Origin of the sequence: Rhodovulum sp. P5 (assembly GCF_002079305.1) — a bacterium.
Lineage (GTDB): Bacteria > Pseudomonadota > Alphaproteobacteria > Rhodobacterales > Rhodobacteraceae > Rhodovulum.
Map to the genome: position 1 here is coordinate 505,108 of NZ_CP015039.1, position 55,229 is coordinate 560,336.

Here is a 55,229-nt window from a genome sequence, read left to right on the forward strand (position 1 = left end):
AGGAATATCTGAGCCGCGGCACCTATATCTGCCCGCCGAAGCCCAGCCTTCGCATGATCACCGATGTCGCCGCCTACACGCGAGAACATCTGCCGAAATGGAACCCGATGAACGTGTGTTCCTATCACCTGCAAGAGGCCGGCGCGACGCCGGAGCAGGAACTGTCCTACGCGCTGGCCACGGCCACGGCAGTGCTGGACGACCTGAAGGGTAAGGTCGCCCCGGAAGACTTCCCCGAGATGGTCGGCCGGATTTCATTCTTTGTGAATGCGGGCATCCGGTTCGTGACCGAGATGTGCAAGATGCGTGCCTTCGTCGATCTGTGGGATGAGATCTGCCAGGAACGGTACGGCGTCGAAGACCCGAAATTCCGCCGCTTCCGCTATGGCGTGCAGGTGAACTCTCTCGGCCTGACCGAGCAGCAGCCGGAAAATAACGTCTACCGCATCCTGATCGAAACGCTGGCCGTAACCCTGTCGAAGAAGGCCCGCGCCCGTGCCGTGCAGTTGCCCGCATGGAACGAGGCCCTTGGCCTGCCCCGGCCGTGGGACCAGCAGTGGTCTTTGCGGATGCAGCAAATCCTCGCCTATGAGACCGATCTTCTGGAATACGGGGATCTGTTCGACGGCAACCCCGCGGTGACCAAGAAGGTCGAGGAGTTGAAGGAAAACGCCCGGGCCGAACTGGCACAGATCGATGCCTTGGGCGGTGCCGTCGCGGCCATCGACTATATGAAGTCGCGGCTGGTGGAGAGCCATTCCGACCGCATCACCGGGATCGAGGGCGGCGAGACGACGGTTGTCGGCGTGAACCGCTGGACCGAGGCCGAACCCTCCCCCCTGACGGCCGGGGAAGAGGCGATCATGGTGGCCGACAAGGATGCCGAGGCCGACCAGATCGCGCGCCTGAACGCGTGGCGGGCCGAACGGGACGGCGAGCGGGTCAAGACGGCCCTCGCCGCGCTGCGCAAGGCGGCCGAAACCGGCGAGAACATCATGCCGCCCTCGATCGAGGCCGCCCGCGCCGGCGCCACGACCGGGGAATGGGCCGATGTCATGCGTGCGGTCTTTGGCCAGTATCGCGGGCCGACCGGCGTGTCGCCCAACCCATCGAACCGGACCGAGGGGCTGGACGAAATCCGGACGGCCGTCGCGGAGCTTGGCACGAAACTCGGCCGCAAGCCGAAGCTTCTGGTCGGCAAGCCGGGGCTCGACGGCCATTCCAACGGCGCGGAGCAGATCGCCGCCCGCGCCCGCGATTGCGGCATGGACATCACCTATGAAGGCATCCGCCTGACCCCGTCCGAAATCGTCGAGGCCGCCAAGGCGGAAGACGTTCATGTCGTGGGCCTGTCGATCCTGTCGGGCAGTCATATCCCGCTGGTCGAGGCGCTGATGCGGTTGATGAAAGAGCATGACCTGATGCACATCCCGGTCGTGGTCGGCGGCATCATCCCCGAAGACGACGCAGCCCGCCTGCGGGCCATGGGCGTGGCCAAGATCTATACGCCAAAGGATTTCGAACTGAACCGCATCATGTTCGACATCGTAGGCCTGATCGATCCCTCGCCGGTGGCGGCAGAGTAGAACCGCGCTATAACTGGGCCTCGGACCTGACTGTCGGAGGCCCTCCATGACCATCCATATCGGTGCGAAACCCGGCGAGATCGCCGAAACGGTTCTGATGCCGGGCGATCCCCTGCGTGCCAAATGGGCGGCCGAGACATTTCTTGACGCACCCGAATGTGTGAATCAAACCCGCGGCATGTACGGGTTCACCGGCACATGGCGCGGCCACCGCGTGACCATCCAGGGCAGCGGCATGGGCATGCCGTCGCTGTCGATCTACGCAAACGAGTTGATCCGGGACTACGGCGCAAAGACGCTGATCCGCATCGGCTCGGCCGGCGCCATGCAGCCCCAAGTTGCCTTGCGGGACATCGTTCTGGCGATGACAAGTTCGACCCTCTCCACCCCGTCACGCGGTATTTTCAAGGAATTGGCCTTCGCCCCCTGCGCAGATTTCGGGCTTTTGTCGGCCGCCCACGACGCCGCCCGTGCCAAAGGCGTGACAGCCCATGTCGGCGGCATCTATTCATCGGATGTCTTCTACGACGAACGGCCCGACCTGAACGAACAGATGACCAGGCACGGGGTTCTGGCGGTCGAGATGGAGGCGGCCGAACTCTATATCGTCGCCGCACGGCACAGGGTCCGGGCGCTGGCTGTCTTGACGATCTCGGACCACCTGATCACGGGCGAACACCTGCCCGCCGAAGACCGGGAGCAAAGCTTTGGCGACATGGTCGAGGTCGCGCTGGAAGCCGCCTTTGCCTGAGCGCTCTCGTCACGCCCCATGGCTGCGATCATAGGCACTGGGGCGCGGTGACTGCCACGCATCCAACGCCTCCGGCTCCGGCGCAAAGGTCTCCACCACTAGCGGATAGCAGACGGCCCCGGCGGTGTCGTTGCTGCTGCAATCGCCCCAGGGACAGGCACTCAGCGCGCACAGAAGATCGATCTCGGCGAAAAGTTCGATGAAATCGCCGCGCCGCGCAGGGCTCGCCTTGGTGAAATACTGATGGGTTTCCCGCGTGAAGCCCGTGCACATGAAGACGTTGAAGACATCGTGAACATGGCTCTCCGCTTCCGCCAGGGAAATGCCGAGGTCTTCGGCAAGCGCGCGGGTCAGGTTGGAATGGCAGCAGTTGTGGAACGCCTTTCCGTTCAACAGCATATGCGTATAGGGGTCGCACCGCGTCCCGATCACATCATGCACCCCGGCCCCGTCCGCATCGAACCCGTACCAGTCAAGACTGTCTTGGAGGATGGTCGCCATCGGGCGCAGATACGGGAAACCGGACCACAAGCGATGCCCCTCGCCCAGATGGGTGCCGTGCAGGGCGCGGGTCTTGCCAGAGTAGAAGCGTTCCGACAGATCGCCGGCGTTCCAAAGGTTGAGATCGCCAACCTGCGATCCCTCGCAGCAGGAAATCCGGAAGACATGCCTGGCAGACACGCGGAAGCACCGGGCCTCTCGCGGGGGAACCGTTAGTTCGTCGACCTTGCGCGCACTGCGCCGCAGCGCGGTACGCACAGACATATCCACCGGCGACATATGCTCCGGCGGATAGCAGATCGTTGGCTTGGCAGACCGGCGGGTGTCGGCATCGGCGGGCACCCGCGTCCCGGCGTCATGTCGTCTTTCAGGATCAGGCATATCGTCTGACTGACAGGACGCACCCGACACAGTCAAGGAAAACAGGCCCTCACAAGGAAGTTGGTCGGCATTTCATGCCGCATGACACCAACAACAGCGGAAGCGGTGTTTTGACAGAAAAGCACGACCGGACCCTGCCCGGCCGTGCCCACATGACTCATACGACGCTTACAACGTCAGCCCTTGCGGCGCCCTGCAACAGCAAAGCCGCCCAGTGCGGTCAGCAGCGCCCAACCGGCGGCCGGAAGCGGAACGACAGGGTCCGGGTCCGGGTCCGGCGCGACCGCGCCATCGGTGGTGATGACCGACTTGGCAATCGAAACGAGCCAAAAGGTATCGATCGTGGAGATGTCCAACGCGATCTGCAGACCATCGGAGATGTCGTCGATCAGCGCGCCACCGGCGGCGGCGTAGATGTCGAATTCCGTGTAGGAGAAGGTGTCGTCGTCGCCGGTCAGATTACCAAGCTCCACCCAGGTCGACGTGTCCGCATCCCATGCAGAGACGGTATCGACTTCGCACAGGTTCCGCTCACACGGTGCCTCGTCAACATCGAAGGCACTGATGCTGAGGGAGGCAGAGGTGAACCCCGCTGCGATCGCATTGTGGGTCCATCCCCAGTCTTCGTCGGAGTCCCGGTAGTACGGCCTGGTAAGTTCATTGCCCCCCGGCGGTACAAAATACCATCCGTTCGCGGCATTGTAGGTATAGTCGATCACGTCGACCACTTGCGCAGCTTGGGCACCGACGGCACTTGCCGCAATGGCTGCGGCGGCCAAAAATGTACGTTTCATGGATTCCCTCCACCCATTGGAAAACATTCAATGCGTGCAGGACAATGGTTTTTCAAATTCTTTGAACGCCCCGCTCACACACGGAAATGTTAACAGACCGGCCAAACGGCACAATCTACTCGACTGAGGTTTCGGAGTTTTTCTGGAGTCCGGCCAAAGATCCCGGCGCAAAATCTCCCCAAAGAAATGTGGCTGAAAGGGCATCTCAAGCAACGGTTGTGTGACTCGGCGCAAGTCACATGTCGTCAGATGCTTCTTGAGTCGCAAGCCCCGACCAATAATAGGTATTTCCGAATCATATTATTAAATGAAGTAACACAAAGAAAGTCGGCGCAGGTTCCCCCGCGCCGCACAATAAAGTCTTTGCCGATGGGCACGCGCATGAAGCAGTGCGTGCTCAAACCGCCCGTTCGACCATCATCTTCTTGATCGAGGCGATGGCCTTCGCCGGGTTCAGGCTTTTCGGACAGGTCTTGGTGCAGTTCATGATCGTGTGGCAGCGATAGAGCTTGAACGGGTCCTCAAGCTGGTCGAGCCGTTCCCCCGTCGCCTCATCGCGCGAGTCGATGATCCAGCGATAGGCATGCAGAAGCGCTGCCGGTCCAAGATACTTGTCGCCGTTCCACCAATAGGACGGACAGGAGGTCGAGCAACTGGCGCACATGATGCACTCATAAAGCCCGTCGAGTTTCTTGCGATCCTCGATCGACTGACGCCATTCCTTGGCCGGTTCGTTGGTCGACGTTTCCAGCCACGGCATGATGCTGGCGTGCTGGGCGTAGAACAGGGTCAGGTCCGGGATCAGGTCCTTGACCACGGGCATGTGCGGCAGCGGATAGATTTTCACGGTGCCCTTGATTTCGTCCATGCCCATCGTGCAGGCAAGCGTGTTGATCCCGTCGATGTTCATCGCGCAGGACCCGCAGATCCCCTCCCGGCACGAGCGACGGAAGGTCAGCGTCGGGTCGATCTCGTTCTTGATCTTGATCAGCGCGTCCAGAATCATCGGCCCGCAGGCATCGAGATCGACGAAGTAGGTATCGACACGGGGGTTTTCACCGGTATCCGGATCCCAGCGATAGATCTGGAACTTGCGGACATTCGTGGCCCCGGCGGGTTCGGGCCATGTCTTGCCGGTCTTGACGACCGAGTTCTTGGGGAGCGTCAGTTGTACCATCGTCGTCTCCTCAATACACCCGCGCCTTGGGCGCGATCTTCTTCAGCTCGATGCCGCCGGCCTCGTGCGTGGTCAGCGGGTCGAGATGCACCGGGCGGTAGTCCAGCTTGACCTTGGCCCCCTCGACCCAGGACAGCGTGTGCTTGCGCCAGTTGGCGTCGTCGCGATCGGGATAGTCCTCGTGCGCATGGGCGCCGCGGCTTTCCTTCCGCGCTTCGGCCGAGACCACAGTGCACAGCGCATTGGGCATCAGGTTGGTCAGTTCCAGCGTCTCCATCAGGTCGGAGTTCCAGATCATCGACCGGTCGGTGACCTTGATGTCGTCCATCTTGCCGGCAACGGCCTTCATCTTTTCCACGCCCTCGGACAAGGTCTTGTCCGTGCGGAAGACGGCCGCATCGGCCTGCATCGTTCTCTGCATCTCAAGACGCAACTCGGCGGTCGAAACCGTGCCTTTCGCATGGCGCAACCCGTCGAACCGACCCAGTGCCTTGTCGATGGCGGCCTTGGGCGGCGTCGGCACAGCGGTCGCCGGATCGACTACATCCTTTGCCCGGATCGCGGCTGCGCGCCCGAAGACCACAAGGTCGATCAGCGAGTTGGAGCCAAGCCGGTTGGCGCCGTGCACGCTGGCACAGCCCGCCTCGCCCACGGCCATCAGGCCCGGGGCCACGTTGTCGGGGTTCCCGATCGTCGGGTTCAGCACCTCGCCCCAATAGTTCGTGGGGATGCCACCCATGTTGTAGTGGACGGTCGGCAGCACCGGGATCGGTTCCTTGGTGACGTCGACGCCAGCGAAGATCCGCGCCGATTCCGAGATACCGGGCAGGCGTTCGGCCAGCGTTTCCGGCGGCAGATGGCTGAGGTTGAGGTGGATGTGGTCTTTGTGCGCCCCCACGCCGCGGCCTTCGCGGATTTCCATGGTCATGCAGCGGCTGACCACGTCGCGCGAGGCGAGGTCCTTGTAGGTCGGCGCATAGCGTTCCATGAACCGCTCGCCTTCGGAGTTCGTCAGGTACCCGCCCTCGCCGCGCGCGCCCTCGGTGATCAGGCAGCCCGCGCCATAGATACCGGTCGGGTGGAACTGCACGAACTCCATGTCTTGCAGCGGCAGGCCTGCACGGGCCACCATGCCGCCACCGTCGCCGGTGCAGGTATGGGCCGACGTGGCCGAGAAATAGGCGCGCCCATAGCCACCAGTCGCCAGCACGACCATCTTGGCGGCGAAGACGTGGATCGTACCGTCATCCAGTTTCCAGGCCACGACCCCCTGGCATTCGCCATCCTCGGTCATCAGCAGATCGATGGCGAAGTATTCGATGAAGAACTCTGCCTTCTGCTTCAGGCTTTGGCCATAAAGCGTGTGCAGGATCGCGTGGCCGGTCCGGTCCGCGGCGGCACAGGTGCGCTGCACGGGCGGGCCTTCGCCGAATTCGGTGGTGTGGCCACCGAAGGGGCGCTGATAGATCTTGCCCTCTTCGGTGCGCGAGAACGGAACGCCGTAATGTTCCAACTCATAGACCGCCTTCGGCGCCTCCCGGGCGAGGTATTCCATCGCGTCGGTATCGCCCAGCCAGTCGGAGCCCTTGACGGTGTCATACATGTGCCACTGCCAGCTGTCGGGGCCCATATTGCCCAAGCTCGCGGCAATGCCGCCCTGCGCTGCCACGGTGTGGGAGCGGGTCGGGAACACCTTCGTGATGCAGGCCGTTCGCAGGCCCTGCTCTGCCATGCCGAGGGTCGCGCGCAGACCGGCACCGCCAGCCCCTACAACAACCACGTCATAGTCGTGCGTCTCAAAATCGTAAGCGGCCATGAAACCTGCTCTCCGTCTGTCAGATCGCGATGCGGATGACCGCGTATACGCCTGCGGCAAGGGCCGCATAGCTGATGCATGTTGCCACGATGACCAGTACCTTGCGCGTCAGGCCCTGCGCATAGTCTTCGATCATCATCTGGGCGCCACGGCTGAAATGCTGCATGCCCACCACGATGGTCAGGATGGCGACAATGGCAGCGAACGGGCTGGAAAACGTCGCCACGACATCCGCGTGGGATGAGCCGAGGGCCGAGCCGAAGATGAACACGAAGGCCGGCACCAGAAAAACCAGCGCCACGGCGCTGACGATCATGTACCAGTGATGCGCGGTTCCCGTCTTGGCGGCGCCAAGCCCGAGGGCCCGTTTGCGGTCGGTCAGATAGCGCATGTCCATCCCTTTCAGACGATAAGTGCCGTCAGCACGGTCAGAATGCCGGACCCGACGATCACGACGAGCCCCAGACGTTCGGCCGTTTTCAACTCAAGACCATATCCGGCATCCCAGATGACGTGCCGGATGCCCGCCAGCATGTGATACCAAAGCGCCCAGAGCGAGGCGAACAGGATCACGTCCCCGACCCACGAAGTCAGCACCCAATCGGCCCGTGCAAAGGCCTCGGGCCCCGTGGCCGCCGCGATGAACCACCATACGATCAGCACCGTCGCGACGATCAACGCATTGCCCGTGATCCGGGTGAAGATGGACGTCGCCGAGGTGAGTTGCGGGCGGTAGACTTGCAGATGGGGGGAAAGCGGGCGGTTGCCCCGGTCGATATCGGCCATGATGTCCCTCATGTCTTCGGGCGCGAAATTTGCGGATGTGATAACAAGTTTTCGGGCCGTGTCACGGCTTCGGGCCCGATTCAGAGGCGATTTTCGTGCTGCACGCGCAAAAAAATGCGATTTGTGATCACGCGCCGGCGGCACGTGATCACAGCTTTGGCCGACTCAGACGGGCATCAGCGCCCAATAATCGAGGTCGAGCAGCACATGCGGCAGGTACTTGCCGTCGTCGCCCTTCAGCACTCCGACTTCTCCGCCGGCCTTTATCGCGACAAGGCGCAGACGGATCGCGCCAACGCCGGGGGCGCCTGTTTCGACCTTGTCCAGAACCTCTGACCAGGCCTTGACCGTGTCGCCGGAAAAACACGGGTTGGCATGGGCGCCGGCGTTCAGCCCCACGATCATCTGCGCGTTCGCCAGACCGTTGAAGCTGAGCGCACGGGCCATGCTGATGACGTGGCCACCATAGATCAGGCGTTTCCCGTCTTCACGGAAGGTCGCGTCGAAATGGACCTTGGCGGTGTTCTGCCAAAGCCGGGTGGCCTGCATATGCTCGGCCTCTTCGATGGTCACGCCATCGACATGATCGATCACCTCGCCGGTGTCGTAGTCGCCAAGGCGATGCGGCTCTCCCGCCAGCGTGAAATCGTAGCCGGTGAAGTTCAGCACGTCGGGCACCACCAGATCCCCGGCAGCGACCGATGCCGACAGTTCTGGGATCACCGTTTCGGGCGCGGGGGCATCAAGGTTGCGCTTGCGCACCATCACCCAGCGCACATAGTCGAGGACAACCTCGTCCCGCTGGTTCAGCCCCCGGGTCCGAACCCAGACCACCCCCGATTTTCCGTTGGAGTTCTGCTTCAGCCCGATGACCTCGGATTCTGACCGCAGTGTGTCACCGGGCCAGACCGGGCGATGCCAGCGCCCCTCTGCATAGCCGAGATTGGCAACCGCGTTCAGGGAGATATCGGGCACCGTCTTGCCGAATACCGTGTGGAACGCGATCAGGTCGTCGAGCGGCGCATTCGGCAGCCCGCATTGTTGGGCAAACGCGTCAGACGAGTAAAGCGCATGCCGCGCCGGATAAAGCGCGTGGTAGAGCGCCCGTTCTCCGCCCGACACCGTGCGCGGGACGGCATGTCGTATCACCTGCCCCACGGAATAGTCTTCGAAGAACCGGCCGGGATTGGTCTTGGCCATGCTCACAGATCTCCAAGTTTGAGGTCGGGGGAATACGCCCCCTCTACATCTTTGATCACGGCCTGGGCGCAGCGCATGGTCCCGGTCGCCGGATCATGGGCATAGGCGGGGGAGCCGTGAAGCTCCCACCCCTTTGCCAGGGCCTCGGTCACCTTGTGGCAAAAGGCGGCCGTGTCCTCTTCGGTCAACAGTCGATAGGCGCGCATCAGGTGCCCGTCACCGGCAGCGGCCAGACGCCTGCCCAGATATGCAGGCCGATGATCACCAGATAGACGACGATGGAAATCCCCAGAAGGCGCAGGTCGCCTTTGAGAGAGCCACCGCTATAGCGGGTGACCCCCGTCTCCTGCCGATTGATCAGCACGATTTCGGCAATGGCCCAGATCAGCAGGCCGCCGAACAGCAGGATAGAAGCCAGATCGCCATTCACCAGCAAATGCGCCACTGCCCACGAAATGAAACCGTAAAGCTGCGGATGGCGAAACCACTGCCGCGCATGGCTTTTGGAATTCCCGACCCCGAAAAACGTCACCGCCAGCAGCATCAGGGTGTTGTTGATATGCACCATCCAGTCCGGGCTTTGGTACAATATCGGCGCGGTGTTGCCGCGATAGCCCATCACCATCAGCACCACGGACGCGACCAGCGGCACGGCGAAGACGATCTTCGACCAGTTGCCAAGCGTGTCGTCCAGCATCTTCCGAAGATCGGGAAAGACCCGTTTGAACAGATGCGCAAAGCTCCACAGGAGCACGCCAAGAAGAAGATAGAACATCATTCACCCTCCAGTTCTGCAATCGCCGCCGCTTTGGCCAGCGTTTCCCTCGCGGTCACGATATGCAGATTCTCGACGATGCGGCCATCCACCACGGCGACGCCCTGCCCGGCCTTTTCGGCCTCTTCGAAGGCGGCGATCTGGCGGCGGGCAAGGTCGATCTCGGCCTCGGTCGGGGCAAAGGCCGCGTTGGCGATCGCCACCTGTGCCGGATGGATCAGCGTCTTGCCGTCAAAGCCAAGATCGCGGCCCTGCTCGCATTCGGCCTTCAGACCGTCCTCGTCCTTGAAGGCGTTGTAGACACCGTCGACTGCCACGATCCCTTCGGCCCGGGCGGCCAACAGGCACTGGCTCAGGCTGGTCATCAGCGGCAGGCGATCGGGCCGGAACCGGCAGCCCAATTCTTTCGCCAGGTCATTCGTGCCCATGACGAAGCCTTCCAGCCGCGGATGCGCGGCCAGCGCATAGGCATTCAGGATCCCGCGCGGCGTTTCCATCATCGCCCAAAGCGGCACACCGGGCGCAGCTTCGCCCAACGCATCCAGTTGCGCGGTGGTCTCGACCTTGGGCAGAAGGATCGCATCGGCACCGACACTCCGGAGCGCGGCGACGTCATCCCGGCCCCATTCGGTATCGAACCCGTTCACGCGCACGATCTTGAACCGGGCCCCATAGCCCCCGGCCTTCAGCGTCTCGGCCAGCAAATCACGCGCCGCGGGCTTTTCCTCCACCGCGACGGCGTCTTCCAGATCGAAGATGATCGCATCGACAGGCAGGGTCTTCGCCTTCTCCAACGCCCGCTCCTTGGAGCCGGGAATGTAGAGAACGGAACGGAACGGGCGGGCACGCGGATCCATTGATTCTTCCTTCGGGTCATTTTGTTGCGCAAACGATCACAGCGGGGACATATTGCGCAACCCCTTTTATGCCGCAACGCAGAAAGCAACGCACGCCCGCGAAAGACGGCGTTGGGAGATCTCCCGCAGGATTGAACGCGATCCAAACCCGAGGGACCCATCCGATGAACCGCATCCTAGCCCCGTTTGCGCCGTTCCTGCTTTTGCCGACCCTGACATTTGCCCAAACGACCAATCAGTGCGGTCCCCGCGACGATGTGGTCGAACAACTCGCCGACCGCTATGGCGAGGCGCGTCAGGCGCTGGGACTGGCCTCCAACAAGACGCTGGTCGAGGTATACGCCAACACCCGAACCGGGACGTGGACGATCACCGGCACCCTGCCCTCCGGCCTGACCTGCCTGATCGCCTCGGGCGACGCGTTCGAGGCGTTGGAGGAAACGCTCGGCTCCGGTAACCGGCTTTAGGTCAGCCCGTCCCACAACAGCTTGGCGCCCGAAAGGGCCAGCGCGGCATAGGCAAGAGAGAAGAACAGCCGTTCCGGCACGACGTGATGCGCCCGCACCCCCAGCCACGCACCAAACAGGGCTGCGGGCGCCAAGACTGCGCTGCCCAACATCGTGTCCGCAGTGAAGATGCCGAGAAAGGCGTAGGGCACGAATTTGAAGATATTGATGGCCCAGAACACCAGAACCGTGGTGGCCTGATAGGTGGTCTTTCCCAACCCTCCCGCCAGAAGATAGACGGCGACGGGTGGCCCGCCCGCATGGCTGACGAAACTGGTGAAGCCCGCAACCGCCCCCGCCAGAAGTCCGACCCGCGATCCGAAGGGGCGCGCCCGTGCCGGGATCGCCTGCCAGTGCACGGCAAGCCGGAACCCCACGAAGCCAAGTGCCACAACCCCGATCAGGATGCGAAACACATCTGCATCGGCAATCCGGTAAAGCGCCGCGCCAAGCGCCACACCGGGCAACGCCCCGACGATCAGATCGCGCGCGGCGGGCCAGTCCCAGCGGCGCCAGTAGGGGCGCAAGGTCACCGCATCCACCAGCATCAAGAGCGGCAGGGTCAGGCCAAGCGCCACGGCCGGGTCCAGCACAAGCGCCAGAATCGTCATCGCCGCGAAGGCCGGGCCCGACCCGAACCCCGCCTTGGACACCCCCGCGAAAATCATCGCGGGAACGGCCACTGCAAAGAATAACGGATCGAAGGAAATCGCCGTCATGTCCGCCCTGTAACAGCCTGTTCCGACAACAGGGTTACCGATTGCGGGCCGGTATGGAAAGCAAACCGATCGGCACGCTGCACTGCGGCGGCCTTGCGCGCCGCGCTGCAAAGGACTACCCATCCTTTCGGAAACAAACAGACCAAGGGACAGTTCAACATGGCCAGACCCAAGATCGCCCTCATCGGTGCGGGACAGATCGGCGGTACGCTCGCCCATCTCGCCGCGATCAAGGAACTGGGCGACGTCGTTCTTTTCGACATCGCCGATGGTGTGCCGCATGGCAAGGCACTGGATATCGCCGAATCCGGTCCCTCCGAAGGGTTTGACGCGAACCTGAAGGGCACGACCGACTATGCCGATATCGCCGATGCAGATGTCTGCATCGTCACCGCAGGCGTCCCGCGCAAGCCGGGGATGAGCCGGGACGATCTTCTGGGCATCAACCTCAAGGTCATGAAATCCGTGGGCGAAGGCATCCGGGACAATGCGCCGAACGCCTTCGTGATCTGCATCACCAACCCGCTCGATGCGATGGTCTGGGCGCTGCAGCAGTATTCGGGCCTGCCGCCCGAAAAGGTCGTGGGCATGGCCGGCGTGCTGGACAGCGCGCGCTTCCGCCACTTCCTGAGCCTTGAGTTCAACGTCTCGATGAAAGACGTCACCGCCTTCGTGCTGGGTGGCCACGGTGACACGATGGTGCCGCTGGCGCGCTACTCGACGGTTGCCGGCATCCCGCTGCCCGACCTGGTGACGATGGGTTGGACCACGCAGGAAAAACTGGACGCCATCGTTCAGCGCACCCGCGATGGCGGGGCCGAGATCGTCGGCCTGCTGAAGACCGGGTCCGCCTATTACGCCCCGGCCACCTCTGCCATCGAAATGGCCGAGGCCTATCTGAAAGACCAGCGCCGCCTGCTGCCTTGCGCGGCATGGGTCGATGGCGCCTTCGGGCTGAAGGGGCTTTACGTTGGCGTGCCCACCATCATCGGCGCCGGCGGGATCGAAAAGGTCGTGGACATCAAGCTCGACAAGGCCGAGCAGGAGATGTTCGACAAATCGGTCGGTGCGGTTAAGGGCCTTGTCGAAGCCTGCAAGGGCATCGACGAAAGCCTCGGCTGATCGCCGGTTCTTATGCGTCACTGGGCCGGTCCGGCAGGGCCGGCCCTTTGCGTTGAGCCTGACGGGGAATCAACCCACAGACCGGGCGAAGACCCGTTCCCGACGCGCTCCCACCCCATTGGATTGCACCGGCATGCCGCCGGGGCCCTTTGTGATCACAGCATTTAAACCCGTGATCACAAACGCCAGAAAGTGCCCCGGTTTCGGGAATTTTCTGTAGAATGGCGTTTCGTCGCAGGTCCTTTCCGTGCTTAGAGGTCGGTTAACGATCTCAACACGGGACAGTTTGATGAACATCCACGAGTATCAGGCCAAGGCCCTCTTGCGCAGCTATGGCGCGCCGGTGTCCGACGGCCATGTCGTCACCCGCGCCGAAGAAGCCAAGACCATCGCGGGCGAACTCGACGGGCCGCTTTGGGTCGTCAAGGCGCAAATCCACGCAGGCGGCCGCGGCAAGGGCCACTTCCTTGAACCCGAGGCGGGCGAAAAGGGCGGCGTTCGCCTGGCCAAATCGGTGGGTGAGGCCGCGGAAGAAGCCAAGAAGATGCTGGGCCGCACCCTTGTGACCCATCAGACCGGCCCCGCGGGCAAGCAGGTCGGCCGGGTCTATATCGAGGATGGCTCGGGGATCGAGCGTGAACTCTACCTCGCCCTGTTGGTTGACCGTCAAACCAGTCGCGTCGCCTTCGTCTGCTCGACCGAGGGCGGGATGGATATCGAAGAGGTCGCCGCCAACACGCCCGACCGCATCCTGTCCTTCTCCGTCGACCCGGTGACTGGCTATCAGGGCTATCATGGCCGCCGCATCGCCTTTGCCCTCGGGCTGGAAGGCCAGCAGGTCAAGCAATGCGTCAAGCTGATGGGCCAGCTTTACAAGCTGTTCATGGAAAAAGACTGCGAATTGCTGGAGATCAACCCGCTGATCGTGACCGATGGCGGCGATCTGAAATGCCTCGACGCCAAGATGGGCTTCGATTCCAACGCGCTTTACCGCCACGATGACATTCTGGCCCTGCGCGACGAGACGGAAGAAGACCCCAAGGAATTGCAGGCCTCCAAATACGACCTGAACTATATCGCGCTTGATGGCGAAATCGGCTGCATGGTCAACGGCGCGGGCCTTGCCATGGCGACTATGGACATCATCAAGCTCTATGGGTCCGAACCCGCCAACTTCCTGGACGTCGGCGGCGGCGCAACCAAGGAGAAGGTGACCGAGGCGTTCAAGATCATCACCTCCGACCCGAACGTGAAGGGTATCCTCGTCAACATCTTCGGCGGCATCATGCGCTGTGACGTCATCGCCGAGGGCGTGATCGCCGCGGTGAAAGAGGTCGGCCTGAAAGTGCCGCTGGTCGTTCGGCTTGAGGGCACGAATGTCGAACTCGGCAAGCAGATCATCAACGACAGCGGGCTGGACGTGATCGCGGCAGACAACCTGTCCGACGCGGCGGTCAAGATCGTGGCAGCGGTGAAGGGGTGATGAAGACACTCAAGGGCGCAGTCGTGCGGTTGTCCGGTGGGAATGTTCGGAACAACCACTTTTATCTTCGGGGAATGCCGTGGCTTCCGCCAGAAGTGATCGGCGGCCCTAACGCATCTAGCGCTGCAGCTGAAAAACTCACTGTTGTCTTCAGCAACGGGCAATGCATCCAGACCGATGTCGCCGGCGACAAGATGATTCTCCGGGATCGCGGCGCAGTCAGAAAATTCTTCTCAGACATCAAAGCTCAGGATGGGACGGAGATCTTGATAGAACTCGTTTCACCGAAAGAAATCCACGTCTCGCCAAAGAAATAGAGGTCCAATCAATGGCCGTACTCGTCGACGAAAATACCAAGGTGATCTGCCAGGGCTTCACCGGCTCTCAGGGCACCTTCCACTCCGAACAGGCCATCGCCTATGGCACGAAAATGGTCGGCGGCGTGACCCCCGGCAAAGGCGGGCAGACGCATCTGGACCTGCCAGTGTTCAATTCCTGCCACGAAGCGGTGGCCAAGACCGGGGCCAACGCCTCCGTCATCTACGTGCCCCCGCCCTTCGCTGCGGACTCGATCCTCGAAGCCATCGATGCGGAAATCCCGCTGATCGTGTGTATCACCGAGGGCATCCCGGTGATGGACATGATGACCGTCAAGCGCGCGCTGGCGGGGTCGGACTCGATCCTGATCGGCCCGAACTGCCCCGGCGTCATCACGCCTGACGCCTGCAAGATCGGCATCATGCCCGGCCACATACACAAGCGCGGCTCGGTCGGAGTCGTCTCCCGCTCCGGCACGCTGACCTATGAGGCGGTGAAACAGACCACCGATGTGGGTCTGGGCCAGTCGACCTGCGTGGGCATCGGCGGCGACCCGATCAAGGGGACCGAGCATATCGACGTGCTGGAATGGTTCCTTGCCGATGACGAAACCCAGTCCATCATCATGATCGGCGAAATCGGCGGCTCGGCCGAGGAAGAGGCCGCCCAGTTCATCAAGGACGAGGCCAAGAAGGGCCGCACAAAACCCATCGCGGGCTTCATCGCGGGCCGCACCGCCCCTCCGGGCCGGCGCATGGGCCATGCCGGTGCCATCGTGGCCGGCGGCAAGGGCGGCGCCGAGGACAAGATCGAGGCGATGAAATCCGCCGGGATCGTGGTGGCCGACAGTCCCGCCGAACTGGGCCAGGCCGTTCAGAAGGCGATAGGGTAAAAGCCCGTCGCAAAGGGAGGGTAAATGGGCTTTGCCGATGCTGTAAGGACCTGTTTCAGGCGATATTTCACCTTTTCGGGGCGGGCTTCGCGCCCCGAATACTGGTGGTTCGTCCTGTTCGTTCTTCTGGGCAGCTTCATTCTGGGCCTGGCCGACGCGGTGTTTTTCGGCACGACGACGGTGGAAACCGACACCAGCGTTACTGTCACATCCGACGGGCCCCTTGCCGCCCTGTTCTCGCTGGCAACGCTGATCCCGGGGTTTTCCGCCGGCTGGCGCCGGATGCACGACACCGGCAAATCGGGGCTCTATCTGGTCTACCCGCTGATCGTGATGGTGGGCATCGCCAGCTTCGTGGGCTTCATGGGCGCCTTCGATCAGGCCGCTTCCGGCAATATCGCAGAGCTTTTCGCCGGAGCCTTCGGGATCATCCTGATCGTCGCGATGATCGTCCTTCTGATCTCTCCGCTTCTTGTTCTCTGGTGGCTGACCCGACCGTCGCAGCCCGGCCCCAACCAGTACGGTCCCAACCCGCATGAGGTAACCCCATGACCGACCAAAGCGCGAACGCCTCTTTCCACAGTTCCTCATTCCTGCAGGGGCACAACGCGGAATATGTGGAACAGCTTTATGCCCGTTATGCCAACGATCCCAACGCGGTGGACGAGGCATGGCGCAGCTTCTTCGCAGAGCTTGGCGACGACGAGGTCTCGGTCAAGCGCGAGGCGCAGGGGCCAAGCTGGGCGCGCCGTGACTGGCCGCCGGCGCCGAACGACGAACTGACAGCCGCCCTTGACGGGCAGTGGCCCGGCGCCCCCGCCGCGGCAGAAGCCAAGGCCGTGGAAAAGAAGGTCCGCAAGAAGGCGGAAGAAAAAGGCGTGCCCGTCAGCGATGACGAGATCAAGCGCGCGGTTCTGGACTCGATCCGGGCGCTGATGCTGATCCGGGCCTATCGTATCCGGGGCCATCTGGTCGCCGATCTGGACCCGCTGGGCCTGCGCAACCCGACGCCCCACCCCGAACTCGACCCTGCCTCCTACGGGTTTACCGAAACCGACCTCGACCGGCCGATCTTCATCGACAACGTGCTGGGCCTGCAGATCGCGTCGATCCGCGAGATCCTCGCCATCGTGAAGCGCACCTATTGCGGCACGTTTGCGCTGCAGTACATGCACATCTCCGACCCCGAGCAATCGGCCTGGCTGAAGGAACGGATCGAGGGCTATGGCAAGGAGATCAAGTTCACCCGCGAAGGCCGCCGCGCGATCCTGAACAAGCTGGTCGAGGCGGAAGGCTTCGAAAAGTTCCTGCACGTCAAATACATGGGCACCAAACGCTTCGGTCTTGACGGGGGCGAGGCGCTGATCCCCGCGATGGAACAGATCATCAAGCGCGGCGGCGCGCTGGGGATCAAGGAAATCGCCGTCGGCATGCCCCACCGCGGACGCCTGAGCGTTCTGGCCAACGTGATGGGCAAGCCCTACCGCGCTATTTTTAACGAATTTCAGGGCGGCAGCTTCAAGCCCGAGGATGTCGACGGCTCCGGCGACGTGAAATACCACCTTGGCGCGTCGAGCGACCGGGAATTCGACGGCAACTCCGTCCACCTGTCGCTGACCGCGAACCCCTCTCACCTTGAGGCGGTGAACCCGGTCGTCCTCGGCAAGGCGCGCGCGAAACAGGAACAGGCGAACGACCGCGAACGCAAGACGGTCCTGTCGGTGCTGCTGCACGGCGACGCGGCCTTTGCGGGTCAGGGCGTCGTGGCGGAATGTTTCGGCATGTCGGGGCTGGTCGGCCACCGCACCGGCGGCACGTTGCATATCGTCGTGAACAACCAGATCGGCTTTACCACCGCGCCGCATTTCTCGCGCTCCTCGCCCTATCCCACCGATATCGCCCTGATGGTCGAAGCGCCGATCTTCCACGTGAACGGCGACGACCCAGAGGCCGTGGTGCATGCCGCCAAGGTCGCGACCGAGTTCCGCCAGATGTTCGGCAAGGACGCGGTGATCGACATGTTCTGCTATCGCCGCTTCGGCCACAACGAGGGGGACGAACCGATGTTCACCAACCCCCTGATGTACCAGAAGATCAAGAAGCATAAGACCACCCTGCAGCTTTACACAGAGCGGCTGGTCAATGACGGCCTGATCCCCGAGGGCGAGATCGAGGACATGAAGGCCGCCTTCCAGGCCCATCTGAATGCCGAGTTCGAGGCCGGAAAGGACTACAAGCCCAACAAGGCCGACTGGCTGGATGGGCGCTGGAGCCATATCGAGCGCGGCGGCGGCGATGACTATCAGCGCGGCGACACCGCGGTCAGCGAAGAGGTCATGCAGGAGGTCGGACAGGCGCTGACCACCGTTCCCGAGAGCTTCAGCCTGCACCGGACCGTCGGGCGTCTGCTTCAGACCAAGAAAGAGATGTTCGACACCGGCAAGGGCTTCGACTGGGCCACGGCAGAGGCGCTCGCCTTCGGCAGCCTCCTGACAGAGGGCTACCCGGTGCGCCTGGCCGGTCAGGACAGCGCCCGCGGCACGTTCAGCCAGCGCCATTCGGCGATCATCAACCAGGACAGCGAGGAGCGTTATTACCCGCTGAACCACATCCGCAAGGGGCAGGCCCGGTACGAGGTCATCGACTCGATGCTTTCGGAATACGCAGTGCTGGGCTTCGAATACGGCTATTCGCTGTCAGAGCCCAATGCGCTGGTGATGTGGGAGGCACAGTTCGGCGACTTCGCCAACGGTGCCCAGATCATGTTCGACCAGTTCATCTCCTCTGGCGAACGCAAGTGGCTCAGGATGTCGGGGCTTGTGGTGCTGCTGCCCCACGGGTTCGAAGGCCAGGGGCCGGAACACTCCTCCGCCCGGCTTGAACGGTTCCTGCAGCTTTCGGCGGAAGACAACTGGATCGTCGCCAACTGCTCCACCCCCGCCAACTACTTCCACATCCTGCGGCGGCAGCTTCACCGCACCTTCCGCAAGCCGCTGATCCTGATGACGCCGAAGTCGCTTTTGCGTCACCGCCTCGCGGTGTCAGAGGCCAAGGCGTTCCTGACCGGATCGTCCTTCCACCGGGTACTGTGGGACGACGCGGAAACCCATGGCGTGTCAGAGGCGACGCTGAAACCCGATGCCGAGATCAAGCGCGTCGTCCTGTGTTCGGGCAAGGTCTATTACGACCTGCTGGAGGAGCGCGACGCCCGCGGCATCGACGATATCTACCTGATGCGGCTTGAACAGTTCTACCCCTTCCCGGCGCTCAGCCTTGTGAAGGAACTGGAACGCTTCCGCGATGCGGAAATGGTCTGGTGTCAGGAAGAGCCCAAGAACCAGGGCGCCTGGACCTTTATCGAGCCGAACCTCGAATGGGTCCTGACCCGCATCAACGCCCGGCATGCACGGCCCCGCTATGCCGGCCGCCCCGCCGCCGCCTCGCCCGCCACGGGGCTGGCCAGCCAGCACAAGGCACAACAATCCGCGCTCGTGAATGACGCGCTGACAATCGAAGGGTAATTTCGCCATGTCCACCGAAGTCCGAGTCCCGACCCTGGGCGAAAGCGTCACCGAGGCCACCGTCGCCACGTGGTTCAAGCAGACCGGCGATGCCGTTGCCGCCGACGAGATGCTGTGCGAACTGGAAACCGACAAGGTCACCGTCGAGGTCCCGGCCCCCGCCGCGGGGACGCTGACCGAAATCGTCGCCGGAGAGGGAGAGACCGTCTCGGTCGATGCGCTGCTGGCCACGATTGCCGAGGGCGACGCCAAGCCCGCGGTCAACGGTCAGGACAGCGCCGCCCCGGCCGCGCAAGGCAGCGACGAACAGCCCGCCGAACAGGGCGGCGAACAGATCGACATCATGGTGCCGACGCTCGGCGAAAGCGTGACCGAGGCCACGGTCTCCACCTGGTTCAAACAATCGGGCGACCAGGTCGAGCGGGACGAGATGCTGTGCGAGCTGGAAACCGACAAGGTCTCGGTCGAGGTGCCGGCGCCGGCCTCTGGCACGCTGGGCGAAATCCTCGCCCCCGAAGGCAGCACGGTGGAGGCCGGCGGCAAGCTGGCGCTGATGTCGTCCGGACCGGACGGGGCCGCCCCGAAACCGGCCGAGGCCGCCCCTGCCCCGACCTCCGGCGGCGGCAAGGATGTCGAACACGCGCCGTCCGCCAAGAAGATGATGGCCGAAAAGGGCCTGTCGCCCGAGGACGTCCAAGGCAGCGGCCGCGACGGACGCATCATGAAGGAAGACGTGCAGCGCGCGGCAACCGCGCCGAAACCCACGCCCCCGGCCCCGCAGCCGCCGAAACCTGCCCCGGCCCCGATGCCGCCCGCGCGCCCGTCGCCGCCGAGGATGCGGAGCGTGAAGAACGGGTCAAGATGACAAGGCTAAGGCAGACCATCGCCCGCCGCCTGAAGGACGCGCAGAACACCGCCGCCATGCTGACGACCTATAACGAGGTCGACATGTCCGGCGTCATGGCGCTGCGGAAGGAGTACAAGGACCTCTTCGAGAAGAAGCACGGCGTGAAACTGGGCTTCATGTCCTTCTTCACCAAGGCCTGCTGCCACGCCCTGCGTGAAATCCCCGAGGTCAACGCCGAGATCGACGGCACCGACATCGTCTACAAGAACTTCGTCCATATGGGCATTGCGGTCGGCACGCCCACGGGCCTTGTCGTTCCGGTGCTGCGCAACGCCGACCGGATGGGTTTCGCCGAGATCGAGAAGCGCATCGCCGAGATGGGCGTGCGCGCCCGCGACGGCAAGCTGGGCCTGTCGGAAATGCAGGGCGGCACCTTCACCATCTCGAACGGCGGTGTCTACGGCTCGCTCATGTCCTCACCCATCCTGAACCCCCCGCAATCGGGCATCCTTGGCATGCACAAGATTCAGGAACGCCCGCTGGTCGAAGGCGGCCAGATCGTCATCCGCCCGATGATGTATCTCGCCCTCAGCTACGACCACCGCATCGTCGACGGCAAGGGCGCGGTGACGTTCCTTGTGCGGGTGAAAGAGGCGCTGGAGGATCCGCGGCGGTTGCTGATGGATTTGTGAGACATCGAAGACCCCGCCCCGGGCTTGGTCCGGGGCCTCGACCGACCCGATGAACAGGAGGTCCCGGGGCAAGCCCGGGACGCGATGGAATGACCCCCGAACTCACCGCCCTCGCCCTCGCCATCCTGCTGCAGGCCGTGCAATTCGTCCTGACGGCGATCCCGGCCAATCTGGAACTCGGCACCGAATTCACGCTCAGCCCGCGGGACGAGGAACCGCCACGAGAGATGTCGCGCCGCACCGGGCGTCTTTTCCGCGCGCTCAACAACCATTTCGAGGGGCTGATCCTCTTCACCGCCGCGGTCACGCTCGTCACCGTCTCGAACCAGTCCACGTGGTTCACGGCCCTTTGCGCCTGGGTCTACCTGATCGCCCGCATCGCCTATGTCCCCGCTTACGTGCAGGGCTGGGTGCCCGCCCGCTCGCTCATCTGGACCGCGGGGTTCGCCGCGACAATCCTGATGACCCTCGCCACCCTCATCTGACACGAACGACACGCCCCCGAAGGAGGCCATCATGGCAAGCTACGACGTCATCATCATCGGTTCCGGCCCCGGCGGCTATGTCTGTGCGATCCGCTGCGCGCAACTGGGGCTGAAAACCGCCTGCGTCGAGGGGCGCGAAACGCTCGGCGGCACCTGTCTGAACGTTGGCTGTATCCCGTCCAAGGCGCTGCTCCACGCGTCCCACCAACTCCACGAGGCGCAGCACAATTTTGAAACCATGGGGCTGAAGGGCAAGGCGCCGACGGTCGACTGGGCCCAGATGCAGGCCTACAAGAACGACGTGATCGGCCAGAACACCAAGGGCATCGAGTTCCTGTTCAAGAAGAACAAGGTCGACTGGATCAAGGGCTGGGCCTCGATCCCCGAAAAGGGCGCGGTCAAGGTCGGCGACGACACCCACACCGCGAAGCACATCATCATCGCCTCTGGGTCGGAGCCCGCCAGCCTGCCGGGGGTGGAGATCGACGAACAGATGGTGGTGACCTCCACCGGTGCGCTGTCCCTGCCCAAGGTCCCGAAAAAGATGGTCGTGATCGGCGCAGGCGTGATCGGGCTGGAACTGGGGTCGGTCTATGCCCGCCTCGGGGCCGAGGTGACGGTGCTGGAGTATCTCGACCAGATCACCCCAGGCATCGACACCGAAGTCGCGCGCAGCTTCCGCTCGCTTCTGAAAAAGCAGGGGCTGGAGATCATCACCGGCGCCGCCGTGCAGGGCACCGAGACGCTGAAGACCAAGGTCAAGACCACCTACACCCTGCGCAAGGACGACAGTGAGCATCAGGTGGACGCCGATGTCGTGCTCGTCGCAACGGGACGCAAACCCCACACCTCGGGGCTTGGCCTTGACGGGTTGGGGGTCGAGATGACCAAACGCGGCCAAATCGCCGTCGATGCCCACTACAAGACGAATGTCGAGGGGCTTTACGCCATCGGCGACGTGATCGAGGGCCCGATGCTCGCCCACAAGGCCGAGGATGAGGGCATGGCCATTGCCGAGATGCTGGCCGGTCAGGCGGGCCATGTGAATTACGACGTGATCCCGGGCGTGATCTATACCCACCCCGAGGTCGCCGCCGTGGGCAAGTCCGAGGACAGCCTGAAGGAGGCGGGCCGCGCCTACAAGGTCGGCAAGTTCTCCTTCATGGGCAACGGCCGGGCCAAGGCCAATTTCGCCGCCGACGGCTTCGTCAAGATCCTCGCCGATGCAGAGACCGACCGCATCCTCGGCGCCCATATCATCGGGCCGGCGGCGGGCGAGTTGATCCACGAGATCTGCGTCGCGATGGAATTTGGCGCGGCGGCAGAGGACTTGGCACGCACCTGCCACGCCCACCCGACCTATTCCGAAGCCGTGCGCGAGGCGGCACTCGCCTGCGGCGACGGCCCCATCCATAGCTGACACAGCCAGCCCGCCGCCATGCGCGGCGGGCTATTCGCCCGTATGCTTCAGGGTCAGCGAGATCCGGTCGCCGGCAAACCATGTCTGGCCGAATTCGACCGGGCGCCCGGTGTCATCCACGCTGATCGAGGACACGAACAGCACCGGCGCCCCTTCCCGCAGGCGCAGTTGCGCGGCCTGCGTCGCCGTGGCGATCTGGGCCGACAACCGGGTCGAGGTCCGCGTGTAGTCCGACACGCCGACCGCGGCCAGCGCCTCGGTGATGCTGGGCTGCCGCTTCAGGATATCGGCAAGCCCGGGCAGACGATGCTCGGGGAAGCGGCTCTCGGCCACGGCCACCGGAACGCCATCGGCGAACGAGAGCGAATGGGTGCAGCAGATCGTGGCCCCTTCGGGCAGGTCGAGGCGTCGGGCATCCTGCGCCGTGGCCGCGCGGGTTTCCACCTGTAGCATCTTCTTCTCGGGCAGGCGCCCCGCGGCCAGCAGGTTCTGGTGAAACCGCACCCGGTCGCCGATGGGATAGTCCAGTGGCCGCGCCAGAACGAAGGCCCCTGCCCCGCGACGGGTATGCACCAGACCATCCTCGACAAGGCGGGACAGCGCATGGCGCACCGTGTGGCGGTTCACGCCAAAGCGGCGTGAAAGCTCCGCCTCGGTGGGCAGCTTGTCCCCTTCGCCATACTGACCCTCGGCAATTGCAGCCCGAAGGCTGTCGGCGATGGCCAGCCACAGGGGCGTCTTCTTCAGCGGGGCCTCGTCCATCCTGTCACCAAAATTTCACGCATTGCCGATGGCGCCCGGTCACTGGCTGGGGCATAATATGTCTAGTTGTATAGTATTGCGAAGGCTTGTCTAGATGGACACTGCAAGGAAAGAGTGGATGGGCCTCCTTGCGCGGGCGCCAGAGGGTCGGATTGCCGATCTTATGGGCGACGCGGGCCTTTCCGCCGAATTCGAATGGCTGCGCCGCCCCGAAACCGGCAGCGTGATGATCCGCGGCCGGGCCGGCGGCACCGGCGCGGCCTTCAACCTGGGCGAGATGACGGTGACGCGCGGGTCGCTGCGGCTGCCCGACGGCGTCGTCGGCCACGGCTATGTGCAGGGCCGCAGCAAGAGCGCGGCCGAGGCCGCCGCACTGGCCGATGCCCTTTTGCAGACGGACCGCGCAGCCGATGTCGAACGCGCCGTGATCCTGCCGCTCCGGCGGGAAGAAACGGATCGCCGCGCCACCCGCGCGCGCAAGGCCGCTGCGACGAAGGTGGAATTCTTCACCATGGTCAGGGGAGAGAACTGATGGCAGCAGCAGCCCTGAGCGGCGGTTTCGCCGACCCGGCCCGCGACGCGTCCTACGCGTTCCGCGCCCTTATGAAGGTCATGGCCCGACCCGGGCAGATCGAACAACTGGCGCCGGTCACGGCGCCTGCGCCCCTGTCCCCCGCGGCGGGGACGGCACTGTTGACGCTTTGCGATCCCGAAACGCCGATCTATCTGGCCGGGGATGCCGATTGCGAACTGGTGCGCGACTGGCTGCGCTTCCACACCGGGGCGCCGCTTGTCGGGCCTGAGAACTGCAGCTTCGCGGTGGGCGCGTGGGACGCACTGATGCCGCTGTCGCCCTATCCGCTGGGCACGCCGGAATATCCCGACCGCTCTGCCACCCTGATCGTCGAGATGTCCGACCTGGAGGCAGAGGGCACCACCCTGACCGGCCCCGGCATCCAGACCACGGCGGCCCTGTCACTGCCCGATCCCGAAGCGCTCAGCCGGAATGCGGCACGCTTCCCGCTCGGGCTCGATTTCTTCTTCACCTGTGGCGACCGCATCGCGGCCCTGCCGCGCAGCACGAGGATCGGCGCATGTATGTCGCGGTAAAGGGGGGCGAACGGGCCATCGACAACGCCCATAGCTGGCTGGCCGAAGAACGCCGCGGCGATACCGCGGTGGGCGAACTCAGCATCGCCCAGATCCGGGAACAACTGTCGCTGGCGGTCAACCGGGTGATGGCCGAGGGCTCGCTTTACGACCCCGATCTGGCGGCGCTGGCGATCAAGCAGTCCCGCGGCGACCTGATCGAGGCGATCTTCCTGATCCGCGCCTATCGCACCACCCTGCCCCGGTTCGGCTATTCCCAGCCCATCGACACCGGCGGGATGGTCTGCGACCGGCGTATCTCGGCCACCTTCAAGGACTTGCCCGGGGGGCAGGTGCTTGGGCCGACCTTCGACTATACCCACCGTCTGCTGGACTTCAAACTGGCCGCCGAGGGCGAAACGCCCGAAGCCCCCGAGCGCGTGTCCGAAGACGGCCCCGTGCCCCATGTCACCAGCTTTCTGAACCGCGAGGGCCTGATCGAAGAGGCACCGCCCGAGGACGAAATCCCACCCGACATCACGCGCGAACCGCTGGAACTGCCGGCAGAACGCAGCCTGCGCCTTCAGGCGCTGACCCGTTCGGACGAAGGGTTCACCCTCGGCCTTGCCTACTCCACCCAGCGCGGCTTTGGCCGCACCCATGCGTTTGTGGGTGAGCTTCGCATCGGCGCCCTGCCCGTCGAGATGGAGATCCCCGAACTCGGCTTTTCCATCGAGATCGGAGAGATCACGGTGACCGAATGCGAAACCGTGAACCAGTTCAAGGGATCGAAGACCGAACCGCCGCAATTCACCCGCGGCTACGGCCTCGTCTTCGGACAATCAGAGCGCAAGGCGATCTCGATGGCGCTGGTCGATCGGGCCCTGCGATGGGAGGAACTGGGCGAAGACGATATCGGCGCCCCGGCGCAGGATGCCGAATTCGTCCTGTCCCATTGCGACAACATCAAGGCGACCGGGTTTCTGGAGCATATCAAGCTGCCCCACTATGTCGACTTCCAGTCCGAACTGGAATTGATCCGCAAGCTGCGCCGCGAGGCCGCCGCCAATGTCGCGAAGGAGGCCGCGGAATGAACGCCTACAACTTCGCCTATCTCGACGAACAGACCAAGCGGATGATCCGCCGCGCGATCCTGAAGGGGCTGGCGATCCCCGGCTATCAGGTGCCCTTTGCCAGCCGCGAGATGCCGATGCCCTATGGCTGGGGCACCGGCGGCGTACAGGTCAGCGCCGCGACGCTCACCCCCGATGACGTCTTCAAGGTGATCGACCAGGGCGCGGACGACACGACCAACGCGGTCTCGATCCGGAAGTTCTTCGAGAAGACCGCAGACGTCGCGACGACCACCGCCACGTCGGAGGCCACCGTCATCCAGACCCGCCACCGCATCCCCGAGGAGGAGCTGACCGAGGATCAGATCCTCGTCTATCAGGTGCCGATCCCCGAACCCTTGCGCTTCCTCGAACCGCGGGAAACCGAAACGCGCAAGATGCACGCGCTGGAGGAATACGGGCTGATGCATGTGAAGCTCTACGAGGATATCGCCCGGCACGGGCACATCGCGCGCGCCTATGCCTATCCGGTAAAGGTGGAAGGGCGCTATGTGATGGATCCCTCCCCGATCCCGAAATTCGACAACCCCAAGCTTGAAATGGCCGCGATCCAGTTGTTCGGCGCCGGGCGGGAACAGCGGATCTATGCCCTGCCGCCCTATACCGAGGTCGTCAGCCTTGATTTCGAGGACCACCCCTTCGATCCCTCAAAGGCGCCGCATCCATGCGGGCTTTGCGGGGCCGAGAACAGCTATCTTGACGAGGTCATCGTGGACGACCAGGGCGGGCGGCTTTTCGTCTGCTCCGACACCGACTTTTGCGAACGCCGCCGGGCCGCGGGCCATCGCGGCAAGGATCTGGCTGGGGAGGCCGCCGAATGACCCCGCTTCTTTCCGTCCGCAAGCTGACCAAGACCTATGGCGCGCAGATCGGCTGTGCCGACGTGTCCTTCGACCTTTACCCCGGTGAGGTGATGGGGATCGTGGGCGAGTCCGGCTCTGGCAAGTCCACGCTTCTGAACTGCATGGCAGGCCACCTGCCCCCCGATTGCGGAGAGGTCGTCTTCGACACCCGCGCCGACGGCCCCAAGGATACGCTGACGATGTCCGAACCCGAACGGCGCATGCTGTCGCGCACCGACTGGGCGTTTGTCCACCAGAACCCGCGCGACGGGCTGCGGATGAATGTCAGCGCCGGGGGCAATGTGGGCGAACGGCTGATGGCCGTGGGCGCCCGCCATTACGGCAATATCCGCGGGCGCGCCGCCGACTGGCTGGGCCGGGTGGAAATCAGCGAAACCCGGATCGATGACCGCCCCACCACCTTTTCGGGCGGCATGCAGCAGCGGCTTCAGATCGCGCGGAACCTTGTGACCGGGCCGCGGCTGGTGTTCATGGACGAACCGACCGGGGGCCTTGATGTCAGCGTGCAGGCCCGTCTGCTGGATTTGCTGCGGGGGCTCGTCCGCGACATGGGGCTGTCGGCTATCGTCGTCACCCATGACCTGGCCGTGGTGCGGCTGCTGGCCGACCGGCTGATGGTGATGAAAGACGGCTATGTCGTCGAAACCGGCCTGACCGATCAGGTGCTGGACGACCCGCAACATGCCTATACCCAACTCCTCGTCAGCTCCGTCCTGCAGGTGTGACATGATCGAGATCTCAAGCCTCTCCAAAACCTTCACGCTGCACAATCAGGGCGGCGCCGTGATCGACGTGATGCATGGGGGCGCATTGAACGTCGCCCCCGGCGAATGCGTGGCCCTGACCGGGGTGTCGGGCGTCGGCAAATCCACCCTGATGCGCATGATCTATGGCAACTACCTGACGGCGGCGGGCCATATCCTCGTCAACGGAGTCGATGTCGCCACGGTCGAGCCGCGGGAGATTATCGACCTGCGCCGCCATACGCTTGGCTATGTAAGCCAGTTCCTGCGCGTGGTGCCCCGGGTGCCGACCATCGACGTGGTGGCAGAGCCGCTTCTGGCCGTGGGCGAGGAGGCCGACAGCGCACGCGACCGGGCCCGGACCCTGCTGGCGCGGCTGAACCTGCCCGAACGGCTGTGGTCGTTGTCGCCGACGACATTTTCGGGCGGCGAGCAGCAGCGGGTCAACGTGGCCCGCGGCTTCGTCTATCCCTATCCCGCCCTTCTGCTGGACGAACCCACGGCAAGCCTTGATGGCGCCAACCGGGAAGTCGTGCTGTCCCTGATCGAAGAGGCCAAGGACCGCGGGGCCGCCATCGTCGGCATCTTCCACGACGAGGACGCCCGCGCCCGCGTCTGCGACCGGGAGGTCGACGTCTCGGTCTTCGCGCCCGCACAGGCTGCCTCGTGACCGGACGGCTGATCGGCATCGTCGGCCCCTCGGGCGTCGGCAAGGACAGCCTGATGCAGGCGCTTGCCGACCGCGCTCCCGGCTTTGGTCTGGTCCGCCGCGTCATCACCCGTGACCCGGCGCTTGGCGGAGAGGACTTCGACCCCGTGACGGAGGAGGCGTTCGAGGCGCTTCTGCGCGCGGGGCGTCTGTGCCTGCACTGGCGCGCCCACGGCCTGCGCTATGGCATTCCGGCCGAGGTGCAGAGACGCATGGCCAACGGCGATGACATGCTGGTCAACCTCTCCCGCCGGGCGCTGACAGATGCGCTCGATACCTTTCCGGACCTCGTCGTGCTGAACGTCACCGCCCGGCCAGAGACGCTGGCCGCGCGGCTTGCCGGACGCGGGCGGGAAACGGCCGAGGATATCGCCGCGCGCCTGGCGCGGGCCGACCTACCGATCCCCGACGGTGTTCCCTACATCACGATCTCCAACGATGGCCCGCTCGAGGAAACCGTCGACCGGGTCCTTGCGGTGCTGAACCGCGAAAGCGCCCAGGCGCACCCGCCCCAACCTGTTTGAAAGGCCCCCATGAACTCCCCGATCCTGCCCGCCGCCGCCCAACCCCGTGCACAAGCAGGGGAGCTTTGCCTTGCCAACGGCCGGATCGTAACCGCAGAGCGTGTGTTCACCGGCGCGGTCACGCTGAGTGACGGCCACATCGTGGACGTGGCCGAGGGCAGCCGCGTGCCCGCAGGCGCGCTCGATTTAGACGGCGACTTTCTGATCCCGGGCCTTGTCGAGGTGCATACCGACAACCTCGAACGCCATATCGAGCCGCGCCCCAAGGTCCACCTGCCCCACCGCCCCGCGATCCTTGCCCATGACGGGGAGCTTGCCTCTTGCGGGATCACGACGGTGTTCGACGCGCTGCGCATCGGCATGCGCTCTCACGAAACCCCCTATGCCCGGCAGGTTGCCAGCGAGATCCTGGAACTCCGCGGCGAGGATGCGCTGCGCGTCCGCCACATGCTGCACCTGCGCGCCGAGATCTGTTCCGAAACCCTGCCCGAGGAACTGGACGCCTTCGATGAAAGTGACCGGGTCCGGCTGGTCAGCCTTATGGATCACACGCCCGGACAGCGGCAGTTCCGCGACGTCGAGAAGCTGAAGGTATACTATGTCGGCAAGCGCGGGTTCACCGATGCCGAGTTCCAGACCTTCTGCACCGCGCAGGCGGCCCTGCGGGACCGGGTCGGCGCCCTGCACGAACAAGCGACGGTGGCCGCCGCCGCCCGGCTTGGCGCGACGCTGGCCGGCCATGACGATACCACGGCAGAGCATGTGGCGCATTCCGCCGCGATGGGCATCCATCTGGCCGAGTTTCCCACGACGGTCGAGGCGGCAGAGGCCTGCCACGCGGCCGATATCCGCATCATCATGGGCGCGCCCAACATCATGCGCGGCGGGTCCCATTCGGGCAACGTGTCCGCGCTGGATCTGGCAGAGCGATCCCTGCTGGACATCGTCTCGTCAGACTATGTGCCGTCCGCCCTGATCCAGTCGGCCTTCCGTCTGGCGGCGCTTTGGGAGGACCTGCCGCGCGCCATCGCCACGGTCACGCGAAACCCGGCCGATGCCACCGGCCTGAAGGACCGGGGGCGCATCGAAACGGGCGCGCTGGCAGACGTCGTCCGGGTGCGCCCCTTGCGGGACACGCCCGTGATCCGCGGCGTCTGGCGCGGCGGCCGGCAGGTCGGCTAGGCTGGCGTCAGGAGCGCACCGCGGTCCGCGCGGTCAGGAAACGGAACAGCCGTTTCAACACCGGGCCGGGGCCGAAGAGGCAGGACAGCACGAAACGGAGCGGGTCGATTTCCGTCATTGTCAGATCCTTTCAGGTTGCTTGGGGTGACGGGAAGGGTTGGGTTTTGCACAGGCCCGAACGGCCGGCATCGCGGGATGCGGCCCCGATGTCCGCGGGCGGCCGGGCAAATTCATGCAAGGCGTCGGGCAGAAGCATCAGGAATACCGCTCGATAAAGGCGTCGATCTCCAGCCGCCGGATATCCGGCAGGGCGGCTTTCAATTCGGCATGGGACCAGTTCCACCACGCGATCCGTTGCAGCGCCTCGGCCTGGGCCTCGGTGAAACGCCGCTTGATCGGATGGGCGGGCACACCGCCGACGATGGTGTAGGGGGGCACGTCCTTGCTGACCACGGCCCCGGCACCGATGACGGCCCCATCGCCGATGGTCACGCCCGGCAGAACCGTCACGCCATGGCCGATCCAGACATCATGACCGATGGTCACCCAGTGGTCGCGACGCCACTGAAAGAACTCCGAATCATCCTCGCCCAGATCGAACTGGGCGGCGCGATAGGTGAAATGGTGCTGCGCGGCGCGCCACGTCGCGTGGTTGCCGGGATTGATGCGCGCGCCCTCGGCGATCGAGCAGAATTTGCCGATGGTCGACCAGACGACATTGCCCCCCGAACGATGTAGGAGTAGTCGCCGAACGTGACCTCCCGCATCGTGACATGGGCATAGATTTCGGTCCACTTGCCCAATGTGCAGTCGATCAGCGTGGCGGTTTCATGGACGGTGGGCTCTTCGGACAGGGACTTGGCACTCATGGCAAACTCTCCAGAAAACGGGCGACATCGGCGCGGGACCGCAGATGCCAAATGGCCAGATGGCGCGGTGGGTTCGCAAAGATCGCGGCAAGCTTTGCCCGGCCCGTGGCCCGCGTGCGCCACATGTAGTGGAAGAGTTCTCGCTTGCCGGGGCCGAAGTTTTCGGGACATCCCTCCGGCAGATCCGGGCGCGAACGGCCCCAGGACCGAAGAGTGCGAAAGAACACCCGCCAGAACCGCAGCGCCAGCGACATGTCGAGCCAGACGAAGCTGTCGGCCCGGGCCAGGCGTTCCGAATAGGTCGTGGAATGGCCGCCTTCGAAGACCCAGCGATCCTGTGCCTGCACGGACCGGACAAGCGCCAGTTTCTCTTCGGGGGTTCGCTCAACCCAGCCGGGTTTCCAGTGGATGTGATCCATGTGGAACACCGGCAGCCCGGTGCGCCGCCCGACCTCTCGGGCCAGCCAGCTCTTGCCCGAACCGGGCCCGCCACAGATCATCACTCTCTGCATCGAGGTCGCCATCCCGTGCCTTACCAACTGCCGATCAGCCGCGTCCGAATCTGGGCCGACAGCCAGTCGATCAGGTAGACCATCAGGATGATCAGGAAGATAATCGACCACGCCTCATCCCAGCGATAGGCGCTGATCCGGTCCGACAGCAGGAACCCGATGCCGCCCGCACCCACGATCCCGAGGATCGTGCCAGAGCGGACGTTGGACTCGAAATTATACAGGATGATCGACAGGATCACCGGCGCCACCTGCGGCATGACCCCGAAGCGAACCTGCTGCATCCGCCCGCCACCCGCGGCCTTGACCCCCTCCACCGGTTTGCCAGAGGTATTTTCGATGGCCTCTGAAAACAGCTTGGCAAAGGTGCCGATTTCCGACACGGCGATGGCAAGGATGCCGGGCAGCGGGCCAAGCCCGAAGGCGCGGATGAAGATCAGCGCAAGGATCAGCGTCTCGAACGCCCGGATGATGTCATAGCCCCGCCGCACCGTCAGGCGGAATGGCGTCAGCCGGTTGATGTTGTCCGCCCCGAGAAAGGACAGCGGAAAGGCGATAACCGCCCCCAGCAGCGTGCCGAGGAACGCCATCGACAGCGTCTCGCCCAGCCCCTTGGCGATTTCGCTGAACTCCGCCCAGCTTTTCCAGACGTAAGGGGGAAACATGAAACCGGCGACGCGACCAAACCGCGAGAAGCCTTCCAGAATACGGTCGATGGGCAGCGTCCAGCTGAACACCCACACCTCTTCGCGCCGGTCAAAATACCAGAAGGTCTGCCACGGCTCGAAGGCGCCGGTCTTTTCATCGAAAAGAACGATGCGCACGAAATCGAACACAACGATGCAATAGGCAAACAGGCCCAGAAACAGCGCCCAGATCACCGCACGCCGCAGCCGCACAGTCAGCGGCGCACTGAAGGCGCGCGGAAGCCGGGCGCGGGCCGCGGCGATTTCGGAGTCGGTGATGCTCATGGCCGTTCCTCCCTTCCGATCAGCGCATGCCGCAGCCGTTCGGAGCCGTAGTCGATGCAGACCACCGTCAGCAGGATGATCACGAACAGCGCCGACAGGTCCGTGTATTCCTGAAAGCTCATGGCGGTGCGGAACTCCTGCCCCAGACCGCCCGCGCCGACATAGCCGATGATCGAGGACGACCGGACGTTGATCTCGAACCGAAGCAGCGTGTAGCTGACGATGTTGGGCAGGACCTGCGGCACCGCCCCATAGCGGATCTGGTCGAACCATGTGCCACCGGCGGCCTTCACACCTTCAAGCGGCCCCATGTCGATGTTTTCGTTCACCTCGGAATAGAGCTTGCCCAAGGCGCCGGTGGCATGCAGCCCGATGGCCAGCACCCCGGCCATCGGTCCGACCGAGAAACAGAAGACGAAGATCAGCGCCCAGACCAGTTCCGGCACGGTCCGGGCGATTTCAAGAAACCGGCGCGTGGGCCACAGCACCGACTTGCTGGGGGCAAGGTTCCGTGCCGCGGGAAAGGACAGCATGAAGCCCCCGATCACGCCCAGCGTGGTGGCCATGAAGGCGATCAGGATCGTCTCGACCAAGAGTTTCAGCCAGACCTTCCAGCGCCAGAACCACTCGGCGAAATCGGCACCCAGACTGTCCCAGCGCAGCACCGGCAGCGTCTTTTCGATATATTCGCCCAGCCGCGGCAAACCAGCGGCCAGAAGCCATCGCCATTCGCGCGAGCCATCGACATTGGTCACCTGCGTGACCTTGAAGAAATCGCCCAGCCACGCGGTGACCATGAAAATGGCAAAGAAGACTGCGGCACCGACCGCCCAGCTGATCCGCGCGCGGCGGCGCCTTAGCGCGTAGTCGGCCTCGAAAGCCGCAATCGCGCTTGGGCCGGAAACCGGGGGGTTGGCCGTGAACTCGGCGGTGACGGTCATTTGGAAGTCCAGCGGTAGCGGATATCAGGCAGACGCTCTTCATTCAGGGCGCCATCGGTCCGGCCGATCTCGGCAAAGCCTTCGCGGCGATAGAAACGCAGGGCACCGGTATTGGCCTCGAAGGTCCAGAGGTCCAGAACCGGGCTGGCCCTTTTCGCGGCATCGAGCAGCGCCGCCCCCACACCTTGCCCCCGCGCGCAGGCGGCAACGTAAAGCGCGCCCAGTTCGGTGCCCGCCCGCGACAGGAACCCGTCTATGCCCGCGGCACCGTCCCACACCGTGACACGGCCCGCGCCGATCAATCGGCACAGAAAGGCGTGGTCTTCGGCGGGCGTGTGCAACATCGGCATCCAGGGCGTTTCGGCGACCCACGCGCCCATGATGCGGGCGCAGGCGGCGGCGTCTTCAAGGGTGGCAGGCCGGATCATGGAAAAAGGAGCGGGCCGAAACCCGCTCCTGTCCTCAGCCCCGGCTTACGAGCCGCGGCGCTTTTCCTTGATCCACTGGCGCATGTCGACGATCCACTGGTAGCGGTCGTGGTTCACGCGCGCGAAACCGACGGACGGGTTGTCGTCTTCGGGGTTGAACGAGGAGTAGAGCTTGTAGCCTTCGGGATCGGCTTCGGGGAAGCTCTCGATGGCCACGGTGATCTCTTCGATCATCTCGGCGGGCAGGTTCTTGCGGAAGGTCCAGGGGCCGGAGGTGATTTCCGGGCTGGTCCAGATCTTGCAGATGACGCCGGGCTCGATCATGCCCTTGTCTTCCATGCGCGAATAGACGCTGCTGGTTTCGGTGCTCTGATAGGTCGAGGCGGTGTCGAAGGTGCCGTTATAGACGCCCTGCACGTCGGCCTCGTGGCTGCCGCCAAAGGGGATCGCGGCGAAGTATTCTTCGGGGACGATGCCTTCCTTGGTGATGAAGTTGAAGTAGGGCACCGCGTAGCCGGAGGTGGAGTCGGGGTCGGCAAAGGCGTGCACCTTGCCCTTGGCGTCGGCGAGGCTCTTGATACCGCTGTCGCAACGGGTCACGACGATCGAGTTGTAGCCGGTCGTGCCGTCCTTCTTCATGGTGGTCAGCGTCGGGACAACGCCGCCATCGGTGGCGGTGTAGACAGCCGCGTAGGAGGACGAACCGAAGCGGGCAACCTCGATCTGGTTGGCGGCGATGGCCTGGATCACGCCGTCATAATTGCCGGCGGTGAAGATTTCGACCTTCACGCCCAGCTTGTCTTCCAGATAGGCGCGCAGGGGTTCGTTGCGCATCAGGCGGTCCTTCTCGTTCTCGCCCGAGAGGATGCCGAATTTGACGACCTGATAGTCGTCCTTCCAGCCATCGGCCAGCGCCGGGCCGGCGATCAGCGCAACCAGCGCCGCGGTGGTCATCAGTTTCATGGGGTCTTCTCCATATGGTTGGCAGCTTGGGGTCAGGCGGGCTCGTGCACGCCCGTCTTGCGCACGGTGGTGGAGGTCACCGCTTCGTTGAACTCGGCCAGTCCCTCGGCCCCGTAGATGTCGCGCACCACGTCATCGGTCAGTTGCCGGGCCGTGCCGTCGAACATCACGCGGCCTTCGCGCATCGCGATGATCCGGTCGCAATAGGCCCGCGCGGTGTCGAGGGTGTGAAGGTTCACCAGAACGGTCAGCCCGTCCTCGGCATTGATGCTGCGCAGCGCCTCCATCACCCGGGTGGCGTTGCCGGGGTCGAGGCTGGCAATCGGTTCGTCGGCCAGCATGATCCGCGGCTCCTGCACCAGCGCGCGGGCGATGGCCACGCGCTGCTGCTGGCCGCCCGACAGCGTGCCGGCGCGTTGAAGCGCCTGCGGCACCATGTCCAGCCGGTCGAGCGCGCGGATCGCCATGGCGCGTTCGGCGTCGGAAAACTGCATCGCCATCGACGACACGAACCCCCGTCCCGACAGGCGCCCGACCAAGACGTTGGTCAGTACATCCAGACGATCGACAAGGTTGAACTGCTGAAAGATCATCGCGCAGTCGCGGCGCCACGCCCGGAGCGCGCCACCGCGCAGCGCGGTCACCTCGGTCCCGCCGAAGGTAATGCTGCCCTCGGTCGGATCGATCAGGCGGTTGACCAATCGCAGCAGCGTGGATTTCCCCGCGCCCGACCGGCCGATGACGCCGACGAACTGTCCCGGCTCGATCGACAGGCAGACGGAGTCGACGGCGCGGATGTCGCCGAACTGCTTGGTCAGATTGGATAGTGTTAACGTGGCTTTCTGCATGGCGCGGCTTTTGGCCGACGAACGTGACTGACACCCTTCAAACTTGTGAAATTTTGGAATCCGCGATGTGACATGCAGGTGACGAACGCGGAACGGGCGCTTTTTAAATCAAGGGCTTGGTGCCGTGACATCGTCATCACCCCCAAGATGACGCACGCGGCCACCCCCGGGTCTTCATGAATCGTTTACGAAAACGACGCCGAAGCGTCATGGAACCGAAATGGCCGGGTCACCGTGGCGGGCTACCACCGCGAAAACTCACGGTCAGAGGAACATCCTGCCATGACGCTTCGCTCTATCCTGTTTGCATCCGCTGCTGCCGCCGTCGTTGCCACCGTGGCCAGCGCCGAAACCTGGAACCTTGCAGTCACGGACGTTGAAGGGCTGGAACGGCTCCAGACCGAATGGGGGCCGTTCAAGGCAGCGCTTGAAAAGGCCACCGGCGAAGAGTTCGAATTCTTCCCGGTCAATTCCCGCACCGCCGCCGCCGAGGCGCTGCGCGGCCAGAGCGTAGATTTCGTCATCACCGGGCCTGCGGAATACATCGTGATCAACGCGCTGACCGATGCCGAACCGCTGATCGGTCTGGGCCGCCCCGATTATCACTGTGCCATCGTCGTGCGCGCCGACAGCGGCATCAACACGATGGCCGACCTGAAAGGCAAGAAGGTCGCCTTCGGCGATATCGGTTCCACCTCCAACATGCTGTGCCCGATGCAGCTGATGGCCGATTACGGCGTCAACCCGACGACCGAGATCGACAAGGTGCATACCTCGCGCAATATCGCCCATGAGGCGCTGAAAAACGGCGACGTCGCGGCCATCGGCACCAATGCGACAAGCTGGATGGAAGGCCCCCGCGCCAAGGACGACAAGGTGCCCTATGGCTTCTTCAAGATCCTCGCGCGCTCGGGCGACCTGCCGAACGACATGATCGTGGTCGGCAGCCATGTGCCCTCCGATGCCGCCGAAAAGGTCAAGACGGCGATCCTCGACAACAAGGACGCGGTGATCGACGGCATCCTGTCCCACGAGGAGAACGAGAAGTATCGCGGCATGGACCTCGTCGCCATCGACGATGCCGCCTATGACATCGTGCGGTCGATGTACCGCAATGCGGGCTATCCGCAGTTCGACCAGTTCATCGGCGACTGAGCGCCGATGCCGCTTGACCCGGGCACCCCGGCCGAGGCGCCGACCCGGACGGCGGAGTTGAAGGTGCGCGGCCTGACCAAGTCTTTCGGTCGGGCCGCGCCCGTCTTCGCCGGGATATCGTTCGAGGTGCCGCATGGCGCCTCGGTCGCGCTGGTCGGCGCGAACGGAACCGGCAAATCCACGCTCCTGCGCTGTTGCCTTGGCCTGATCCCCGCGGATTCGGGCGAGGTCGAACTTCTCGGCCAGCAGACCGGCGCACTTGGCCAGGGGGCCCGGCGGCGGCTGCGGGCGCGCACCGGCATGGTCGCCCAGTCCCATAACCTCGTGCCGCGGCTGTCGGTCCTGTCGAATGTCCAGCATGGGCTGCTCGGTTCTGGCGCGGGCCCCCGTTACTGGAGCCACGCGCTTGCCCCCCGCCGTGCGCGAGAGGCCGCAATGGCTGCGCTGGAAGAGGTCGGCATGGCCGATCTGGCCCTGCGCCGCGCCGATGGCCTGTCGGGCGGCCAAAGCCAAAGGGTGGCCATTGCCCGCGCCCTTGTGCACGCCCCCCGCTTCCTGATCGCGGATGAACCCACCGCCTCTCTCGACCCCGCCGCGGGGGAAGAGGTCATGGCGCTCTTCTTCCGGCTCGTCCGGTCGGAGGGCGTGACCGTGGTCTTCACCTCTCACAATATCAGCCATGCGCTCGGCTATGGCGATCGGGTTCTGGGCCTCGCCGGTGGGCGGCTGGCCATCGATGCCGATGCCGCGGCGCTCTCTGAACGTGATCTCGGGGCGCTTTATGGCTGAGACGCGACGCCTTCCGGGACGGATCGAACGCCCCTCCGCTTTGGCCTTCCTGTCCTATGCCGTTGGCGCCATCATTCTCGTCTGGGCGCTCGACGGGGCGGGGTTTTCGGGTGAGAAACTCTTGGCCTCGGGGCCACGCCTGTCGGATTTCATGGCCCGGGCCTGGCCACCCTCGGTCGACAATATCGAGCGTCTGGGCCTGAAGATGGTCGAAACGCTTCAGATCGCCATCGCCGGGGCCGCGCTTGGGGTGCTGCTGTCGCTGCCGGTCGCGCTGCTGGCTGCGCGGGGCGTGCTGGTCGGGCGCGGCGTGAACTGGGTCGTGCGCACGCTTCTGGGTTTTGTCCGCGCCGTGCCCGATCTGGCCTGGGCGCTGGTTTTCGTGGTCGCGGTCGGGCTTGGCCCTTTCGCGGGCATGCTGGCGATCATGATGGACACGCTGGGCTTTTGCGGCCGCTTCTTCGCCGACGACATGGAAAACGTCGATCCCGGCCCGGCCGAGGCGCTGACCGCCACGGGCGCCCGGCGACTGGACATCGCGGCCACCGCCATCGTGCCCGCGGCCCTGCCCGCCTTTGTCTCGACCGCCCTTTTCGGGCTGGAAAAGGCCGTGCGCTCCTCCACCATCCTCGGCCTTGTGGGGGCGGGCGGCATCGGGATCGAGCTCAAGGTCGGCTTCGACCTTTTCGACTATCCGACCGCGATGACGGTGATCCTGATGATTGCCGTGGTCGTGGTCGTCGTGGAACAACTGGGCGCCGTGCTTCGGCGCCGCATAATTGGGATCGAAAGATGAAGACCGACACCGCGCATGAACACTGGAACACCGAATGGGCCGAGATCCAGACCGGCAGCAAATGGCTGACGCCCGAGCCCGAGGTGTCCGACTGGGCCGGGGGGCTGGTCTCGGGGGCGCGGATCCTCGACCTTGGGGCGGGCGTCGGGCGGCATGCGCTGTCCCTGGCAAGCGCCGGGTTCGATGTCACGGCACTTGACGCCGCGCCGGACGGGATCGCCACGATCCGCCGCGCCGCGCAGGAAGGCGGTGTCGCGCTGACCGCCGTGGAAGGCGCGATGACCGACCTGCCGTTCGAGGACGACGCCTTCGACCATGTGCTGAGCTGGAACGTGATCTATCACGGCGACGAAACCGTCTTGCGCACCACAATTGCCGAGATTGCCCGCGTTCTGAAACCCGGGGGCACCTTTCTTGGCACCATGCTGTCGGCCCGCCGTATCCCGGTGGAACAGGCCAAGGCCCCCGGGCGGGAAATCTCCCGCAACACCTGGGTGTTCGAGGGCGAAGGCGACAAGGTGCATCCGCATTACTTCTGCAACGCCGCTGACCTGATCGACCTGTTCGACGGGTTCGAACTGCTGCAGCTTGAGGACAGGGAGCACGAAAAGCCCGGATCATGGCATTGGCACCTGGTGATGGAGCGGCTGTGATGGAGCCTTTCATCATTGAAGGCGCGACGGTCATCCTGCCCGATCAGGTGGCGCAGGTCTCGGTCCGGGTCGAGAACGGGACGATTACCGGACTCGACACCGCCCGCGACGGGGCCCGGGTGATCGACGCCAGCGGCCTGACGCTGGCCCCGGCCCTGATCGACATCCACGGCGACGCGTTCGAGCGGCAGGTGATGCCACGCCCCGGCGTCTTTACCCCGGTCGACGTCGCCATCCTTGAAACCGACCGGCAGCTTGCGGGCAACGGCATCGCCACCGCCTATCACGCCCTGACGCTGAGTTGGGAGCCGGGCCTGCGCTCGGTCGAGCGCGCAACCGAGATTGCCGACCGGCTGGAGGCCCTGGCCCCGCGCCTTGCAGCCGAGAACCGTCTGCAACTGCGCTGGGAAACCTTCTGCTTCGAGGCGCGGCCGCTGATCGAAAAGACACTGGCCGGCCCGCTGACCCCGGCGCTGGCCTTCAACGACCATACCTCGATGGCGATGCTGCACCCGGGCACGCCGCTTCAGGAACGCCCCTTCGAATTCGATCCCGCCTTTCCCGTCGTCGACTTGCAGGATGCCGCGACGCTGGACAAGTTCGACGGGCGTGCCAAGCGCTCTGGCCTCGACAGGGCCGACTATATCCGCCTGATGGGAGACATGTGGGACCGCCGCCCGCAGGTGCCCGACGTGATCGCCGAGGTCGCCGAGGCCAGCCGCGCGGCGGGGGCGCCGATGCTCAGCCACGATGACAGCCAGGTCGCGACGCGGGATTTCTATCGCGGGCACGGGGCGCGGATCAGCGAATTCCCGATGAATATCCCGGTGGCAGAAGCCGCCCGTGACGCGGGAGACAAGATCGTCTTCGGGGCGCCCAACGCGATGCGCGGCGGCAGCCATCTGGGCTCCCCGGGCGCGGGGGATATGGTGGAACGCGGGCTTTGCGACATCCTCGCCTCCGACTATTTCTACCCGGCCATGCTGGGTGCCGTGGCACGGTTGCATGCGGAGGCGCGCGCGCCCCTGCCCGCGATCTGGGCGCTCGTCTCCGACAACCCGGCCGCGGCGCTGGGGCTGTCCGACCGGGGCCGCATCGCGCCGGACAATCGCGCCGATCTGGTCCTGCTGGACTGGCCGGAGGGCGGTGCGCCTGCGCCGCTTCTGACGCTCCGGCACGGGCGGGTGGCCCATGCGGCCCGGGAATTCGGGATGTAGACCATGCGTGAGAACGCCGATCGTTTCGAGGGATTGGCCGAGACCTATGCCCTGTTCCGGCCCGGCTATCCGCAGGACTGCTTTGCCGATCTGGCCGCCGCCTGCCTGTCGGACCGGCGCATCGCCGTCGATATCGGCGCGGGGCCCGGCACCTCCACCCGGGGTCTTCGCGCGGCGCTGGACGACGATTGGCTGGTCATGGCCATCGAACCGGGGGCCGACATGCGCCGGGTTCTCAGCCGCAGCTTTCAGGATGACGCCAAGGTGCAGGTCAACAACGGGTCGGCCGAACATATCCCGCTGCCCGATGCGTCCGCCGGATTGCTGGTGGCCTGCACGGCGTTTCACTGGTTCGACCGGGACGCCTTCTTTGCCGAGGCCGCGCGGGTACTGGCCCCGGGCGGCGTGATCGCGCTGATCCGCAACAAGCGTCGCCCCCTGCCCGTGGTCGAGGCCTTCGACGGCTATATCGCCGAGAGGTCGGTCGAGGTGCACGACTACGCCGCCCGCGAACGGACGAAAGAGCCGACTGTCCGCGATCTTGGCGCGCTTGAGGCCTTCCGCGCGGCGAAGTCCCGCACCTATGGCTGGTGCGAGACGCGGGATTGCCGCAGCCTGATCGATCTATACCTCACCCGCTCGACGGTCTGGGCCCTGGTGCGCCGGATCGGGCTTGGGCAGGTCATGGCCGATCTGTCGGGGATCTGTGCCGAACACAGCTGCGATCCGGTGGAGATCCCCTATGAGACGACCGTGAAATGGGCGCTCCGGCGGTAGGGGCCACGGTGCGGCGCCCTTCGGACTTGGCACCGCGCCCGTGTTCTTGAACCCGCCCCGGTTCAGTCGACCGGGTTGAGCATCAGCGATCCGTCGGAAAAGATCTTCTGCCCATTGCGGAAGGTCGCGCGCACATGGCCGATACCGGCATCGTCGGCAATGACCAGATCGGCGCGTTTGCCATAGGCGATCTCGCCCCGGTCGGTCAGGCCCAGGGCATGCGCGGGATTGGCCGTGGCCAGGCGGGCCGCGCCGGCCAACCCGGCGGCGTCGGTCTTCGACAGCACCAGAACGGCCGGCAGGATCGCCGAGGGGTGATAATCGGCCGCAAGGATATCCAGCAGCCCGACGCCATGGGCCTCCCGCGCTGACAGGTTGCCCGAATAGCTCTCCCCCCTCAGCGCGTTGGGCGCGCCCATGGCCGTGAAAAGCCCCCTTTGGCGGGCCTCGCGCGCGGCCTCTTCGGTCACCGGGAATTCGCTGATCGTGGCCCCCAGCGAATGCATCAGCGCGACCTTCTCAACCGTGTCGTCGTCATGGCTGGCCAGCGCGATGCCGTGATCGGCACAGAGGGCCGAAATCGCCGCAAGGGTCGCGGCGACATCGCCGGCGTGGCGCTGTTTCTCGGCAATGCGTTCGCGCACGGCCAGTTCCGCCTCCTCATGGCTCAGCCCCTGTTGCTGCGCCGTCTTCTTGGCCAACCGCTCAAGGTCGCGATACTGGCCCTGCCCCGGCGTGTGATCGGTCAGCGACACCAGATCGGCGGTCCCGTCTGCGATCAGTTCCTCCACCACGTCCAGCGCCTTGGGATAGTTGATCTCGAACCGCGCATGGACGCGGTGATCGACCTTCAGGATGCCGCGCATCTCCTTCAGCGCGCGCAGCATCGCCTTGGAATGGTCATAGCTGCGCAGATGCCCATAGGCCGATTTCGGGTTGAAGCTGACCGCAGCATAGGCGGTCGTGACACCCGCCACCTTCAGCCGCCGGTCGAGGTCCCGCAGGCCCAGTTCCATCGGCATGCGAACATTGGGGCGCGGTTCCACCTCGCGCTCGATCATGTCGCCGTGCATGTCGATGAAGCCGGGCATCAGGATCAGCCCCTCGCCGTTCAGCGCGGCACCGGGCACCGGGCTATCGGCAATCTCGGCGATGGCACCGTCTTCGACACGGACGGAGCCGCGCGGCAGCACCGCATCGGGCAGGACAACGCGAAAATCACTCAACCACATGGGATATCTTTCCTGGTTCCGTTCTGGGTTTGCGGTCGCTTGGCAGGGTCGGGCTGCCCGTTGGCGACCGGCGGGTCAACGTCACTTTGCCGCCGGGAACGGATTGCTCCACGCCCGACGCCCGGCCCGGTCGATCACGGTCACGCGCAACCAGGGGCTGTCCTTGAAACGGCCCAATGGCAGTTCGGCGCGCGTCAGGCTTTCGCCATGGATCGCCTTTGCGGCCGATCCGTGCCCTTGCAGGATGACAGACGTGACCGCCGAGCATTCGACCACCACCCTGTCGCCATCCAGCATCACGTTGCGCAATTCGGGCCCTTGGGAGGAGTAGAAAGCGCCCTCTTTCAATGCCTCCAGCAACGCGTCGGGATCGTTCTGTTCCGCCTTGACCATGACCCAACCGCCGAAATGATCGGGTTCGCTGAAATGGGCATCGTCCGTCGCGACAAGGGTCAGGTTCCGCCCTTCCGACAGCAAAAGGTCAAGCGTGTGGAACCCTTCGCCCCGGTCGCATCCGGTGGCGCAGCCGTGGTTGTAGGCCTCCACCGCGTGGGCGGCATCAAGACTCCGGGCATCCTCCTGCGTCAGGCCGGACCAGTGCGGGTGCGCGATGGCGACGAAGGCCCCGGCCTCTCGGGCACGTTCGGCCAGTTCGGGGCCGGTTTCCTGCGCTTCCACCGGTTCGAAGGAGGACGCGGCCGGCGGGGGGAAATCGGCCGGCAGGCCCACCGCAAGGATATGCCAGATCTCGCCGTTTTCCATCCGCCCCGAATGCAGTTCCGCCCCCAGGATCGTTGTGAAGGCGTCGTCCCGGAAGGGCACCGTGTCGGCGATGGGATAGCCATACTGGCCAACGAAATGATCGGTCAGGGAAATGAAATCATAGCCTTCGGCCTTGTAGCGGCGGCAGACCTCGACCGGGTCGAGCACCCCGTCGGACAGGTTTGAATGCGTGTGCAGGTTGCCCCGGAAAAAGCGGCCGGGCTTGGCAAAGGCGGAAAGCTGCATTTCAAGGATCTCCGGTCGAAATGGCAGGATCAGGATTGTTCGAGACGGTCAATCAGACTGGGCAAATCGGCAACTGTATCAATCACATGATGGGCCCCGGCAGCGCGGAGCATATCGGTGGCCTTCTGGCGCAGCGCGTCGACCGCGGCCGGGTCCATCGCGGCAAGCTCTTCGGGGGTCTTGCCCACGGCATTGCCCGACAGCGCCACGCCAACCGTGACGCAGCCCGCTGCCACGCCCTCGGCAATCCCGGGGGCGGTGTCGTCGACCTTGAGCACCGCTTGCGGCGGATGGACCACCAGATCGACAAAGCACTTATACATGCCCAGCGGCCCAGGCCGCCCCTCCGGCAGATCGTCGGAACAGATGAGGTTATCGGGCGCATACCCCTGCGCGGCGGCCTTGGGCAGCACGCGTTCCATGATCGAGCGGGTATAGCCGGTGGTGGAGCCGATCTTCATGCCGCGGGCCCGCAGGTTCTGCACCATTTCCAGCGTGCCGGGCACCAGCGTGGCATAGTCGGCCACCACGTCTTCGTTCATCGGCACGAACACCTTGTAGACCTTGTCGACATCGGCATCGGACGGCGGCGCGCCGTATTTCGCGGCCCATTGCTGGGCGATGGCGGGCATCTCCATCATCGCGTGGATATGATCCCATTTCGCGCTGCCCATCGGGGCGCGGGCCTGTTCGATCGTCGCCTCGATCCCGAATTCGGCAAAGGCCTTCACGAAGGCCCCCATCGGCGCGAAAGACCCGAAATCGATGGTGGTGCCGGCCCAGTCGAACACCGCGGCCTTGAACTTGGTCATGTCGTCCTCCCTCAATTCGCCAGCCGGGCCCGTTCGGCCAGTGCCTGGGGCGGCGGCGCGGCGCTTGTCACGCCCATGTCTTTCAGAACTTCGCCCGCCGCCGCCACGACGGCCCGCATCACGGCGGCGTCCATCTGCCCGATGCAGCCGATGCGGAAACTCTCGGCCACGGTCAGCTTGCCGGGGTAGAGAATGAACCCCCGCGCCTTCATCGCATCATAGAAGGCTGGGAAGGCAAAGGCCGGGTCCGCCGGGCAGAAGAAGGTGACGATGATCGGCGAAAGCCAGCGGTCGTCCAGCAGCGTCTCGAACCCCAGCTCGCGCATGCCCGCCACCAGCACGTCCCGGTTTTCAGCATAGCGCGCACCCCGCCCCGCGACGCCGCCTTCGGCCTTGTGCGCTTTCAGCGCCTCGACAAAGGCGGCAACCGCGTGGGTCGGGGGCGTGAACCGCCACTGGCTGGTCTTTTCCATATGCGCCCATTGCGCGTGGAGATCGAGCGCCAGCGAATGCGCGTTGCCCTTGGCCGCCGCCAGTGCCGTCTTCCGTGCGAGGACAAAGCCAAACCCCGGCACGCCCTCGATGCACTTGTTGGCGGAGGACACCATCGCGTCGAAAATCAGATGTTCGGGCGACACGGGCACGGCACCGAAGGCCGACATGGAGTCGATCAGCAGCACCCGGCCAGCCGCTGCCACGGCATCCGAAATTTCCCCGATCGGGTTAAGGATGCCCGAGGACGTTTCGCAATGGATCGCGACGACATGGGTGATCGCCGGATCGGCGGCAAGCATCTGCGCCACCTCGTCGCCCCGCGGCGGCAGGTAGTCGCCCTTGTCCAGCACCACGTGATCGCGATGCAGATAGCGCAGCGTCTCTGCCGCCCGTTGCCCGTAGGCGCCATTGGCCAGAACCAGCGCCTTGCCGCCCCGAGGGATGAAGCTGCCCAGCATCGCCTCGACCGCGAAACTGCCACTGCCCTGCATCGGCACGCAGTCATAGTCGTCCTTGCCCGGCCCAAGAAGGTCGACGAGGCCCGCGCGCATCCCGGCCGTCAGCGCGCGGAAATCGGCGTCCCAGCTGCCCCAGTCGCGCAGCATGGCGGACTTCACCTCATAGGACGTGGTCAGCGGCCCCGGGGTCAGAAGATAGGGCTCGCCCAGACGCGGGGCGGGCAAAGGACTGATCGGCGTCATATACGGACCCCTTCTTATTCCGCGGCCCGCGCCTGCGGGCGGCTGAAATCGAATTCTTCGGCGAAATGGCAGGCGACGAAATGATCGGGCGCGATTTCCCGCCACTCCGGCGCGCGGGACGCACAGTCGGGCCGGGCATGGGGGCAGCGGGTGCGGAACCGGCAGCCCGACGGTGCGTCCAACGGATTGGGGATTTCGCCGGTCAGCTTGATCGGTTCGAAACCGGCATCGGGATCGGCCTGCGGGATCGCCGACAGCAGCGCATGGGTGTACGGGTGCCGCGGCGCGAAAAAGAGTTGCTCCGTCGGGGCATATTCCACGAACTTGCCGACATACATCACCGCCACCCGGTGGCTCATCTGCGCGACCACCGACAGATCATGGGCGATGAACAGGAACGCCACCCCCATTTCTTCCTGAAGGTCCTTCAGAAGGTTCACGATCTCCGCCTGGATCGACACGTCCAGCGCCGAGACGCTTTCGTCGCAGACCACGAAATCGGGGCGAGAGACCAGCGCGCGGGCGATACAGATCCGCTGCCGCTGCCCACCGGAAAATGCGTGGGGAAAACGGCGCAGATGTTCGATGTTCAGCTTGCAGCGGCCTGCGATCTCGCGCACGCGGGCATCGATTTCTTCGCGGTTCTTCATCATGCCAGAGGCGACAAGCGGTTCGGCGATGATGTCGCGCACGGTCATCCGGGGGTTCAGGCTGGAATACGGGTCCTGAAAGACAAGGCTCATCCGGGACCGGAAAAGCCGTAACCGATCCTGCGCCATGGATGACAGATGCACCGGGCCTTCGGCGAAGATCATGTTCATATGGGTGCGGAAGCGGCGCAGGTCCTCGCCCTCGGTATGGGCGACGTCGACATCCGCGTTGTGGGTGTGAAAGATCACCTCGCCCTCACTGGGGTCGATGGCGCGCAGGATGGCGCGGCCCACCGTCGTCTTGCCCGAACCGGACTCGCCCACCAGCCCAACGGTTTCGCCCTGCTTGATGTCAAAGCTGACATCGTCCACCGCGGCCAGTTCCTGCACCTCTGTCCGGAAGAGCCTGCGCTTCTTCACGGGGAAGCGGACCGAGAGGTTTTTCACCTCGATAAGCGTATTCGTCATGCCGCGGACCTTCCCTTTTCGTCGTGCAGCCAGCAGCGGACGGCCCGGCCGGGTTCGGGGCTGATCTCGCGGGGGGTCTGTACGTCGCAAAGCCCGGCCATCGCCTGCGCACATCGGGTGTGAAAGGCACAGCCGCGCGGGCGTTCCGTCGGGCTGGGGATGTCGCCCGGCACCGGGGACATCCGGTCGTTCAGCCGGTCGAGGCTGGGGATCGCGGCCAACAGCCCCTGGGTATAGGGATGCTTGGGGTCGCGGATGACCGCGCGCGTGGGGCCGCGTTCGACAATGGTGCCCAGATACATCACCGCGACCTCGTCCGCGATCTGCGCGATCACGCCCAGATCATGGGTGATGAAGATCATGCCCATCCCCAGATCGCGCTGCAACTCGCGCATCAGGTCCAGCACCTGCGCCTGAATGGTCACGTCCAGCGCGGTGGTCGGTTCGTCGGCGATCAGCAGCGCAGGACCCGCCGACAGGGCAAGTGCGATCATCGCCCGCTGTCGCATGCCGCCCGACATCTCGTGCGGGTACTGATCCACGCGGGTGGCGGGTTCGGACAGGCCCACGCGTTCCAGCATCTCGATGGCGATCTGCCGGGCCTTGCGCGCATTCTTTTCGCGGTGCAGGCGGATCGCCTCCACCATCTGGTTGCCGACGGTGTAGACCGGGCTGAAACTCGCCATCGGTTCCTGAAAGATCATTCCGATCTCCCCCCCGCGCAACCGGCGCAGGGCGCGGGAGGTCGGGTTCAGTTTCTCGACCTCGATCACCTGCCCGTCCTTGGCGGTATAGGCCATCCGCCCTTCCGGCGCGATCACCGCGTTGCCGGGCAGAAGCCGCATCACCGCCTTGGTCGACACCGACTTGCCCGAACCGCTTTCACCCACCAGACCCAGCGTGCGCCCCTTTTGCACGGCAAAGCTGACATCCTGCACCGGCGTGATCAGCCCCTCATCCGTGCGGAAGGAGATGGTCAGGTTCTCGACCCTCAGAAGATCGTCCATCGCCTCACCTCGCATCGCTGTAGGGGTCGGCGGCATCGCGCAAGCCGTCGCCGATCACGGTGAAGGCCAGCACCGCAACCACCACGAACACGGCTGGGATGAACAGCCACGGCGTCTGCTCGATCACCCGGACCGATTGCGCCTGCTGCAGCATCACGCCCCAACTGACGGTCGGCGGGCGCAGGCCAAGGCCCACGAAGGACAGCGCGGTTTCGGACAGGATCATGTAGGGGAAGCTGATCACCAGATCGACGATGATGAAACTGGTGAAGCTTGGCAGCATATGCTGCGAGATGATGCGCGAGGGGCGCGCACCCGCCAACCGCGCGGCGACCACGTAATCCTCGTTCCGGATCGACAGAAGCTGGGAGCGTATGCGTCGCGCCAGCGTCGGCCAGCCGAACAGGCCCAGGATCAGCGTCATCGCGAAATAGACCTGCGTGGTCGACCATTCCTTGGGCATGGCGGCGGCCAGCCCCATGTAAAGCGGGATGATCGGGATCACCCGCACGACCTCCGTCACCCGTTGGATCGCGGCGTCCACCCGCCCGCCCGCATACCCCGCGATGCCCCCGATGATCAGCGCCAGCACGAAAGAGATCAGGACCCCCAACACCCCGATGGAAAGCGAGGTGCGCGTGGCGTAGATCGTGCGGGAAAAGACGTCGCGGCCCAACTCGTCCGTGCCCCACAGATGTAGCCGCGCCTTCGCATCATCGAGGCCGAACAGGTGCCGGTCGGTCGGGATCGCCCCCAGCAAGTCCACCTTCTCCCCCTTCGCGAAGAAGCTGACATAGACCCGCGTCTCGGGGTCGGGCACGGTCTTCTTGCGCAGGGTCACCGGGTCGCGCTCTGTCCGCACGCCGTGGATGAAGGGGCGCAGCGAACATCCCTGATGGTCGCAGAACATCGGCACCTGCGGTGGGCCGTCGATATAGCTGGCATTGCGGCTGGTGGTGCCATAGGGCGCCACGACCTCCGCAAACAGGCCCATCAGCGCCATCAGGCCCAGAACGGTCGCGGCCACCATCGCGGCGCGGTGCCGGCGAAAGCGCCACCAGATCAGCGTCCATTGCGAGGCGGAGTAATAGCGCAGGCGCTGCGCCTCGTCGGGGTCCGGTTTCGTGGTGTCGGTCATCGCGTCAGCCCCCCAGCTTGATGCGCGGGTCGAGCCACGCCAGCAGGATGTCGGACAGGAAGTTCATGAACACGATCATGAAGGTCAGCATCAGCAGGATCGCACCGGCCACATACATGTCGAGGTCCAGATAGGCGCGCAGCAGAAGCTCTCCCAATTCGGTCAGGCCGAGGACCACCGCGACGATGGGCAGTTCGGAAAAGATCCGGTTCACGTCAAAGCCGATCGTCGACACCACCGGGTTGATGGCCAGCCGGGCGGGGTATTTGACCAACAGTTTCATCTCGGGCACGCCGCGGGCCCGCGCCGCGGTGACCGACAGCTTGTTCAACTCGTCCGACATGGTCGCCCGCACCGTCTGCAACTGGTAGGCCACCGCCGACCATGCCAGGACGAAGGCGGGCAGCCACAGATGGGTGATCAGATCCCAGACCTTGGCCAGCGACCAGGGCGCATCGCGCATGTCGGAGGAGAAGAGCCCGCCGATATCGGCATCGAACCACTTGTTCGCGAAATAGAGCATCAGGAGTGCCAACAGGAAGTTCGGCAGCGCGAGCCCGAGGTAAGAGAAGATCGTCAGCCCGTAATCGGCGAGCGAGGCACGCTTGACCGCGGCGTAGATGCCGATGGGGATCGAGACCAGATAGGTGATAATCAGCGTGCCGAAGAGGATCGCGGTCGTCAGGAACGCCTTGTCGCCGATGACCTTGGTCACCGAGGTTTCAAAGGCAAAGGCCTGCCCGAAATCGCCATGCAGGACGATGTTACCAATCCAGTCGAAGTATCGGAAGATCATGGATTTATCGAGGCCCAGCTCGGCCCGGATCGCCTCGATATCGGCCTCGGTCACGGACACGCCGGTGCCGGAGTATTTCCGGAAGGCATAGCGGTCCGCGTAGTCGCCCGGCGGCAGTTCCATGATGATGAAGACCATCAGCGACACCAGAAGCATCGTGACGATCATGCCGACCAAGCGTTCTGCCGTGAACCGCAACATGTCCGGGCGTCTCTTGCGATGGGAAGGAGGGAGGCCGAGGCGCCGTCGCGGACGCCTCGGCCGGTCACGCGATCACGCGATTACTGGGCAAGGAACCACTGCTGGGGCCGGTAGGGATAGGTCCAGTAGTAGTCGTAGGCCTTGGCAGTGAAGGTCGGCACGTTCTTCAGCGCGTTGGCATAGACGATCGGTTCGGGGATGTCGGCCACGACCCCGATCTTGATCATGTTGTCGAGATGGATCTGCATGATCTCGGCGCCAAGCTTGTTGCTTTCGTCGGACCCAAGCGGATGCTTGGTGAACTCCGCCGCGGCCGCGAACAGGCGCTTGATATAGGCCGGCGGCTCGGTGCCCGAGGCGCCGTCGGTCTCGATCCACGTCGCCCAGTCCGCATGGCCCTTGGGGTTGAACGGATCGCCCGGGAAGATCGCGTCGGTGACGTCCTGGCTGATATTGGGGCCGGACACGCCGTCGTTCTTCCAGGTCAGCACGTCGACCTCGTTCGCGTTGGCCGCGGCGCGGTATTCGTCCGAGGTGACCTCGCGCACATCGACCTGCACGCCCAGATCGTTCCAGTAGCCGGCGGTCAGTTCGTGCAACTGCGACGCGGTGCCCTGGCTGGCAAAGACGATCCGGATCGCCAGCGGCTTTCCGTCGGGGCGCATCCGCATACCGTCACCGCCGCGTTCCAGCCCCATCTCGTCCAGCAGGGCGTTGGCGGCTTCGACGTCATAGGCGACATAGTCCATCAGGTCTTCGGCCGACAGGAACGGCACCGTCTTGTATTCGGTCGCCGCGGTCTGCATCGGGCGGCCCTGCCCGAGATAGACGATCTCGTTGATCTCGTCGCGGTCGAGCCCCATCGACATCGCCCGGCTGAAGCGGACATCGTTGAAGATCTGGCGCAGGACCGGGTCCTTATGGGTGCGGTTGAAGCTGTAATAGGGCGTCTGGCCCAGCGTGGGGGCCAGCACGACGGTATAGTCGCCCTTCGCCTCGTTCTCTTTCAGCAGCGGGAAGTCGTTGAGCTGCATCGCCTGCTGCTTCCACGTGACCTCGCCATTCATGATGCGCAGGTTCACGACCTCGCGCTCGGGCACGTATTCCTCGTTGATCTCGTTGATATAGGGCAACTGGTTGCCGGCGGTGTCGACCATGTGGAAATACGGGTTGGCGACCAGGTGGCGGCCTTCGGTGTTTTCCTCGATGACGATGTGGGATTCCAGCGTCGGCATGACCGCGGCGGCAAGGCTGGTGGCCTTTTCCGCATCCTTCATCAGCGGCGAGGGCACGTCTTTCCAGTCGGAATTGCCATAGTAGAAGTTCACCGCTTCGCTTTCATCGGCAAAGCCGTCCTTCTCGCGCAGCGCGGCAGCGTCGGCGTTGTACTTGTCGAGATACTTGCCAAGGAAGTGCTTGGGCAGGAAGGTCTGACCATAGTCGATGGCCCAGCGGTTCATCAGGTTCGGCTGCGCGACCGGGAAGGTGAACTTCACGGTGACATCGTCGAGGACCTCGACCGTTGCGGGCTTGCCGTCGAACAGCCAGCGGCCCGGGGCCTTTTCGATGACGGCCGGGTTCATCAGGACATCGTTGTACCAGAACGCCACATCCTCGGCGGTGAAGGGGGCGCCGTCGGACCATTTGTGGCCCTTGCGCAGCGTGAAGGTCAGTTCGGTGAAATCGTCGTTCCACGCCCAGGACTTCGCGACATTCGGCACGATGGTCTGCAGGTCGTCGGAATAGCGCACAAGGTTGACGTGACGGACCGACAGCAGGTCCGACGTGCCGGACTCGGTGCCGCGCGACAGGCCGGTCAGCGTGCCGCCATACTGGCCGATGGCCTCATACGGGGCGACGACAAGCGGCTCTTCGGGCAGGCGCTCCTCCAGCGCGGGCAGGGCGCCGTTGCCGACGATCCGGCCGTTCATCTCGGCGATGGCCGGGTTTTGCGCGAACGCCAGATCGCAACCGGCCTTGGCCTCGAACTCGGCCAGTTCGAACTGTTCCGGATAGTCGGGCGTCAGGCCGCCCATGTCGGCCACGGTCACGGCCGGGCAGTCGGCCAGGGCAGGCAGCGCAAACACAAGGGCAGCACCGGACAGCAGGAGGGCTTTCGTCATTGGGATCTCCGTCGTGCGAAAGGACCCATGCCTGTTGGCCTGCCCCTGTGACAGGGATGTAAAGGATTAAGAAATTATAGCCTTTGGCTATCAAATGCCTTTCTACACATGGCTGTCATAAAGGGTTTCAGCCAAGGTCAGGATCGCCTCCACGGCTGAGACGTGGACCATATCCCTTTGACATACAAGAAAATGACCGGCGGAGAGACGCCCGTCACCGATCCGGACCGGCAGCAGGCCGTCGGACTCCGTCAGTTCCGCCCGCAGCGCCAGACCAAGGCCCACACCGGCCTGCACCATGGCCACGATCGATCCCCATGACCCCAGCGTCAGCACGGTGTTCAACTCGATTCGCGCCAGTTTCGCGGCGCCTTCGAACAGCAGTCGCGTGCCTGAACTCTTCTCGCGCGTGATAAGCGGCACAGAAGCGATCTGGCCCCAGTCGGCCTGCCCCGCCCGCGCGAACGGATGGTCGGGCGGGGCGACCAGCACGATGGGCGTGTCCATCAGAAGGGTTCCGCGAAGATGCCCGGGCACCTCTCGCCCGGTGATGAACCCCACATCGATCTGACCGGCATCGAGGGCGGCCAGAACATCGGCCGAGGCCAGGGACCGCGCCTCGATCTGGATGCCGGGATAGTCCTGCATGAACCGCCCGATCACCGGCATGGCAAGCTGATAGGTGGAATATCCGATCCGCAAGCTTCCGGTCGCCATCGTGCGCGCCGACGAAAAGGCCGCATCGATATCGCCGTACAGCACCAGAAGCGCCCGGATCTGCGGCAGAACCGCCTCAAGCGCGGCGGTCGGGCGGATCGAGTATCCATCGCGGTTGAACAACAGCGCACGCGACATCCGTTCCAGCGCCGCCACATTGTTGGAGACCGAGGGCTGCGACACGGCAAGGTCCTTGGCCGCGGCCGAAAAGCTGCCCAGCCTTGCCACGGCCTCCACCGCGCGCAACTGCGCGATGCTCAACCCCCTCGACCTGTTGTTTTGCATGTCCTGTCGTCCCTGCCGTCTTAAGCGGTCATACACCGGGCGTGGCCCCGGCGCAGCCCTGCTTGCGGCCCGTTCCGTCAGCATGCGGACATGGCAACGGCGGGTCGCCATGCCATCACGCACCCAGACGCGCGATACGGTTTCCACGGGCGGCCAAAGGGTGCGGCCCCTCGCCCTTCCCCGCGCATGATCATCGACGTTTCGGGCAGACATGTCATATATCCAAGCGGGGAAACGAACGCTGGGGCGCGAACATGGTGCGCAGTGCAGTACTGTCCAGGGCAGGCCGCCTGATCCTGACCGCGGCCTTCATCGGGATATCGATCTGGCTGCTGCACGGCGCGACGCGGCAGATCGAGTTTTCGGAAATCACGCAAGGCCTGCAAGAGGTTCCGCCGGGGCGTGTGGGGCTTGGCATTCTGGCCATGCTCGTCAGTTTCGCCTTCATCGGCACGATGGATGTGCTGAGCCTGAAAGACATCGCGCCCCGTAAGGTTCCGCTGCGCATGTCGATGGCCACCGGCGCCGCTGCAACCGCGGTCTCAAACCTGCTGGGGGCGGCCTATGTGACCGGCGTGGGGGTCAGATACCGCGCCTATGCCCCCTTCGGCGTGCAGGCGACCGAAGTGGCCAGCCTTTTTGCATATAACAGCCTCGCCTACAGCCTTGGCGCGCTTGTCCTTTATGGTGGGGTCCTCAGCCTGCATCCGGCCAGCATCGAAGACCTGCTGCCGGTCTCGGGCCTGTTGCAGACCGCGATCGGGCTGGCGCTGCTGGCGCTGACCGGGCTGGTCTGGGCCCTGATCGGCCGGCGCGCGGGCGTTCCGCTGCGCCTGTTCGGGCGAGAGATCCCGATGCCGAGCTTTCGGACCGCGGTGGGTTTGACGGGCGCGGTGGTGGCCGATCTGGTCGCCTCGGGCATGGTGCTGCATATCATGTACCCCCCTGACCTGTCGGTGAATTTCGTCGAGTTCCTCGCGATCTTCGGGATTGCCATCAGCCTTGGCATCCTCAGCCATTCGCCCGGCGGCCTTGGCGTGTTCGAGGCCACGATCCTGACCGCGACCGGGGCCCACGGCCGCGCCGATGCACTGGCGGCGCTGATCCTCTACCGGGCGGTCTATACCCTGTTGCCGTTTCTTCTGGCCGTCATCGCCGGGGCGGTGGTCGAGGCACATCGCAATCGCGGCGGTATTGCCTATGCCAGGCGGCTGGTGGTCAGGGCCTTGCTGCCGCGTGTACCCGGCCTGACCATCGGTCTGACCCTTGTGGCGGGGGCCGTTCTGGTGCTCTCGGGCATCCGGGGGCCGCACGGCCCGGCGATGGGCCTCTTGCGGGACAGCGTGCCGCCAATGGCGGTATCCGGCGCCCATGTTCTGGGTCTGGTCGCGGGCGCGCTGCTTTTGGCGGCCGCGGCGGCGCAGTATTTTCGGGTAAAGTGCATAGGGGCCGTGACGGTGGGCCTGCTGTGCGTGGGGATTGGGGCGCTACTGTTGCAGGGCCTGACGGTGATGGCCGGTGCGCTGGTGGTCGGTGTTGCGGGGCCGCTCTGGCTGCTCCGCCGCCTGTGCCGATTGCGGGGGTGACCGGCACCGGCAGGATCGGCTGTGCTAGCCTGGGCGCTGCCGCGCGCGCAATTCTGCCTTGATCCTGTCGGCCATGAACTCGATGAACAGCCGGCTTTTCGGATCCTGATTTCGCTTGTGCGGGAACAGGCAGGCCAGTTGCGCATCGGGCGGCGGGGTCGCGGTGCAAACCGGCACAAGGGCGCCGCTGGCCAGATGCCCGGCCACGTCGAAGACAGGCTTCAGAACGATCCCGCACCCGTCCAGCGCCCATGCCGTCAGAACATCGCCGTCGTCGCAGGCATAGGGGCCCTTGACCTCGAACCGCTGGGGGCCTTCGGGCGTGCGCAAGGTCCAGCGGAATTCCGTCGAGCCGGGAAAGCGCAGAAGCAGGCAGTCATGCCCCTGCGCGACCAGATCGGCCCCGGTTTCGGGCATGCCCCGGCGTTCGATATAGGACGGCGCCGCACACAGGATCCGCGGGCAATCGGCCAACGCCCGGACGCGGAGGCCCGAATCCGGCAATGCGCCCAGGACGAAGCCGACATCCAACCCCTCCCCCCGCAAATCGACATTCCGGTCGGACAGGCGCAGGCGCACATGGATCTCGGGGTACAGGGCCTGAAAATGCACGACGTTCGGCGCGATCAGCCGCCGCCCCACCCCCAGCGGCGCCGAAACGAAGATCGACCCGCGCGGGTTCTGCGTGACCTCGTGCACCGCGGCCTCTGCCTCGTCCACGGCCTCGATCACCTGCACCGCCTTGGGATAATAGATGCGGCCCTGTTCGGTCGGCTGAATCGACCGCGTCGTGCGCACGAAAAGGCGAATGCCCAGATGCTTTTCCAACTCTGCGATACGCGAGGACGCGACCGCCGCGGAAACCTGCAAATCGCGCGCCGCCGCGGACATGTTGCCCAATTCGTAGACCCGGACGAACATGCGGATGTTGTTGAGGTTGGTCATCGGCGATTATTCGGGACTTTTTGAAACTGATCGGGAGTATCAGGAATTATCAGAAAGCCCAGGCCGCGTATAGCTTGGCGCCAAAGCGAGGGAGACGCCCATGTTCGATATGGCCCTGATCTGGGACTGGCTGGAATTCGCCGCGCGCTGGCTGCATCTGATCACCGGCATCGCGTGGATCGGGTCGTCCTTTTACTTCATCGCGCTGGACCTCGGCCTGACCAAAGCGCCCAACATGCCCCACGGCGTACTCGGCGAGGAGTGGCAGGTGCATGGCGGCGGTTTCTACCATATTCAGAAATACGCAGTCGCCCCCGACCACATGCCCGAACATCTGACATGGTTCAAATGGGAAGCCTACTGGACCTGGATATCCGGGATGATCCTGTTGGCCATCGTCTATTGGGTCGGGGCAGACCTGTTCCTGATCGACTACACAAAGATGGAACTGACCCAGTGGCAGGCGATCGGGCTGTCGGCGGCGTCGCTGACCATCGGCTGGATCTGTTACG

58 protein-coding genes and 1 pseudogene (2 of these 59 only partly in view) are annotated in these 55,229 nt (G+C 64.6%); 29 read left to right on the top strand and 30 right to left on the bottom strand.

Annotated features, from left to right (window positions below; all coding sequences use genetic code 11):
- Together RGUI_RS02445 and deoD are read left to right on the top strand one after the other, a co-directional pair.
- Positions 1-1,586, top strand: the 3' portion of a protein-coding gene (locus RGUI_RS02445; RefSeq protein WP_081531595.1) for a methylmalonyl-CoA mutase family protein. 382 nt of this gene lie to the left of the window's left edge; the window shows 1,586 of its 1,968 coding nt (coding positions 383-1,968); its start codon lies beyond the left edge, outside the window; it ends in the stop codon at positions 1,584-1,586.
- Positions 1,587-1,632: 46 nt separating this feature from the next.
- Entirely contained in the window at positions 1,633-2,337 is a 705-nt protein-coding gene (gene deoD / locus RGUI_RS02450; protein ID WP_081531596.1) for a purine-nucleoside phosphorylase, read from the top strand.
- Positions 2,338-2,346: 9 nt separating this feature from the next.
- Here the strand turns inward: deoD and RGUI_RS02455 are convergent, their stop codons facing one another.
- From RGUI_RS02455 to RGUI_RS02500, 10 genes are all read right to left on the bottom strand, one after another.
- Entirely contained in the window at positions 2,347-3,219 is an 873-nt protein-coding gene (locus tag RGUI_RS02455; protein ID WP_081531597.1) for a DUF1989 domain-containing protein, read from the bottom strand.
- A 176-nt stretch (positions 3,220-3,395) separates the two neighbouring features.
- The gene (locus tag RGUI_RS02460) at positions 3,396-4,013 is read right to left on the bottom strand and encodes a VPLPA-CTERM sorting domain-containing protein (protein ID WP_172841064.1); all 618 of its coding nucleotides are present in this window, start codon (positions 4,011-4,013) and stop codon (positions 3,396-3,398) included.
- 397 nt (positions 4,014-4,410) lie between these two features.
- Positions 4,411-5,190: a succinate dehydrogenase iron-sulfur subunit gene (locus tag RGUI_RS02465; RefSeq protein WP_081531599.1), complete on the bottom strand. Its 780-nt coding sequence runs from the start codon at positions 5,188-5,190 to the stop codon at positions 4,411-4,413.
- Between the two features lie 10 nt (positions 5,191-5,200).
- On the bottom strand, positions 5,201-7,006 hold the full coding sequence (gene sdhA / locus RGUI_RS02470; RefSeq protein ID WP_081531600.1) for a succinate dehydrogenase flavoprotein subunit: 1,806 nt from the start codon (positions 7,004-7,006) through the stop codon (positions 5,201-5,203).
- Positions 7,007-7,025: 19 nt separating this feature from the next.
- Entirely contained in the window at positions 7,026-7,397 is a 372-nt protein-coding gene (locus tag RGUI_RS02475; RefSeq protein WP_081535936.1) for a succinate dehydrogenase, hydrophobic membrane anchor protein, read from the bottom strand.
- 11 nt (positions 7,398-7,408) lie between these two features.
- Positions 7,409-7,792, bottom strand: a complete 384-nt coding sequence (sdhC, locus tag RGUI_RS02480) for a succinate dehydrogenase, cytochrome b556 subunit (RefSeq protein ID WP_081531601.1) — start codon at positions 7,790-7,792, stop codon at positions 7,409-7,411.
- A gap of 165 nt (positions 7,793-7,957) precedes the next feature.
- On the bottom strand, positions 7,958-8,992 hold the full coding sequence (locus RGUI_RS02485; RefSeq protein WP_081531602.1) for a MaoC family dehydratase: 1,035 nt from the start codon (positions 8,990-8,992) through the stop codon (positions 7,958-7,960).
- A 2-nt stretch (positions 8,993-8,994) separates the two neighbouring features.
- Complete coding sequence (locus tag RGUI_RS02490) at positions 8,995-9,198, bottom strand: DUF1737 domain-containing protein (RefSeq protein WP_081531603.1); 204 nt, start codon at positions 9,196-9,198, stop codon at positions 8,995-8,997.
- Entirely contained in the window at positions 9,198-9,767 is a 570-nt protein-coding gene (locus RGUI_RS02495) for an NnrU family protein (protein ID WP_081531604.1), read from the bottom strand. The genes RGUI_RS02490 and RGUI_RS02495 overlap by 1 nt, the downstream gene beginning before the upstream one ends.
- Positions 9,767-10,624, bottom strand: coding sequence for a CoA ester lyase (locus RGUI_RS02500; RefSeq protein WP_081531605.1), 858 nt, complete (start codon positions 10,622-10,624; stop codon positions 9,767-9,769). The genes RGUI_RS02495 and RGUI_RS02500 overlap by 1 nt, the downstream gene beginning before the upstream one ends.
- Positions 10,625-10,788: 164 nt before the next feature.
- On the opposite strand from RGUI_RS02500, the gene RGUI_RS02505 reads away from it, so the two are divergent.
- A complete protein-coding gene (locus tag RGUI_RS02505) occupies positions 10,789-11,091 on the top strand; it encodes a hypothetical protein (RefSeq protein ID WP_081531606.1) in 303 nt (100 codons plus the stop codon).
- Here the strand turns inward: RGUI_RS02505 and RGUI_RS02510 are convergent.
- Positions 11,088-11,849, bottom strand: coding sequence for a sulfite exporter TauE/SafE family protein (locus RGUI_RS02510; RefSeq protein ID WP_081531607.1), 762 nt, complete (start codon positions 11,847-11,849; stop codon positions 11,088-11,090). The genes RGUI_RS02505 and RGUI_RS02510 overlap by 4 nt on opposite strands.
- A 159-nt stretch (positions 11,850-12,008) precedes the next feature.
- Here RGUI_RS02510 and mdh point away from each other — a divergent pair, with 159 nt between their 5' ends.
- The 10 genes and pseudogenes from mdh to lpdA all read left to right on the top strand — a co-directional run bounded on the left by mdh (position 12,009) and on the right by lpdA (position 22,629).
- Positions 12,009-12,971 (top strand): malate dehydrogenase, encoded by a 963-nt coding sequence (gene mdh / locus RGUI_RS02515; protein ID WP_081531608.1) that lies wholly within the window; start codon positions 12,009-12,011, stop codon positions 12,969-12,971.
- A gap of 289 nt (positions 12,972-13,260) precedes the next feature.
- On the top strand, positions 13,261-14,454 hold the full coding sequence (sucC, locus tag RGUI_RS02520; RefSeq protein ID WP_081531609.1) for an ADP-forming succinate--CoA ligase subunit beta: 1,194 nt from the start codon (positions 13,261-13,263) through the stop codon (positions 14,452-14,454).
- Positions 14,454-14,771, top strand: a complete 318-nt coding sequence (locus RGUI_RS02525) for a hypothetical protein (protein ID WP_081531610.1) — start codon at positions 14,454-14,456, stop codon at positions 14,769-14,771. The genes sucC and RGUI_RS02525 overlap by 1 nt, the downstream gene beginning before the upstream one ends.
- Before the next feature lie 11 nt (positions 14,772-14,782).
- On the top strand, positions 14,783-15,664 hold the full coding sequence (gene sucD, locus RGUI_RS02530) for a succinate--CoA ligase subunit alpha (protein ID WP_081531611.1): 882 nt from the start codon (positions 14,783-14,785) through the stop codon (positions 15,662-15,664).
- A 24-nt stretch (positions 15,665-15,688) separates the two neighbouring features.
- A complete protein-coding gene (locus RGUI_RS02535; RefSeq protein WP_081531612.1) occupies positions 15,689-16,216 on the top strand; it encodes a DUF805 domain-containing protein in 528 nt (175 codons plus the stop codon).
- On the top strand, positions 16,213-19,185 hold the full coding sequence (locus tag RGUI_RS02540) for a 2-oxoglutarate dehydrogenase E1 component (RefSeq protein ID WP_081531613.1): 2,973 nt from the start codon (positions 16,213-16,215) through the stop codon (positions 19,183-19,185). The genes RGUI_RS02535 and RGUI_RS02540 overlap by 4 nt, the downstream gene beginning before the upstream one ends.
- Before the next feature lie 7 nt (positions 19,186-19,192).
- A complete protein-coding gene (locus RGUI_RS22465; RefSeq protein ID WP_371587139.1) occupies positions 19,193-20,050 on the top strand; it encodes a biotin/lipoyl-containing protein in 858 nt (285 codons plus the stop codon).
- A pseudogene (gene odhB, locus RGUI_RS22470) lies at positions 19,993-20,724 on the top strand (2-oxoglutarate dehydrogenase complex dihydrolipoyllysine-residue succinyltransferase); the annotation flags it as partial. The gene RGUI_RS22465 and the pseudogene odhB, both read left to right, overlap by 58 nt.
- 89 nt (positions 20,725-20,813) lie before the next feature.
- The gene (locus RGUI_RS02550) at positions 20,814-21,209 is read left to right on the top strand and encodes an MAPEG family protein (RefSeq protein ID WP_081531614.1); all 396 of its coding nucleotides are present in this window, start codon (positions 20,814-20,816) and stop codon (positions 21,207-21,209) included.
- Positions 21,210-21,240: 31 nt separating this feature from the next.
- A complete protein-coding gene (gene lpdA, locus RGUI_RS02555; RefSeq protein ID WP_081531615.1) occupies positions 21,241-22,629 on the top strand; it encodes a dihydrolipoyl dehydrogenase in 1,389 nt (462 codons plus the stop codon).
- A 30-nt stretch (positions 22,630-22,659) separates the two neighbouring features.
- On the opposite strand, the gene phnF is transcribed toward lpdA, so the two are convergent.
- A complete protein-coding gene (gene phnF / locus RGUI_RS02560) occupies positions 22,660-23,391 on the bottom strand; it encodes a phosphonate metabolism transcriptional regulator PhnF (protein ID WP_081531616.1) in 732 nt (243 codons plus the stop codon).
- A 94-nt stretch (positions 23,392-23,485) separates the two neighbouring features.
- On the opposite strand from phnF, the gene phnG reads away from it, so the two are divergent.
- The 8 genes from phnG to RGUI_RS02600 are packed head-to-tail and all read left to right on the top strand — an operon-like array spanning position 23,486 to position 29,634.
- Positions 23,486-23,923 carry a phosphonate C-P lyase system protein PhnG gene (gene phnG, locus RGUI_RS02565; RefSeq protein ID WP_081531617.1) on the top strand — a complete coding sequence of 146 codons (438 nt, stop codon included), beginning with the start codon at positions 23,486-23,488 and terminating at the stop codon, positions 23,921-23,923.
- Positions 23,923-24,501, top strand: coding sequence for a phosphonate C-P lyase system protein PhnH (gene phnH, locus RGUI_RS02570; RefSeq protein ID WP_081531618.1), 579 nt, complete (start codon positions 23,923-23,925; stop codon positions 24,499-24,501). The genes phnG and phnH overlap by 1 nt, the downstream gene beginning before the upstream one ends.
- Entirely contained in the window at positions 24,486-25,574 is a 1,089-nt protein-coding gene (locus RGUI_RS02575) for a carbon-phosphorus lyase complex subunit PhnI (RefSeq protein ID WP_081531619.1), read from the top strand. Before phnH ends, RGUI_RS02575 begins: the two co-directional genes overlap by 16 nt.
- On the top strand, positions 25,571-26,434 hold the full coding sequence (locus tag RGUI_RS02580) for an alpha-D-ribose 1-methylphosphonate 5-phosphate C-P-lyase PhnJ (RefSeq protein WP_081531620.1): 864 nt from the start codon (positions 25,571-25,573) through the stop codon (positions 26,432-26,434). The genes RGUI_RS02575 and RGUI_RS02580 overlap by 4 nt, the downstream gene beginning before the upstream one ends.
- Entirely contained in the window at positions 26,431-27,201 is a 771-nt protein-coding gene (phnK, locus tag RGUI_RS02585) for a phosphonate C-P lyase system protein PhnK (protein ID WP_081531621.1), read from the top strand. The genes RGUI_RS02580 and phnK overlap by 4 nt, the downstream gene beginning before the upstream one ends.
- 1 nt (position 27,202) lies before the next feature.
- On the top strand, positions 27,203-27,889 hold the full coding sequence (phnL, locus tag RGUI_RS02590) for a phosphonate C-P lyase system protein PhnL (RefSeq protein WP_081531622.1): 687 nt from the start codon (positions 27,203-27,205) through the stop codon (positions 27,887-27,889).
- Positions 27,886-28,452 carry a phosphonate metabolism protein/1,5-bisphosphokinase (PRPP-forming) PhnN gene (gene phnN, locus RGUI_RS02595; RefSeq protein WP_081531623.1) on the top strand — a complete coding sequence of 189 codons (567 nt, stop codon included), beginning with the start codon at positions 27,886-27,888 and terminating at the stop codon, positions 28,450-28,452. The genes phnL and phnN overlap by 4 nt, the downstream gene beginning before the upstream one ends.
- A 9-nt stretch (positions 28,453-28,461) precedes the next feature.
- Positions 28,462-29,634, top strand: a complete 1,173-nt coding sequence (locus RGUI_RS02600; RefSeq protein ID WP_081531624.1) for an alpha-D-ribose 1-methylphosphonate 5-triphosphate diphosphatase — start codon at positions 28,462-28,464, stop codon at positions 29,632-29,634.
- 255 nt (positions 29,635-29,889) lie between these two features.
- Here the strand turns inward: RGUI_RS02600 and RGUI_RS02605 are convergent, their stop codons facing one another.
- The 7 genes from RGUI_RS02605 to phnC all read right to left on the bottom strand — a co-directional run bounded on the left by RGUI_RS02605 (position 29,890) and on the right by phnC (position 35,166).
- Positions 29,890-30,429: a DapH/DapD/GlmU-related protein gene (locus tag RGUI_RS02605; RefSeq protein ID WP_253798792.1), complete on the bottom strand. Its 540-nt coding sequence runs from the start codon at positions 30,427-30,429 to the stop codon at positions 29,890-29,892.
- 70 nt (positions 30,430-30,499) lie between these two features.
- Complete coding sequence (locus RGUI_RS02610; RefSeq protein ID WP_081535937.1) at positions 30,500-31,015, bottom strand: hypothetical protein; 516 nt, start codon at positions 31,013-31,015, stop codon at positions 30,500-30,502.
- Between the two features lie 20 nt (positions 31,016-31,035).
- On the bottom strand, positions 31,036-31,986 hold the full coding sequence (phnE, locus tag RGUI_RS02615; RefSeq protein ID WP_081531625.1) for a phosphonate ABC transporter, permease protein PhnE: 951 nt from the start codon (positions 31,984-31,986) through the stop codon (positions 31,036-31,038).
- Complete coding sequence (gene phnE / locus RGUI_RS02620) at positions 31,983-32,927, bottom strand: phosphonate ABC transporter, permease protein PhnE (protein WP_081531626.1); 945 nt, start codon at positions 32,925-32,927, stop codon at positions 31,983-31,985. Before phnE (RGUI_RS02620) ends, phnE (RGUI_RS02615) begins: the two co-directional genes overlap by 4 nt.
- Positions 32,924-33,355 (bottom strand): GNAT family N-acetyltransferase, encoded by a 432-nt coding sequence (locus RGUI_RS02625; RefSeq protein ID WP_081531627.1) that lies wholly within the window; start codon positions 33,353-33,355, stop codon positions 32,924-32,926. Before RGUI_RS02625 ends, phnE (RGUI_RS02620) begins: the two co-directional genes overlap by 4 nt.
- A 45-nt stretch (positions 33,356-33,400) precedes the next feature.
- Positions 33,401-34,318, bottom strand: coding sequence for a phosphate/phosphite/phosphonate ABC transporter substrate-binding protein (gene phnD / locus RGUI_RS02630; protein WP_081531628.1), 918 nt, complete (start codon positions 34,316-34,318; stop codon positions 33,401-33,403).
- A 32-nt stretch (positions 34,319-34,350) separates the two neighbouring features.
- Positions 34,351-35,166 (bottom strand): phosphonate ABC transporter ATP-binding protein, encoded by an 816-nt coding sequence (gene phnC / locus RGUI_RS02635; RefSeq protein WP_081531629.1) that lies wholly within the window; start codon positions 35,164-35,166, stop codon positions 34,351-34,353.
- 282 nt (positions 35,167-35,448) lie between these two features.
- On the opposite strand from phnC, the gene RGUI_RS02640 reads away from it, so the two are divergent.
- Genes RGUI_RS02640 through RGUI_RS02665 form a run of 6 tightly spaced genes read left to right on the top strand, consistent with a single transcriptional unit; the run spans position 35,449 to position 40,553 of the window.
- Positions 35,449-36,321 (top strand): phosphate/phosphite/phosphonate ABC transporter substrate-binding protein, encoded by an 873-nt coding sequence (locus RGUI_RS02640; protein WP_081531630.1) that lies wholly within the window; start codon positions 35,449-35,451, stop codon positions 36,319-36,321.
- Positions 36,322-36,327: 6 nt separating this feature from the next.
- Positions 36,328-37,110, top strand: a complete 783-nt coding sequence (locus RGUI_RS02645; protein ID WP_081531631.1) for a phosphonate ABC transporter ATP-binding protein — start codon at positions 36,328-36,330, stop codon at positions 37,108-37,110.
- Entirely contained in the window at positions 37,103-37,906 is an 804-nt protein-coding gene (gene phnE / locus RGUI_RS02650) for a phosphonate ABC transporter, permease protein PhnE (protein WP_081531632.1), read from the top strand. The genes RGUI_RS02645 and phnE (RGUI_RS02650) overlap by 8 nt, the downstream gene beginning before the upstream one ends.
- Positions 37,903-38,559: a class I SAM-dependent methyltransferase gene (locus RGUI_RS02655; RefSeq protein ID WP_081531633.1), complete on the top strand. Its 657-nt coding sequence runs from the start codon at positions 37,903-37,905 to the stop codon at positions 38,557-38,559. The genes phnE (RGUI_RS02650) and RGUI_RS02655 overlap by 4 nt, the downstream gene beginning before the upstream one ends.
- Positions 38,559-39,776, top strand: a complete 1,218-nt coding sequence (locus RGUI_RS02660) for an alpha-D-ribose 1-methylphosphonate 5-triphosphate diphosphatase (RefSeq protein WP_081531634.1) — start codon at positions 38,559-38,561, stop codon at positions 39,774-39,776. Before RGUI_RS02655 ends, RGUI_RS02660 begins: the two co-directional genes overlap by 1 nt.
- A gap of 3 nt (positions 39,777-39,779) precedes the next feature.
- On the top strand, positions 39,780-40,553 hold the full coding sequence (locus RGUI_RS02665) for a class I SAM-dependent methyltransferase (RefSeq protein ID WP_081531635.1): 774 nt from the start codon (positions 39,780-39,782) through the stop codon (positions 40,551-40,553).
- Between the two features lie 62 nt (positions 40,554-40,615).
- Here RGUI_RS02665 and RGUI_RS02670 read toward each other — a convergent pair whose 3' ends face one another.
- From RGUI_RS02670 to RGUI_RS02715, 10 genes are all read right to left on the bottom strand, one after another.
- Positions 40,616-41,785 carry an alpha-D-ribose 1-methylphosphonate 5-triphosphate diphosphatase gene (locus RGUI_RS02670; protein WP_081531636.1) on the bottom strand — a complete coding sequence of 390 codons (1,170 nt, stop codon included), beginning with the start codon at positions 41,783-41,785 and terminating at the stop codon, positions 40,616-40,618.
- A gap of 81 nt (positions 41,786-41,866) precedes the next feature.
- A complete protein-coding gene (locus RGUI_RS02675; RefSeq protein WP_081531637.1) occupies positions 41,867-42,793 on the bottom strand; it encodes a PHP domain-containing protein in 927 nt (308 codons plus the stop codon).
- Between the two features lie 29 nt (positions 42,794-42,822).
- Positions 42,823-43,605 (bottom strand): phosphonoacetaldehyde hydrolase, encoded by a 783-nt coding sequence (phnX, locus tag RGUI_RS02680; RefSeq protein ID WP_081531638.1) that lies wholly within the window; start codon positions 43,603-43,605, stop codon positions 42,823-42,825.
- A gap of 11 nt (positions 43,606-43,616) precedes the next feature.
- A complete protein-coding gene (locus RGUI_RS02685; protein ID WP_081531639.1) occupies positions 43,617-44,801 on the bottom strand; it encodes a 2-aminoethylphosphonate--pyruvate transaminase in 1,185 nt (394 codons plus the stop codon).
- A gap of 14 nt (positions 44,802-44,815) precedes the next feature.
- Positions 44,816-45,919: an ABC transporter ATP-binding protein gene (locus RGUI_RS02690; protein WP_081531640.1), complete on the bottom strand. Its 1,104-nt coding sequence runs from the start codon at positions 45,917-45,919 to the stop codon at positions 44,816-44,818.
- Positions 45,916-46,926 (bottom strand): ABC transporter ATP-binding protein, encoded by a 1,011-nt coding sequence (locus RGUI_RS02695; protein ID WP_081531641.1) that lies wholly within the window; start codon positions 46,924-46,926, stop codon positions 45,916-45,918. The genes RGUI_RS02690 and RGUI_RS02695 overlap by 4 nt, the downstream gene beginning before the upstream one ends.
- A 4-nt stretch (positions 46,927-46,930) precedes the next feature.
- Positions 46,931-48,064 carry an ABC transporter permease gene (locus tag RGUI_RS02700; protein ID WP_081531642.1) on the bottom strand — a complete coding sequence of 378 codons (1,134 nt, stop codon included), beginning with the start codon at positions 48,062-48,064 and terminating at the stop codon, positions 46,931-46,933.
- A 4-nt stretch (positions 48,065-48,068) separates the two neighbouring features.
- Positions 48,069-49,061: an ABC transporter permease gene (locus tag RGUI_RS02705; protein WP_216640093.1), complete on the bottom strand. Its 993-nt coding sequence runs from the start codon at positions 49,059-49,061 to the stop codon at positions 48,069-48,071.
- A gap of 80 nt (positions 49,062-49,141) precedes the next feature.
- Positions 49,142-51,184, bottom strand: a complete 2,043-nt coding sequence (locus RGUI_RS02710; protein WP_081531643.1) for an ABC transporter substrate-binding protein — start codon at positions 51,182-51,184, stop codon at positions 49,142-49,144.
- 102 nt (positions 51,185-51,286) lie between these two features.
- Positions 51,287-52,186, bottom strand: a complete 900-nt coding sequence (locus RGUI_RS02715; protein WP_081531644.1) for a LysR family transcriptional regulator — start codon at positions 52,184-52,186, stop codon at positions 51,287-51,289.
- 254 nt (positions 52,187-52,440) lie between these two features.
- Here RGUI_RS02715 and RGUI_RS02720 point away from each other — a divergent pair, with 254 nt between their 5' ends.
- Entirely contained in the window at positions 52,441-53,772 is a 1,332-nt protein-coding gene (locus RGUI_RS02720) for a lysylphosphatidylglycerol synthase domain-containing protein (RefSeq protein WP_081531645.1), read from the top strand.
- Between the two features lie 24 nt (positions 53,773-53,796).
- Here RGUI_RS02720 and RGUI_RS02725 read toward each other — a convergent pair whose 3' ends face one another.
- On the bottom strand, positions 53,797-54,717 hold the full coding sequence (locus tag RGUI_RS02725; RefSeq protein WP_081531646.1) for a LysR family transcriptional regulator: 921 nt from the start codon (positions 54,715-54,717) through the stop codon (positions 53,797-53,799).
- Positions 54,718-54,817: 100 nt separating this feature from the next.
- Here RGUI_RS02725 and RGUI_RS02730 point away from each other — a divergent pair, with 100 nt between their 5' ends.
- A protein-coding gene (locus tag RGUI_RS02730; protein ID WP_081531647.1) for a urate hydroxylase PuuD crosses the window boundary here: on the top strand, positions 54,818-55,229 show its 5' end (the start). Its footprint extends 830 nt past the window's final position; the window shows 412 of its 1,242 coding nt (coding positions 1-412); its start codon is at positions 54,818-54,820; its stop codon lies beyond the right edge, outside the window.

Coding starts and splice junctions, on each gene's coding strand:
- deoD (WP_081531596.1), top strand. CDS start 1,633: ATGACCATCCATATCGGTGCGAAACCCGGCGAGATCGCCGAAACGGTT.
- RGUI_RS02455 (WP_081531597.1), bottom strand. CDS start 3,219: ATGCCTGATCCTGAAAGACGACATGACGCCGGGACGCGGGTGCCCGCC.
- RGUI_RS02460 (WP_172841064.1), bottom strand. CDS start 4,013: ATGAAACGTACATTTTTGGCCGCCGCAGCCATTGCGGCAAGTGCCGTC.
- RGUI_RS02465 (WP_081531599.1), bottom strand. CDS start 5,190: ATGGTACAACTGACGCTCCCCAAGAACTCGGTCGTCAAGACCGGCAAG.
- sdhA (WP_081531600.1), bottom strand. CDS start 7,006: ATGGCCGCTTACGATTTTGAGACGCACGACTATGACGTGGTTGTTGTA.
- RGUI_RS02475 (WP_081535936.1), bottom strand. CDS start 7,397: ATGCGCTATCTGACCGACCGCAAACGGGCCCTCGGGCTTGGCGCCGCC.
- sdhC (WP_081531601.1), bottom strand. CDS start 7,792: ATGGCCGATATCGACCGGGGCAACCGCCCGCTTTCCCCCCATCTGCAA.
- RGUI_RS02485 (WP_081531602.1), bottom strand. CDS start 8,992: ATGGCCAAGACCAATCCCGGCCGGTTCTTCGAAGACTATTCCGTGGGG.
- RGUI_RS02490 (WP_081531603.1), bottom strand. CDS start 9,198: ATGCGCGCCTATCGACTGTTGACCGAAGAGGACACGGCCGCCTTTTGC.
- RGUI_RS02495 (WP_081531604.1), bottom strand. CDS start 9,767: ATGTTCTATCTTCTTCTTGGCGTGCTCCTGTGGAGCTTTGCGCATCTG.
- RGUI_RS02500 (WP_081531605.1), bottom strand. CDS start 10,624: ATGGATCCGCGTGCCCGCCCGTTCCGTTCCGTTCTCTACATTCCCGGC.
- RGUI_RS02505 (WP_081531606.1), top strand. CDS start 10,789: ATGAACCGCATCCTAGCCCCGTTTGCGCCGTTCCTGCTTTTGCCGACC.
- RGUI_RS02510 (WP_081531607.1), bottom strand. CDS start 11,849: ATGACGGCGATTTCCTTCGATCCGTTATTCTTTGCAGTGGCCGTTCCC.
- mdh (WP_081531608.1), top strand. CDS start 12,009: ATGGCCAGACCCAAGATCGCCCTCATCGGTGCGGGACAGATCGGCGGT.
- sucC (WP_081531609.1), top strand. CDS start 13,261: ATGAACATCCACGAGTATCAGGCCAAGGCCCTCTTGCGCAGCTATGGC.
- RGUI_RS02525 (WP_081531610.1), top strand. CDS start 14,454: ATGAAGACACTCAAGGGCGCAGTCGTGCGGTTGTCCGGTGGGAATGTT.
- sucD (WP_081531611.1), top strand. CDS start 14,783: ATGGCCGTACTCGTCGACGAAAATACCAAGGTGATCTGCCAGGGCTTC.
- RGUI_RS02535 (WP_081531612.1), top strand. CDS start 15,689: ATGGGCTTTGCCGATGCTGTAAGGACCTGTTTCAGGCGATATTTCACC.
- RGUI_RS02540 (WP_081531613.1), top strand. CDS start 16,213: ATGACCGACCAAAGCGCGAACGCCTCTTTCCACAGTTCCTCATTCCTG.
- RGUI_RS22465 (WP_371587139.1), top strand. CDS start 19,193: ATGTCCACCGAAGTCCGAGTCCCGACCCTGGGCGAAAGCGTCACCGAG.
- RGUI_RS02550 (WP_081531614.1), top strand. CDS start 20,814: ATGACCCCCGAACTCACCGCCCTCGCCCTCGCCATCCTGCTGCAGGCC.
- lpdA (WP_081531615.1), top strand. CDS start 21,241: ATGGCAAGCTACGACGTCATCATCATCGGTTCCGGCCCCGGCGGCTAT.
- phnF (WP_081531616.1), bottom strand. CDS start 23,391: ATGGACGAGGCCCCGCTGAAGAAGACGCCCCTGTGGCTGGCCATCGCC.
- phnG (WP_081531617.1), top strand. CDS start 23,486: ATGGACACTGCAAGGAAAGAGTGGATGGGCCTCCTTGCGCGGGCGCCA.
- phnH (WP_081531618.1), top strand. CDS start 23,923: ATGGCAGCAGCAGCCCTGAGCGGCGGTTTCGCCGACCCGGCCCGCGAC.
- RGUI_RS02575 (WP_081531619.1), top strand. CDS start 24,486: ATGTATGTCGCGGTAAAGGGGGGCGAACGGGCCATCGACAACGCCCAT.
- RGUI_RS02580 (WP_081531620.1), top strand. CDS start 25,571: ATGAACGCCTACAACTTCGCCTATCTCGACGAACAGACCAAGCGGATG.
- phnK (WP_081531621.1), top strand. CDS start 26,431: ATGACCCCGCTTCTTTCCGTCCGCAAGCTGACCAAGACCTATGGCGCG.
- phnL (WP_081531622.1), top strand. CDS start 27,203: ATGATCGAGATCTCAAGCCTCTCCAAAACCTTCACGCTGCACAATCAG.
- RGUI_RS02600 (WP_081531624.1), top strand. CDS start 28,462: ATGAACTCCCCGATCCTGCCCGCCGCCGCCCAACCCCGTGCACAAGCA.
- RGUI_RS02610 (WP_081535937.1), bottom strand. CDS start 31,015: ATGCAGAGAGTGATGATCTGTGGCGGGCCCGGTTCGGGCAAGAGCTGG.
- phnE (WP_081531625.1), bottom strand. CDS start 31,986: ATGAGCATCACCGACTCCGAAATCGCCGCGGCCCGCGCCCGGCTTCCG.
- phnE (WP_081531626.1), bottom strand. CDS start 32,927: ATGACCGTCACCGCCGAGTTCACGGCCAACCCCCCGGTTTCCGGCCCA.
- RGUI_RS02625 (WP_081531627.1), bottom strand. CDS start 33,355: ATGATCCGGCCTGCCACCCTTGAAGACGCCGCCGCCTGCGCCCGCATC.
- phnD (WP_081531628.1), bottom strand. CDS start 34,318: ATGAAACTGATGACCACCGCGGCGCTGGTTGCGCTGATCGCCGGCCCG.
- phnC (WP_081531629.1), bottom strand. CDS start 35,166: ATGCAGAAAGCCACGTTAACACTATCCAATCTGACCAAGCAGTTCGGC.
- RGUI_RS02640 (WP_081531630.1), top strand. CDS start 35,449: ATGACGCTTCGCTCTATCCTGTTTGCATCCGCTGCTGCCGCCGTCGTT.
- RGUI_RS02645 (WP_081531631.1), top strand. CDS start 36,328: ATGCCGCTTGACCCGGGCACCCCGGCCGAGGCGCCGACCCGGACGGCG.
- phnE (WP_081531632.1), top strand. CDS start 37,103: ATGGCTGAGACGCGACGCCTTCCGGGACGGATCGAACGCCCCTCCGCT.
- RGUI_RS02655 (WP_081531633.1), top strand. CDS start 37,903: ATGAAGACCGACACCGCGCATGAACACTGGAACACCGAATGGGCCGAG.
- RGUI_RS02660 (WP_081531634.1), top strand. CDS start 38,559: ATGGAGCCTTTCATCATTGAAGGCGCGACGGTCATCCTGCCCGATCAG.
- RGUI_RS02665 (WP_081531635.1), top strand. CDS start 39,780: ATGCGTGAGAACGCCGATCGTTTCGAGGGATTGGCCGAGACCTATGCC.
- RGUI_RS02670 (WP_081531636.1), bottom strand. CDS start 41,785: ATGTGGTTGAGTGATTTTCGCGTTGTCCTGCCCGATGCGGTGCTGCCG.
- RGUI_RS02675 (WP_081531637.1), bottom strand. CDS start 42,793: ATGCAGCTTTCCGCCTTTGCCAAGCCCGGCCGCTTTTTCCGGGGCAAC.
- phnX (WP_081531638.1), bottom strand. CDS start 43,605: ATGACCAAGTTCAAGGCCGCGGTGTTCGACTGGGCCGGCACCACCATC.
- RGUI_RS02685 (WP_081531639.1), bottom strand. CDS start 44,801: ATGACGCCGATCAGTCCTTTGCCCGCCCCGCGTCTGGGCGAGCCCTAT.
- RGUI_RS02690 (WP_081531640.1), bottom strand. CDS start 45,919: ATGACGAATACGCTTATCGAGGTGAAAAACCTCTCGGTCCGCTTCCCC.
- RGUI_RS02695 (WP_081531641.1), bottom strand. CDS start 46,926: ATGGACGATCTTCTGAGGGTCGAGAACCTGACCATCTCCTTCCGCACG.
- RGUI_RS02700 (WP_081531642.1), bottom strand. CDS start 48,064: ATGACCGACACCACGAAACCGGACCCCGACGAGGCGCAGCGCCTGCGC.
- RGUI_RS02705 (WP_216640093.1), bottom strand. CDS start 49,061: ATGTTGCGGTTCACGGCAGAACGCTTGGTCGGCATGATCGTCACGATG.
- RGUI_RS02710 (WP_081531643.1), bottom strand. CDS start 51,184: ATGACGAAAGCCCTCCTGCTGTCCGGTGCTGCCCTTGTGTTTGCGCTG.
- RGUI_RS02715 (WP_081531644.1), bottom strand. CDS start 52,186: ATGCAAAACAACAGGTCGAGGGGGTTGAGCATCGCGCAGTTGCGCGCG.
- RGUI_RS02720 (WP_081531645.1), top strand. CDS start 52,441: ATGGTGCGCAGTGCAGTACTGTCCAGGGCAGGCCGCCTGATCCTGACC.
- RGUI_RS02725 (WP_081531646.1), bottom strand. CDS start 54,717: ATGACCAACCTCAACAACATCCGCATGTTCGTCCGGGTCTACGAATTG.